Here is a 56,004-nt window from a genome sequence, read left to right as displayed (position 1 = left end):
GCCTGATATTTCATCAGCGAGGGCGCGGCCTTGATCATCGATGCGAAGTCGAGGAACGCGACATGGCCGAGCTTCTCATAGCCTTCGCGGTAAACGCCCGCCGCATAGTCCAGGAACCGGCCATAGCCCGCGATATCGTCGGGATTCAGCTTGGCGATTTCCGAGCGCAGCTGGGTGTCGTCGTTGCTATAGTCGAAATTGGTGCCGTCGACCCAGTTCAACCGGTAGAAGGGGCTGACGGGATCGAGCTGCACGTCCTCGGACATGGTGCGCCCGGTCAGCGCCCATAATTCCTCGAGGCACGCCGGATCGGTGATGACCGTCGGACCCGCGTCGAAGGTGAAGCCGTCGCGCTCCCAATAATAGGCGCGGCCGCCGGGCTTGTCCCGCGCCTCGACGATGGTGGTCTGCACGCCCGCCGATTGCAGGCGGATGGCCAGCGCCAGGCCGCCAAAGCCCGATCCGATGACGACCGCGGTCTTCATGCGCGGCCCCCCGAATGGCCGCGCAGCGCGGCGATGGCGCGCAGGATCGGCACCGGCGGCCGTCCGGTCAGAATTCGTGCCTTGTCGGCCATGGTCGATTGCCCCGCATAGAAGCGCCCGATCAGGTCGGGCGGGAGTCGATAGAAACGTTCGAGGACACGGTATCGCTCATCGGGCTCGGCGGCCTTGAACAACATCGTGTCGAGCATCCGGTAGAAGCCGCGTGCGTCCCAGGCGGCGCGCGCCATGCGATAGGTCGCGTCGTGCAGATCGGCCCCGGCAAAGTCGCGGCGTTCGGCCAGCATCGCGGCCATGCGGATCGCATCGGGCAGCGAATAGCCGGTGGTCGGGTGGAACAGTCCGGCGCGCATCCCGGCCTTGGGCGTCCGGGCCCCGCCGCTGCGCCAATAGCCGTCGAAATCGCCGCCCATCGCGACCGGCAGCACCCCCGCCTCCTCGCGCACGACGGCCTGCGTGATCCAGCCGCGGCTGTCGGCATAACGCTCGATCCGCTGGACGATCGCGCGGCGGTTCAGCTCGGAGGAGGTGGAGTAATAGGTGTCCTCGACGAAGATCCGGTCCTCGGCGAAGGGCAGCACATAGACGAAGCGATAGCCGTCGACCTGCTTGACGGTGGCGTCCATCACCACCGGCCGTTCGCAGCCATGCGGACGCGCCAGTTGCAGTTCCTGCCCGACGAATTTCTGCCATCCGCACGACAGCGCCGACAGGTCGCCCGCGCCGCGCGCGTCGATGACGCCGGTCGCCTCCACCCGGTCGCCATCGGCGAAGACCGCCGCGGTGGCCGACACCGCCAGCACCTTGCGGCCCAGGATCAGCGCCTCCGGGGGGAGGACGCGGCGCACCTCGGCGTCTAGCCGGTGGCTTTCGATCGAATAATAGGTCTGGTCGAGGGTGCGGGCATGGGCCGGGAAGGCCACGTCATAGCTACGCCAGCCATGCGCCACGACCCGCTCGACGATCCAGCGGTCGCGCTTGGCGACGTCGCTGCCGAAGAAGGACCAGAGATGGTTGCCGCCGATCGTCTCACCCGCATCGACCAGGCGCACGTCCATCGACGGGTGGCGTGCCTTCAGCGCCAGCGCGATCAGGCCGCCCGCCAGCCCCGCGCCAATGATCGCAACATCGCAGGAGATTTTGGCCGCCATCCCCGCACCGCTACCGCAAAGCGGCGGTCAGGCAAAGAGCCGGTGACGGGATCGCTGACGTCACAGCAGAACCGCCGTGTCGGGCGCATCGCCGGTCGCGAAGGTGCCGATGACCTGCCAGCGCGCCAGATCGATCATCGCGATCCGGTCGTCGTCCAGCGCGGCATAGAGGATCGACCCGCCATCGGGCAGGTTCAGCCCCGGCGCGGCGGCGGGCAGGGGTAGGCGGGCTTCCTCGGCCAGGGTGGCGGGGTTGTGGCGGGTCAGGCTCTTGTCGGCCTGGTTCGAGACGATCAGGCGGCCGTCGCCCTGCACGATCACCCGCACCGCCTCGCCGCGCAGGGTCGTGCGGGCGCGGGGCTGGAGCGTGATCGCGTCGAGCGCATGGAGGATGCCCGTCGGGCGGTCGACGACATAGAGGGTGCGGGTATCGGGGCTGAGCGCCAGTCCCTCGGGCGCGGCGCCGATATGCTGCTTGACCGGCGCGAAGCTGGCATCGTCGGGGTTCACCATGATGACCATGCCGCTCATCGTATCGGCGATATAGGCGCGGCTGCCATCGGGCTTCACCACGAAATAATGGCTGCGCGCGCCGCCGACCGGGATCAGCCGGTCGGGTGTCTCGGCGGTGGCGGGGCGGTCGAACCGGGCCAGCACGCTGTCGGTTTCGGACAGCGCATAGAGCCTTCCGCTCGCATCCGTCCGCATGCCGTGCCAGCGGCGATAGGGCGCCATATCGATCGTCCGCGCCAGACGCCGCTGCTGGAGGTCGATCACCCAGAGCTGATGCCCGCCTTCGCCCGCCGCCTGCCAGCCCTTGACCCCGTAACCGCCGACATAGGCGAAGCGGCCGGCGGGGTCGGCGACCATCTCGTGCGGCTGCACGCCCAGCGCGACGCTGCCCAGCGGGCGCCCGTCGGGCACGCCGTAGAAGGCGACGCGGCCCGCGCCCTTCTCGACCACCGCCAGCGTGCCCGGCCGGACGGGGGCGGCGGCCTGGGCGCGGCGCCAGGCCAGCGGCAGGGTGGTGGCGATGCCCAGCGCGGCCAGACCCCATAGCCCCTGGCGACGATCGATCAGCGACATGGACGGGCCTCCTGCAAACGATACATCATGGCCAGACGTGGCGCGGGCGCGGATGTTCCCCCCGCGACGGAGCCATGCGCACGGTGATGCGTCTTTTCGACAGGAATGGGGCGTGTCGCATGTTGCGGTGAAACGGCCCATTGAATAGGTGAGCCGCATGATCCGTCCTCTGAACGAAAGCGTCGCCGTCGCCCCCCAGATCCTTCCCGAGGATGTCGCGGCGATCAAGGCGGCGGGCTATACCGCCATCGTCAACAACCGTCCCGATGGCGAGGAGCCCGGCCAGCCGACCGGCGATGCGATCCGGGCCGCGGCGGAGGATCAGGGGCTGGCCTATACCGCCATCCCGGTGACGCCGGGCGGGTTCAGCCACGAGATGGTCGACCAGATGACCCAGGCGCTGGTCGAGGCCAAGGGGCCGGTGTTGGCGTTTTGCCGCTCGGGCACGCGCAGCTGCAATCTGTGGGCGCTGGCGGCGGCCAAGGCGGGGCGCAATCCCACGCTGATCGTCATGCAGGCCGAGGGCGCGGGCTATGACCTGTCCGGCCTTCGCCCGACGCTGGAAGCCTTGTCGGGCGCGGCGGGATGATCCTGCCCGTCACCGGCACGCTGGCGGGCTGGGCGCTTGCCGGGGCGGGCGTGGGCATGGCCCTGGGCGGCGTCGGGATCGGCTGGCTGGTCCGCCGCCGCCGCGACCGGCGCGTCGGATCGCCCGAAGAGGTCGCCGCGGCGGCCGAGGCGGCGCTGGCGGGCTTTGCGGTGTCGGGCGCGGTGGTCGGCGCCGACGGGCAGGGTGCGCTGGCGGTGGCAACCGACGGCCGGGTCGCGGCGATCAAGCTGCGCGGCCGTCGGCTGGTGGTGCAGGAAATCCCGTGGACGCGGGTCCGCTCCACCACACAGGGGATCATCGCCGAAGCGGGCGGCCGGTTCGGGCCGGTCACGCTGGCCGGGGTCGATGTGCTGGACATCCGGCGGCTGGCCCCGCGCTAGGGCCGAGCGGCGTTCAGCGATGCCTTTCCATCCCTCGCCCCTCGCAGAGGGGAGAGGGTTGCGCAGACTTGGTCTTTGCGAAAGCAAAGGCTTAGTCGGAGCTGGGTGAGGGGTGCATGCGCGTAGCGCGCGAGCCCTTAGGCTCGCTCAACCCCTCACCCAAGCTGCGCTAGCCAGCAGGCTGGCAAGCTTCGCTAACCCTCTCCCCTGTCCAGGGGAGAGGGGAAGAAGGGGACTTCAGTCCCGCAGCGCGCGTTCGCCCTCGAACATGTAATCCCGCGTGACCGGCACCGACAGGCGACCGCGCGTCAGCTGGACCTGATAGTTGCACAGGCCCCCGTTGCGGAACGCCGCGCCCGCGCCCGCCAGATAGAAGAGCCACATGCGATAGAAACGCTCGTCATACAGGTCGACGATCCGGTCCTTCGCCGCCACCGTCCGCTCGTACCAGATGTCGAGCGTCCAGCCATAATGACAGCGCAGCACCTCCACATCGGTCAGGAACATGCGCATCCCCTCCTGCGCGCGCACGATCTCGGACAGGGCCGGGTTATAGCCGCCGGGGAAGATATATTTGGTCGTCCAGTCGTCGGTGACGCCCGGTCCGCTCAAGCGCCCGATGGTGTGGAGCAGCATCACCCCGTCGTCGGTCAGCAGGTCGCGGCACTTGCGGAAGAAGGTCCGGTATTGCGGCGGGCCGACATGCTCGAACATGCCGACCGAGACGATGCGGTCGAACCGCCCCTCCACCCGGCGATAGTCGATCAGCTCGAACTTCACCTTGTCCGACACGCCCAGCGCCTCGGCCCGCGCGCGCGCGACCTTCAGCTGTTCTTCGGACAAGGTGACGCCCAGCACCTCGGCGCCGCATTTCTGGTGCAGGTACAGCGCCATGCCGCCCCAGCCGCAGCCGATGTCGAGGACCTTCATCCCCGGCTCGATCGCCAGCTTGGCGGCGATATGCGCCTTCTTGTCGCGCTGGGCCCGCTCCAGGTCGTTCTGCGGATCGGTGAAATAGGCGCAGCTATATTGCTTGTCGGTGTCGAGGAAGAGTTCGTACAGCGTGCCCGACAGGTCGTAATGATGCGCGACGTTCTTCTTCGACCGCCGCTCCATGTTGATCCGGTCGACCCGGTGCTTGACCGCGCCCGCCGCCCGCACCAGCCAGGACGGGTTGAGATTGGCCCGGCCCGCTTCCCATTTGTCGTTGGCGGTCAGCAGTTCGACCAGGTCGCGGACATCGCCCTTCTCGACCAGCAGGCGACCGTCCATGAAACATTCGCCCGCCGCCAGCGCGGGGTTGCGGACGATCTGCCCCGCCACCCGCGAGTCCGTGAAGCGGATCGCGACGTCGGGATAACCGGGATCGGGCGTACCGAATTCGCGGACGGTGCCGTCATGATGGGTGAGGGACAGGCGGCCCTTGCGGACCGCGCGCGACAGAAAGAGATCGATCAGCGCCATATGGCACCGACTAGTGCCTTAAATTCCGGCATACCAGTCATAATCGACATGGTCTTCCCAATAGCCGCCCTTGCCCAAACCTATGTTGGACAGGTTTTCGACCGCATCGATCGCCATGAGATATTTGGCGTGCTTGTAACCCAGCTGCCGCTCGACCCGCAGGCGCAAGGGCGCGCCGTGGCCGACGTCCAGCATCCGCCCGTTCATGCCCCAGGCCAGGATGGTCTGCGGGTGAAAGGCGTCGATCAGGTCGAGCGATTCGTAATAGGGCTGGCCGCCATAGAGATCGGCGCAGGTGAAGACGACATAGCGCGCCCGGCTGCTGATATTCGCCGCCTTCAGCACATTGCCCAGCATCGGCCCCATCCACTCGCCGATCGCGCTCCAGCCCTCGACGCAATCGTGGCGGGTGATCTGGCGGCGGGCCGGAAACTCGCCGATCTGGCGCAGCGAGAGCGAGAGGGGGGTGCCGACCAGCCCGCCGACCTTCAGCCGCCAGTCCTGAAAGCGATTCGCCACCAGCGCGGCATATTCGGGCGTCCCCGGATCGCGCGTGCCGTTGGTGCGGAAATAGGGCGACATCTGGTCGCGGCGATATTCCGGCGCCAGCGCGCCCCGGTCCATCAGCGCCCGCTGCAATCCCTTTTGCATATCCTCGCCCGCGAACAGGATCTTGCGCGCGGTCGGCTGCTCGATGATCCGGTCGCACCCGGCCAGCAACAGCCCGGCCCCGCCGGTCAGGATCGTCCGGCGACGAATCAGCGCGCTCATTCGGGGACCCTCCAGCGGCCGGTAATCATCGAGCGCATCTCGTTGCCCGCACCCGCCAGGATGACCAGCACGAGGTGGACGATGGTGAACAGCGCCAGCGCGCTGGCGGTGATGAAATGGATCGAGCGCGCCGATTGCCGCCCGCCCAATATCTCCAGCACCCAGGGCCAGGCGGCGTTCATGCCCGGCGACAGCGCGATCCCGGTCAGGATGGCGAGCGGCAATGCGATGAACAGGACCAGCACATAGCTGAGCTTCTGGAACAGGTTGTACGCGCGAGGGGCCTCTTCGTCATGAAAGCGAAAGGCCAGATGCCGCCCCAGGTCCGCCCGGATCGCGGCGGCACGCAACTCGTGCGCCCGGATGCGCAGGTCGCGCTGGAAATGCCGGGTCGCCAGCCCCCCGATCATATAGGCGAGCAGCCCGAACCCCAGCACCAGCGCGAAGAACAGGTGCCAGCGGCGCGAGATCGCCAGGTTGTAGCGCGTGGGAATCGTGATCCAGCCGGGGAAATGCGGCAGGCTGGCCCAGGCGTGATCGAAATTCGCGCCATAGCGTCCCCAATACAGCCGGGGATGCGCGTTGGAGATGCCCAGCCCCGATCCCAGCAGGATCAGCACCGCGACCGCATTGACCCAGTGCCAGACCCGCGTCACCCATCCATGACGACGGATGACGGTTCCGGGCCCCTTCCGGGGTCTTTCCGGCTCGGTCGGCGTTCCGGCTTCCATTCGCACTCCCTTTCGGTGACCATCCATGATCGACAACTGGCATTTCTACGAACCCGTCAACGGCCATGGGCTGGCCCATGATCCCCTGAACGCGATCGTCGCCCCCCGGCCCATCGGCTGGATCGGCAGCCGGTCGTCGGCGGGGGTCAACAATCTGGCACCCTACAGCTTTTTCAACGTCTTCAACTACCGTCCGCCGCTGATCGGCTTTTCGTCGCAGGGGTGGAAGGACTCGGTCGCCAATATCGCGGAGACCAAGGTCTTCACCTGGAACCTGGCCACCATGACGCTGGCCGATGCGATGAATGCCAGTGCATCGCATGTCCCGGCGGAGGTGGACGAATTCGCGCTGGCGGGCGTGGCGGCGGAGGACGGGCGGCTGGTCGCCGCGCCGCGCGTCGCCCAGAGCCCGGTGTCGTTCGAATGCCGCCTGACCCAGCTCGTCCGGCTGGAGACCAAGGAAGGGCGCGCGCTCGACCAGTGGCTGGTCATCGGCGAGGCGGTGGGCATCCATATCGCCGCCGATCTGATCGAGAACGGAATCTACCAGACCGCCCGCGCCCGCCCGATCCTGCGCGGCGGCGGCCCGGTCGATTATTTCGAGGTGACCGAGGCGGCCCGATTCGAGATGAGGCGGCCCGACTAAGGCGGATCGATATTCGGCGATGCCAGTCCGTCCCTCGCCCCTCGCAGAGGGGAGAGGGTTGCGCAGACTTGGTCTTTGCGAAAGCAAAGGCCTAGTCGGAGCTGGGTGAGGGGTGGGCGCTCGCTTGGCGAGCGCCGCGAGCCTTCAGGCTCGCTCAACCCCTCACCCAAGCTGCGCTAGCCAGCAGGCTGGCAAGCTTCGCTAACCCTCTCCCCTGTCCAGGGGAGAGGGAAGAAGGCTGGCTGCACCGCGACTGGCTTCACTATCGACCCGCAGAGGGAGGCGGCCAGCGCGGCCATTAAACGTTGATTTAGATTATAGAGCCCAAAATGCCTGCCCAATGGGAGGCATGTGATGATTCGATAATATGCTGGTGCGATGGCGCGGGATGGCCGGGGGTGGGTCGATCCTGGCGCGAACTCTATTTCTCACCGCATGTTCCTTGCGGCGGTCCGGGCCGGGGTGGGGCTCGACCAGGGCAGGGCGCCATGCGGTCCCGATTGTGTCGAGGCACCCCTTATGCTGTCCGAATGGCTGCACATGCGCGAAGAGTTGACGCGCGTCATGACCCAACATCGCGCCCTGTGCGGCGCGTCCGCGCCCGATCCCGTTGCGCTGAGTCGCAACCGCTGGCTGATCTCCAATGTCAGTCGCCAGCGTGCGACCTGGCTGACCGGCACGGCGCTGCCCGTCGCCGAGCGGCTGGCCCATACGCCCGGCGGCGCTGGCTGGCTGGCCTTGCAGGCGCATGTCCCCGCCTATCGCCAGCGCATCTCGGGCTTCGTATCGCGCTGGCCGATCGAGGCGATCGTCAAGGACTGGGTCGGCTATCGCCACGCCACCGCCGAGCTGCGCTTCGAGATCGCGCAGTGGCTCCGCAAGGAGGAGGCCGCGATGCGGGCGCTGGTGGCGGAGATGGAGTCGATGCCCGCCATGCCGCTGCTCAAAGCCGGTCAGGCATAGCCGCGCCAGAAGAACACCGCCGTCGTCACCGTCGTCAGGAGCAGGGTCCAGCCACGGATCAGGCCGGGGGGCAGCTTGCGCCCGATCAGCGCACCGCTCCACCCGCCCGCTATCCCGCCCGCCAGCATCGGCAGGCACTGGGCCCAGGCGACCATGCCGGTGACGACGAACACCAGCGTGGCGGCCGCGTTGGCGGTCGCCAGCATCAGCGTGCGCGGCGCGGCCAGTTGCGCCGGGTTGCGGCCCGACAACAAGCCCCAGGCGGCGGTCAGCATCATGCCGATGCCGCCGCCGAAATAGCCGCCATAAACGCCCAGCACCGCCTGCGCACCGATCAGCGCGCGGGGGCCGGGCCGGGCGATCCGCGCCAGCCAGTCCGAGGCATGGCGCCCGGCGGCGATGGCGATCGTCGCGGTCAGCAACAGCCAGGGCACGATCAGGTCGAAGGCGCGCGGCGGCGTCAGGAACAGCAACACGCTGCCCAGCAGCGCGAAGCAGAAGGTGATCGCCGCCATCCGGCGCATCGACACGCCCATCACCGGCTCCAGCCCGTGGCGATAGGCCCAGACGCTGGCCATCGCGGCGGGTTGCAGCGCGACGTTGGAGGTGGCGTTGGCGATGGTGGAGGGCAGGCCGAGCGCGATCAGCGTCGGCATGGTCGAGAAACTGCCCCCGCCCGCCAGCGCATTCATCGCACCCCCGACAAAGCCCCCGGCGGCGGCGAGCGCGAGAAAGGTCCAGTCGATCATCGGGGCGGGTAACGCATGGTGCGGGGCTTCCGTGCCTCAACCGAGGGCGGGCGGCAAGCACTTGAGCATTCCTCCCCTGCAAGGGGAGGGGGACCATGCGCAGCATGGTGGAGGGGTGTCATCCTATCGAGAGCGGGACACCCCTCCGTCAGGCCTTCGGCCTGCCACCTCCCCTTGCAGGGGAGGAAAAGATCAGCCCAAAGCCGCGAACTTCTCTTCCGCCTCGCGGTCGAGCTGTGCGCGGCTCTTCTTCTCGGCGGCGGTCTTCAGCTGGCCGCAGGCGGCGTCGATGTCGCGCCCGCGCGGGGTGCGCACCGGCGCCGAGATGCCGCCCTCGAACACGATGTCGGAGAAGCGGCGGATCCGCTCCGGGGTCGAGCATTCGTAATCGGCGCCGGGCCAGGGGTTGAACGGGATCAGGTTCACCTTGGCGGGCAGCTTATAGTGGCGCAGCAACCGGACCAGCTCGTGCGCATCGGCGTCCGAGTCGTTCTTGTCCTTCAGCATCACATATTCGAAGGTGATACGCCGGGCGTTGTTGGCGCCCGGATAGTCGGCACACGCCTGAAGCAGTTCCTCGATGCCGTATTTCTTGTTCAGCGGCACGATCTCGTCGCGCACGTCCTTGGTCACGGCGTGGAGCGAGACGGCCAGGTTCACGCCGATCTCTTCGCCCGCGCGCGCCATCATCGGGACGACGCCGCTGGTCGACAGGGTGATGCGACGCTTGGAGAGCGCGAGACCGTCGCCATCCATCACCAGCTTCAGCGCATCGCGTACCGCATCGAAATTATAGAGCGGCTCGCCCATGCCCATCATGACGATGTTGGTCAGCATCCGCCCCTCGGGCTGGCTGGGCCATTCGCCCAGCGAGTCGCGCGCCAGCATCACCTGCCCGACGATCTCGCCCGCGGTCAGGTTGCGCACCAGGCGCATCGTGCCGGTGTGACAGAAACGGCAGTTCAGCGTGCAGCCGACCTGGCTCGACACGCACAGCGTACCCCGATCCGCGTCGGGGATGAACACCATCTCGTAATCCTGCCCGTCGGGCGAACGGAGCAGCCATTTGCGCGTGCCGTCGCTCGACACCTGCGCCTCGACCACGTCGGGACGGCCGATGACGAAGCGTTCCTCCAGCCAGGGATGCTGCGCCTTGGCGATGTCGGTCATGTCGGCGAAGCGGGTCGCGCCGCGATTGTAGAGCCAGTGCCAGATCTGCTTGGAGCGCAGCTTGGCCTGTTTCAGTTCCATGCCGCCGGACAGCAGCGCCTCGCGCAACTGGTCCTTGGTCAGCCCGATCAGGTCGACTCGGCCATCGGGGCGCGGTTGCACGCCGCGCGGCACGGGCACGGGATCGATGTGCCCGGGGATGGGCATGGGGGCGGCCGAAACTGTCTGCATCGCGTGGCCATAGCGCAAAATCGCATCCATTTCCACTGGTACGAGGACGCGCCCGATGGATGGCTAAGGACGCATCACGCAGGACAGAGTCGCGGCATCGATCGCCGCCGCCGCGCCCGCCAGCGCATAGGTGTCGGCAAAGGGGCGGCGGCCGGGATCGACCGCCGAGACGCTCATGCTGCGCCCCGACCGCATCGCCATGACCAGCGCATGGTCGGTCGCGGCATCGGGCGCCCAGAGCAGCCGGTCGGTGCCGACCAGCGGAAAGCGCCGCTCGCCGATCGACAGCGTCACCGGCGTCTCGCGGTCGCGCGGCAGGCTGAGGCGCAGCGCGAAGGAGGCGCGGAGGCGCTTGGCGGGCCAGGTGCCGACGCTGGCGAAACCCCCCGTCCGCCCGTTGGCCAGCACCGGCCGGGCGATGGCATAGCAGCGGCCCGGATCGCGAAACGCGCCCCAGCCCTTGTAGATGCCGATCGTCTCGCGCGCGGAGGCGGGCGCGGCGGCGAGCAGCAGGATCAGCGCCAGCCGTCTCATGCCGAAGGCCGGTGGACCAGCGTCTCGCGCCCCCGCTCGATCATCACGATCGACCCCTGCGGCAGGCGCTCGGCGACCGGCACGCCGCAATGCGTGTCGTTGGCCAGGCCCAGCAGCAGCCCGCGCAGCACCCGACTGGACAGGCCGTGCATCAGGATCAGGCGATCGCCGTCATGGTCCTGCGTATCGGCCATCCATCGCCCCAGCCGCTCGGCCATCGCCGCATAGGTCTCGCCATCGGGGGCGGCCACCGCCATGCCATGCGGATGGACGACGGGGCCATGGGTTGCGGTCAGCTCGGCCAGGGTGCGGCCGCCCCAGCTGCCGAACCCCAGTTCGATCAGCCGGACATCCTGATGCGTCCGGTGCCAGTCCAGCCCCAGATGCTCGGCGATGACCGCCAGCGTCTGCAACGCGCGGCCGGCGGGCGAGGACCAGAGGGTCAGCGCGGGACCTTCGCCCACGAGACCTTCGCCCAGCCGTTCGCGCAGTATCGTGCCGATCGCCTCGGCCTGGGCAAAGCCCTTGCGGGTCAGCGGGGTGTGCAGGTCGACCCGGTCGCCCTGGATGCGTCCGATCCGGTTGAACACGGTTTCGCCATGCCGGGCAATATAGTCGCGGCCGCGTCGGGCGGGCAGGGCATCGGGGGTCGCCATGGCCGCATCCCTGTCGTGGCTGTTGCGCGTATGCAACGCTTTTTCCTGTTTAGCTGAGGTTCATGCAACGCAGGCGGTTTCCCGTCATTGAGCGTGCGACCGCCACCTGTAACGGCGGCCTGTACAGTAACGGAGTAAGTTATGCGTAAGCTCATGCTCGCCGCCCTGGCGACCTCGGCCGCCATCGCCGCCGCGGCCCCCGCCGCCGCCCAGACCGCGCAGCCCTTCACGGGTTTCCGCGTCGAGGGGCTGATCGGCTATGACAGCCTGAACGACCGCCAGGGACAGGACAAGAGTTCGAGCGACGGCGTGCTTTACGGCGCCGGCATCGGCTATGACATTCCGGCGGGCCCGGTGATCCTGGGTGCCGAGGGCGAGATTTCGGGCAGCAGCTCGGATACGCGCAGCAACGGCATCCGCGTCGCGGGCGACGAATTCCGCCTGGGCGCGGGACGCGATCTCTATGCCGGTGCGCGCGTCGGCTATGTGATCTCGCCGGTCGCGCTGGGCTATCTGAAGGCCGGTTACACCAACGCCAAGTTCGATGCGCGCTACACCACGGCGGGCGTCACCACCGTCAATTCGCAGGAAGTCGGCGGCTATCGCCTGGGCGCGGGCCTGGAATATGCGATCAGCCCGAACACCTTCGTGAAGGGCGAATATCGCTACTCGCATTATGACGAGCTGGACGGCGTCGGCATCAATCCGAACCGCCACCAGTTGATGGCCGGCCTGGGCCTGCGTTTCTAAAGGATCGCGGGTTTTCCACATTAACGGTGGTTTTACCCCAATGTTGGAGGGGTCGGAGCCTTGCTCCGGCCCCTTCTTCGCGGGTAGGAACCAAGGCCATTTATCACTATCGGAATCGGACCATGCGGTCGTTCCGGCGGGGGATTTCGAGATGAAGGCGACGATCGAACGCGCAACGCTGCTCAAGGGATTGAGCCATGTCCAGTCCGTGGTGGAGCGGCGGAACACGATTCCGATCCTCTCCAACGTGCTGCTGGAGGCGACGGCCGAGGGCCAGCTGCGCATGATGGCGACCGACCTCGACCTCCAGATCAACGACAGCGTCGCCGCCGCCGTCGACCAGCCGGGTTCGACCACCGTGTCGGCGCACACGCTGTTCGACATCGCGCGCAAGCTGCCCGAGGGCGCGCAGGTCCAGCTGACCGCCGCCGAAGGGCGCATGACCATCGTGGCGGGCCGCGCGCGCTTCTCGCTGGGCACCCTGCCGCGCGACGACTTCCCGGTCATCGCCGAGGGCGAGCTGCCCACCCAGTTCGAGCTTTCGGTCGAACTCCTCAAGCAGATCATCGACAAGACCCGCTTCGCCATCTCGACCGAAGAGACGCGCTATTATCTGAACGGCATCTTCCTGCACGTCGCCGAGGATAACGGCGCACCCGTGCTGAAGGCTGCCGCCACCGACGGCCACCGCCTGGCGCGCGTCACCATCGAGCGTCCGCAGGGCGCCGAGGGGATGCCCGACGTGATCGTGCCCCGCAAATGCGTCGCCGAGCTGCGCAAGCTGCTCGACGAGGTGGACGGCTCGGTCGGCGTGTCGCTGTCGGGCACCAAGATCCGCTTCGACCTGGGCCAGGCGATCCTGACCTCCAAGCTGATCGACGGCACCTTCCCCGATTACAGCCGCGTCATCCCGACCGCCAACGACAAGATCCTGAAGCTGGACCCCAAGGCGTTCATGCAGGGCGTCGACCGCGTCTCGACCATCGCGACCGAAAAGACCCGCGCGGTGAAGATGGCGCTGGACCGCGACCGGATCACCCTGTCGGTGACCAGCCCCGAAAACGGCACCGCCTCGGAAGAGGTGCCGGGCGAATATACCGCGCCGGGCTTCGAGATCGGCTTCAACAGCCGCTACCTCCTCGACATCCTGGCGCAGATCGACAGCGATCTGGTCGAAGTCCACCTGGCCGATGCCGCCGCGCCGACCCTGATCCGCGAGAATGACAAGGCGCCTGCGCTCTACGTGCTGATGCCGATGCGGGTCTAAGCCACCCCTATTCCTCCCCTGCAAGGGGAGGTGGCAAGCCGTAGGCCTGACGGAGGGGTGTCCCGCTATCGAGAGGGTGACACCCCTCCACCAGCTTCGCTGGTCCCCCTCCCCTTGCAGGGGAGGATGTAATGAAGGCCGATACCTTCTAAGGCGGATGCAATGCTCACCCGCCTGATCCTCACCGATTTCCGCAATCATGCCGACCTCGCGCTGAACCCCAGTGCGGGGTTCGTCGTGCTGACCGGTGAGAATGGCGCGGGCAAGACCAATGTGCTGGAGGCGGTGTCGCTGCTCGCGCCGGGGCGGGGGCTGCGTCGTGCGGCGCTGTCGGCGATGGCGCGGCAGGGGGGCAAGGGCGGGTTCGGGGTCGCCGCGACCCTGAACGGCGATGTCGAGATCGCGACCGGCGCGCTCGCTTCCTCGCCCGAGCGGCGGGTGGTGCGGGTGCAGGGCGCGGGGACGAGCGCCAATGCGCTGGCCGACTGGCTGTCGGTCCTGTGGCTGACCCCGGCGATGGACCGGCTGTTCGTCGAGCCCGCATCGGAGCGGCGGCGCTTCCTCGACCGGCTGGTGCTGGCGCTGGCCCCGGCGCATGGGATGCACGCGACCCGCTATGACGCGGCGATGCGCGAGCGCAACCGCTTGCTCGCCAGCGACGGTCCGGTCGATCCCGACTGGCTGAGCGCGCTGGAGGCGCGGATGGTCGAGCATGGCGCGGCGGTCGATGCCGCACGCGTCGCGGCGGTTGCGGCGCTCGATCAGCGGCTGGAGGAGGTGCCCGACAGCGTGTTCGCGCGCGCCGCGCTGGCGCTGGAGGGGGAGGCGGTCGACCCGGCCGCCTTTGCCCATGCGCTGGCGATGGGCCGCAGGCGCGATGCGGCGGCGGGGCGGGCGCTGGTGGGACCGCACCGCGCTGACCTGGCGGTGACGCATGTGGCGAAGGGACAGGCGGCGGCGCTGTGTTCGACCGGCGAGCAGAAGGCGCTGCTGCTGGGCATCGTGCTGGCGCATGCCGACCTCGTCACCGAGCGGCGCGGGGTGCCGCCGGTGCTGCTGCTCGACGAGGTGGCGGCGCATCTCGACCCGTCCCGCCGCGCCGCGCTGTTCGAGCGGCTGGCCGGGCGGGGGCAGGTATGGATGACCGGGACCGAGCCCGCGCTCTTCGCCGATGTGCCGGGCGAGGCGACGCGGGTCGTTTTCTAGGGGGCGGCATTCAGGATTGCCTTTCCTTCCCTCGCCCCTCGCAGAGGGGAGAGGGTTGCGCAGACTTGGCCTTTGCGAAAGCAAAGGCTTAGTCGGAGCTGGGTGAGGGGTGGGCGCTCGCTTGGCGAGCGCGCGAGCCTTTGGGCTCGCTCAACCCCTCACCCAAGCTGCGCTAGCCAGCAGGCTGGCAAGCTCCGCTAACCCTCTCCCCTGTCCAGGGGAGAGGGGAAGAAGCGATTCTTAATGTCGATCCGCCGCAAATTTGCCGGAGTCTCTCAACTCTCCCCTATCCCCTCCCGCTGGCGGGAGGGGCATGCTCCGGTTCAACGGCAGGGCTACTATCGGCGTGTACCGGACGTCGCCCGGCAACGCACCCCTCCCGCAAGCGGGAGGGGATGGGGGAGGGCAAAGGTGTCTCGCAGAGCCCATCACCTCACTGGCACAGTCTCACCGCCACCCTGTCGAGCGCGCGGTCGTGACTCGCCGTCTCGCCCGCGCTCAGGAACCCCTGTCGGGCCACGAAGCGATCGGCGTCGCGGCGAACCTGCTCGACATCGTGCCACAGGGCCTGCGCCTCGGCCTGCGACAGACGGCGCGCCTTGCGGGCATTGCCGATGTCCGCCTCCAGGATATTGGCGCGCATCGCGACATGCGCCTGGCGCGGATCGCGGCTCTTGCCGCCGGTGGGCGCGCGCAGGCGGTGTTGCTGCGCCAGGTCGCAGCCGGGATAGTCGCGGCCCATCGGCCGGGCCGCGACGGGCAGCGCGGCCATGGCCGTCGACAGCGTCGCCAGGAACAGGGTTCTGCCGGTCATCATATCTCTCCCATCGGATGATGCGGGGATTCTACGCGCGAGCGGCTTGCTCGCTCCCGACCGGGGCGTGACATTCCCGTCAGCCGGGCGGTTTCCACGCCCCCGGACCGGCGGCGTGCGGGGGTGCGCGAAAGGGGCCCGCCGCCTCCCATTTCGCTTCCCCTTGGGGGCCGGAATTCCTATATACTCGCTATGGCAGATACCCCCCAGACGAATGAGTACGGCGCCTCCTCGATCAAGGTGCTGAAGGGCCTCGACGCGGTGCGCAAGCGGCCGGGCATGTATATCGGCGACACCGACGACGGTTCGGGCCTGCACCATATGGTGTTCGAGGTCAGCGACAATGCGATCGACGAAGCACTGGCGGGGCATTGCGACCGCATCGACATCCAGCTGAATGCCGACGGCTCGGTCAGCGTCACCGACAATGGCCGCGGCATCCCGACCGGCATCCACCCCGAAGAGGGCGTCTCGGCGGCCGAGGTCATCATGACCCAGCTCCATGCGGGCGGCAAGTTCGAGAACACGTCGGACGACAATGCCTATAAGGTGTCGGGCGGCCTGCACGGCGTCGGCGTGTCGGTGGTCAATGCGCTGTCCGAGTTCCTCGACCTGACCATCTGGCGCGACGGCGAGGAGCATTATATGCGCTTCGCGCACGGCGATGCGGTCGCGCCGCTCAAGGTCGTCGGCAAGGCCGAGCCGGGGCAGAAGGGCACCCGCGTCACCTTCCTGCCTTCCCCTTCCACCTTCAAGATCACCGAGTTCGACTTCGACAAGCTGGAGCACCGCTATCGCGAGCTGGCATTCTTGAATTCGGGCGTCCGCCTGTTCCTGACCGATGCGCGCCATGACGAGCCTAAGACCGTCGAGCTATACTATGAGGGTGGCATCGCCGCCTTCGTGAAGTGGCTGGATCGCTCCAAGTCGCCGCTCTTCCCTGAACCCATCGCCATCCATGGACAGCGCGATGCGATCGGCATGGACGTCGCGCTGGAGTGGAACGACAGCTATTACGAGAACGTCCTCGCCTTCACCAACAACATCCCCCAGCGCGACGGCGGCACGCATATCGCGGCGTTCCGCGCGGCGCTGACCCGCACGCTCAACAATTATGCCGACAAGTCGGGCCTTCTGAAGAAGGAGAAGGTCACGCTGACCGGCGACGACATGCGCGAAGGCCTGACCGCAATCGTCTCGGTCAAGCTGCCCGATCCGAAGTTCAGCAGCCAGACCAAGGACAAGCTGGTCTCGTCCGAGGTCCGCCAGCCGCTGGAGGCGCTGATCGCCGACAAGCTGGCCGACTGGCTGGAGGAAAATCCGCAGAACGCCCGCGCGATCGTCGCCAAGATCATCGACGCCGCCGCCGCGCGCGAAGCCGCCAAGCGCGCCCGCGAGCTGACCCGGCGCAAGGGCGTGATGGATATCGCCTCGCTGCCCGGCAAGCTGGCCGATTGCCAGGAGCGCGATCCCGCCAAGTCCGAACTCTTCCTGGTCGAGGGTGACTCGGCCGGCGGTTCGGCCAAGCAGGGGCGCAACCGCCATTTCCAGGCGATCCTGCCCTTGCGCGGCAAGATCCTGAACACCGAGCGTGCGCGGTTCGACCGCATGATCTCGTCCAAGGAGATCGGCACGCTCATTCAGGCGATGGGCACCGGCATCGGCCGCGACGATTTCAACGCGGACAAGCTGCGTTACCACAAGATCGTCATCATGACCGACGCAGACGTCGACGGCGCGCATATCCGCACGCTGCTGCTGACCTTCTTCTACCGCCAGATGCCCGAACTGATCGAGCGCGGGCATCTCTATATCGCCCAGCCGCCGCTCTATAAGGCGACCAAGGGGCGGTCCGAGGTGTACCTCAAGGACGACACCGCGCTCGACGAATATCTGGTCGAGGCGGGCGTTTCGACCATGGTGCTGGAGGGGCCGGGTGGCGCGCGGTCGGGCAACGACCTGAAGGCGCTGGTCGATCATGCGCGGCGGATGCGTACCCTGATGCGCTACGTGCCGCGCCGCTATGACGCCGCGATCATCGAGGTGCTGGCACTGGCGGGTGCGCTCGACCCCGTGCTGACCCGCGAGCAGCGCATGGCGACGGTGGTCGAAACCACGCGCCGTCTGGAGTCGGGCGATCATGAGGCGCGCTGGTCGGCGCGGCTGACCGAGGATGGCGGCGTCCATTTCGAGCGGCTGTGGCGCGGCGTGACCGATCACCACATCGTCGAGGCCAGCTTCATCGCCTCGGCCGAGGCGCGCAAGCTCCACAGCCTGGCCGCCGAACAGGCCGAGAGCTTCGCCCAGGCGGGCAAGCTGGTGCCGCTGCGCAGCGCCGCGACCGAGCCCTCGGCCGATGTCGTGCCGACCGACGAAGAGGGCCACAGCACCACCCTGGCGCGCGGCGAGACCCGCGTGGCGCGGCCCAGCCAGTTGCTCGACGCGATCCTCACCTCGGGCCGCAAGGGCCTGGCGATCCAGCGCTACAAGGGGCTGGGCGAGATGAATGCCGAGCAGCTGTGGGAAACCACGCTCGACCCCGCCGTCCGCTCGATGCTGCGCGTGACCTCGGACGATGTCGCGGCGGCGGACGAGGTGTTCAGCCGGTTGATGGGCGAAGTGGTCGAACCCCGGCGCGAGTTCATTCAGGACAATGCCCTGAACGTGGCGAATCTGGACGTGTAAGCGGGACTATCCATTCCCCCGCTCCGTTCAGCCTGAGCGAAGTCGAAGGCCACGCGAATCCCTTGGGCTTCGACTACGCTCAGCCTGAACGGCGGTGGGGGATGACGGCATCAGAACATAGGAGAGAGCAGGCATGAAGGCGATCGCACTGGGACTGATGCTGGCGGCGGGGACGACCGTCGCGGTGGCGCAGCAAAAGCCTGGCGCGTCCGCCAAGCCTGCCGCCGTCCCGGCCTACATCACCGCCGCGCTCGCCGATCCGGCGCGGGCCGAGCAGGCGGGCGACGATGCGCGGCGCCAGGCGGCCGCCGTTCTCGCTTTCTCGGGCGTGAAGCCGGGCGACACGGTGATCGATTACCTGCCGGGCAAGGGCTATTGGACCCGTATCCTGTCGGGCATCGTCGGGCCGAAGGGGCATGTCTATGCCTATTGGCCCGCCGCCGCGCAGCGCTATGCCGAAAAGTCGCTGGGCGCGATCCAGGCGCTGAACCTGCCCAACGCCACCGTGCAGGTGCAGGCGGTGAACATCCCCGCTTCGGACAAGCCGGTCGATTTGTTCTGGACCGTCCAGAATTACCATGACGTCGCCAACAAGGATGCGGGCGAGCCTGCGCTGCGCGCCTTCGACCAGGCGGTGTTCAAGCTGCTCAAGTCGGGCGGGACCTATGTCATCATCGATCACGCCGATACGGTGGGCAAGGGGCTGGCCGACACCAACACGACGCACCGGATCGACCCCGACTATGTGAAGCGCCAGGTCCAGTCGGTCGGCTTCCGCTTCGTCGGCGAGAGCCGCGTCCTGCGCAACCCCGAGGACGACCATAGCAAGAACGTCTTCGACCCCGCCATTCGCGGACGCACCGACCAGTTCGTCTACAAGTTCCGCAAGCCCTGAACCGGGCGGCGCGCACTGGGGTTGGCGGCGGATTGGGGGAGGGGGAGCGTGGCCTTCGACTGCGCTCAGGCTGAACGGGGCGGGGGAACAGGTGCGGTGAAATCCAATCTCCGTTCAGCCCGAGCGACGTCGAAGGCCAAGGGCCGGACCCGCTAGACCGCCATCCGCAACACCGCCCGGACCCCGGCATGGTTCAGGTCGTAATCCAGTGTCGTCTGCAGGCTCTGCGCCATCGCGCGGATCAGCTTGGCGCCCAGCCCGGTGCCCTGCGGCTTCTGGTCCACCGCCATGCCGCAGCCGTCATCCTCGACCACCAGTTCGCAGCCCTGCTCGACGCGGCTCAGGAAGATGCGCACCTCGCCCGCGCGGTCGGGATAGGCATATTTGCAGGCATTGGTGACCAGCTCGGTCACGATCACCCCGATCGACACCGCGCGGTCGGTCTTCACCCGGATCGGCTCGGCGGACAGGGTCAAAGTGCGCGGGCAGCTATGATGCGACCAGCTTTCGCCCAGTTCCTCGACCAGCGCGCCCAGATAGTCGCGCAGGTCGACCTGATCGACATCATTGGCGGTATAGAGCCGCCGATGCACCTGCGCGATCGCCCGGATGCGGCGCTGCGTATCCTCCAGCGCCTCGCGCGCCTGCGCATCCGTCAGGCTGCCCTTCTGCAACCCGATCATCGCGGACACCAGCTGCAACGAATTGGCGACGCGGTGATTGACCTCGCTTAGCATCGCCTCCAGCCGGGCATTGGAAGCGCGGAGTTCGGCCTCGGCCACGGCCTTGGCGCGTTCCAGCCGGGTGCGGTCGAGCACCTGCGCGAAGCTGGCGGCGAGCAGCGCGAAGAAATCCTCGCCGACCGTCTTCACCACATAGTCGGCCGCCCCGGCCTTCAACGCGGCGACCGCGATCCGCCCCTCGTCCGAGCCCGTCACATAGACGACCGGCGGCGGATCGGGCAGCGCGGTGATCGCGGCCAGCGTCTCCAGCCCGTCCATGCCGGGCATATAATGGTCGACCGCGACCAGATCGAAATCGCCCGCCGCCGCCAGCGCGACGCCCTCGTCCCCCGATGCCGCGCACGACACCGCATAGCCATGCCGCCCGAGCGCGCGCGACACCAGCCGACGCAGCGCATCGTCGTCGTCGATATAGAGGATGCGGGGCGGGCCGCCGGTCGTCATGGGCAAGCGGGCGATCAGCCCTCGACCTCGGGCACCTGGATCACCGACAGGAACAGGCCCAGCTGGCGGATCGCCTGGGCGAAATTCTCATAATTCACCGGCTTGGTGATATAGACGTTGCAGCCCAGGTCGTAGCAGCGCTGGATCTCGACCTTGTCGTCGGTGGTGGTCAGCACGACGACCGGGGTGCGCTTGAGCGGGCTGTTTTCCGCCTTGATCTTGGCCAGGATGTCGGTGCCGCTCATGTCGGGCAGGTTCAGGTCGAGCAGGACCAGCGCCGGGCCGTTCTTCGCCGGGCCGTCGGGCGCGTTGAACAGATAGTCGAGCGCGCTGGTGCCGTCGGTATAATGGCGGATGTCGTTCAGAATGCCCGCGCGGCGGATATTCTTCTCGATCAGGCGGGCATGGCCTTCGTCGTCCTCGATCATGACGATGCCGACAGAGCGATGGTCGTTCATTCAGGCGCTTTCGATGGAAAGGGTGGCTGGTAGCGACAGGAAGAAGGTCGCGCCTTCACCCAGTTGAGATTCGACGGAAATCGTACCGCCCAGGCGATAGGCGAGCGCGCGGACATGGGCCAGGCCGATGCCCTCGCCCGGCTGGTCCTGCTGGCCCGAGCGGCGGAACAGGTCGAAGATGCGCTGGTGATCGCGCGGGTCGATGCCGCGCCCATTGTCGCGCACCACGACGATCACCCGGCCGCGCGTCTCCTCGGCGGAGACATGCACCTCGGCGGGGCGGGTCGGGTGGCGGTATTTGGTCGCGTTCTCGATCAGGTTGGACAGGATCTGCTCCAGCGCGATCCGGTCGCTGACCACCACCGGCATCGGCCGCGCGATGGTGACGGTGACGCCGCGATCGTCGATCACATGGCGGATCGAGTCGGTGATCTGTTCGGCCAACTGGTCGAGCGCGATCATCTCGGGCGCGAGGACCCGGCGTCCTTCGCGGCTGAGCTTCAGGATGGCGTTGATCAGCCGGTCCATCTTGGCGGTCGAGGTACGGATGAAGCCGATCGCCTCGGGCAGATCCTCGCGCGCGGCGAGGCGGGCTTCCTCGGTCACGATCTGCGGCGCCTCCGCCTCGGCGCGGTCGATCAGCGCGGCCAGCGGCTGGGTGGCGGCGGACAGCTCGGCGGTGAAGCCCATCACGTTCACCAGCGGCGAGCGCAGGTCGTGGCTGACGATATAGGCGAAGCGCTGGATTTCCTCGTTCGCCAGCGCCAGGTCGGCGGTGCGTTCCTTGACCTGTTCCTCCAGCGTGGCGTTGAGGTCGGCCAGCTCGGCGCGCGACCGGGTCAGGTCGCGGGTATAGCGGCGCACGGTCAGGAACGAGACGGCCGCGACCAGCACCAGCAACAGCCCCGCGACACCGACCACGGCCGAGAACAGGCGGCGGCTGGCGGTCTGTTCGCCATCGCGCAGGCGGAGCAGGCGCCGCTCCTCATGGCCCATCCGGTTGAACATCACGCGCAGCTTCTGCATCCGCTGCAACCCGCTGTCGGCGCGGAAATGGCGCAGCGCTTCGGCCCCCAGCCCGTCCTGGACCAGCGTGTTGGTCGCACGCTGGGCGGCGTCCAGCTCGGCCAGGCGGCGTTCGACTGCGCGCATCGGGATCGCCTGGGCGGGGTTGTCGGCGGTCAGGCGCTTGAGGTCGGCCAGGCGCGGAATCAGCTGGTCATGCGCCTGGTCGAAGCTGGCCAGAAAGGCGGGCGTTCCCGCCAGCATATAGCCGCGCCGCGCGGTTTCCTTCTGTTCGGCCAGGCGGCGCACCTCGGTCAGGACGCTTTCGACCTGATAGGTGTGGACCACCCAGTCGCCATGCCGATTGGTCTGGCGAATGGCATAGCCCGCCGCGATCGCCGCCATGATCAGCGCGATGAACCCCGTCACCATCGCGGCGATCAGGATGCGGCCGATCGGATTATCGGCGCTCGGCTTGGGAGATCCCTCCTGCATGACGCGACGCCTTATCGGAGGAATGTCGTGGATACCAGAGAAGTTGCGCCGCCGTTACAGCAGCATTTGCTGCGGGCTGGGGCGGCCGACATGACCGCCGCCCTGCCGCCGCGCCATCTCGGTTTCGGCGGTGAAGCGGACATCGGGGTCGCGGTCGGTCAGGAACCCGATCAGCGAGTCCTCGTCGATCTCGCGCCAGTCCTTGCCGCGATCGGGGCCATAGCGGACGCGCGGCAACAGGCCGGGGCTGCGCGACCATTCCAGCAGCTGCGCCAGGCCCGCCTCGTTCAGCTGGTCGCGCAGATGGTGCGCGGTGACATAGGCGTCGGGAAAGGCGCGGTGGATGGGCAGGCCGCGCTCATGCACCAGCCCGGCGGGCTTGCGCCAGTAGCGCAGGACCTGGTTGGAGAAGCTGGGGCTGTCGGGCCACAGGCGCAGCGCGCATTTCCAGGTGCAGATCCAGTCGGCGGACTGGGTCATGGCGGGGGTGCAATATTGCTGCTCGAAATCGGCGCGGTGCGCCGCCAGCGCCAGGCGACGCGGCCAGGGGTCGAGCACGCGCCGCGCGACATCGTGCCACCAGGGGGCGTCGGCGACCTGCTCGTCCAGGATATGGTGGATCGCCTGGGTGATCGGCGGAATCGGACGGCCGGGATTGACCAGGATATTGCCGCCTTCGCCCTCCAGCTCCCAACGGCCGTCCTTGCCCAGCGCCACGTCCTGCCACCCGATCTCGCACACGCCGTGGGTGGGCGGGGCCTGTCCGGTCGTCTCCAGGTCGATGACACGGATAATCTGGGGCTGGGGACGCTGCATGGCCCCTATGTGGGCGTTCGGGGCGCGAAAAGCGAGGGGCTTGTCCCCCGTGCTATCCCATCAGGGCGCGGTCGCGCAGGCCGCGCCAGACATGCAGCGCCTGCACCGTCTCGGCCACGTCGTGCACGCGGATCAGCTGCACCCCCGCCTCCGCCCCCTTCAGCGCCAGCGCCAGCGAGCCGCCGAGCCGGGCATCGACCGGGGCTTCGTTCGACAGCGCACCGATCATCCGCTTGCGGCTGGCCCCCAGCATGATCGGACAGCCCAGGCCGTGGAAAAGGGCCAGCCCGTTGATCAGCGCGAGATTGTCGGCCAGCGACTTGCCGAAGCCGATGCCCGGATCGACCATGATCCGCGACCGATCGACCCCGGCGGCCACCACCGCCGCGACCCGCGCCTCCAGCCAGTCGAACACGTCCGTCAGCACATCGCCGTAACCGACCCGGCCATGCCCGCCCTTGTCGGGGTCGGGGGAGTGCATCAGGATCACGGGGCAGCCCGCCTTGGCCACCACCTCCAGCGCGCGGTCGTCCCACAGGAGCGCGGCGACATCGTTGACGATGCCCGCACCCGCCGCGAGCGCCGCCTCCATGACGGCGGCCTTGCGCGTGTCGATCGACACCAATGCGCCGCCGCGCGCCAGCCGTTCGATGACGGGGGCGGTGCGGGCGATCTCGTCGCCTTCCCACACGGTAGCCGCGCCGGGGCGAGTGGACTCGCCGCCCAGATCGATCACGCTCGCGCCCATCGCCGCCATCGCCATGCCGCTGTCCGCCGCCGCGGCGGGGTCGCCGACATGCTTGCCGCCGTCGGAGAAGCTGTCGGGGGTGACGTTCAGGATGGCGGCGACCTGAGGCTGGTCGAAACGCAGCGTGCGCGGCCCCATCACCCAGGGCGCACGGGGAGCGGTGAAGGCGGCGTGCTGCGCCTCGGCACGCGGCGAGCCGCCCAGTTCCGCTGCGAAGCGCGCAACGGGGACGATGCGACGGCTGGTTCCTTCGCGGACCTCATAGGCCGAGAACCACTGCATCCCGCCCGCCAGACGCAGGGCGCTGCCGTCTTCCAGGCCCACAGGGGTATCGACGAACTGGATGGGGCGCAGGTGCATGATCTTGTCCTAAAATCCTCCCCGGCACGGGGAGGTGGCAGGGCGAAGCCCTGACGGAGGGGGCTGCCACATAGGTCGTCCCGTGCGGCGATCCCCCTCCACCACCGCTTTGCGGTGGTCCCCCTCCCCGTGCCGGGGAGGATCGTTTTACGGCTGCGTCGCCAGCAGCCAGGTCTGGCGCATCGCGTCGATCGGCTTCAGCGCGCCTTCCAGTTCGTAATGCCAGAAGGTCCAGCCATTGCAGGTCGGCCGGTTCTGAAGCAGCGAGCCCAGCCGGTGGATCGACCCCGCCTGCCCGCAATCGGACAGCAGCGAGCCGTCCGCGCGGACCGTCGCGCGCCATTTGCGCTTGGCATCCATCAGCGGCATGCCGGGCATCAGATAGCCATTTTCGACCAGCGTGCCGAACGCCACCTTGGGCTGGGCCTTGGGGCTCTGCATCGTCGCCAATGCGCTTTCGTCGAGCGGCAGCGCGGCCTCGATCCGCTCGATCGCGGCGGCGCAATAGGTCGGCTCGCGCTCGATCCCGATCCAGCGGCGGCCCAGCCGCTTGGCCACCGCGCCGGTCGTGCCGGTGCCGAAAAAGGGGTCCGCGATCACGTCGCCGGGCCGGGTGCAGGCCAGCAGGATGCGATAGAGCAAAGCCTCGGGCTTCTGGGTCGGGTGGACCTTGTGCCCGTCCTTCTTCAACCGCTCCTGACCGCCGCAGATCGGGAATTCCCAGTCCGACCGCATCTGGATCTCGTCGTTCAGCGTCTTCATCGAGCGATAGTTGAAGGTGTATTTGGCCTTCTCGCCCTTCGACGCCCAGATCAGCGTTTCGTGCGCGTTGGTGAAGCGGGTGCCCTTGAAGTTGGGCATGGGGTTGGACTTGCGCCAGATGATGTCGTTGAGGATCCAGAAGCCCAGATCCTGCACCGCGGTCCCGACGCGGAAGATGTTGTGATAGCTGCCGATGACCCAGAGCGAGCCATTGTCCTTGAGGACGCGGTAGCATTCCGCCAGCCAGGCGCGGGTGAAGGCGTCATAGGCGGCGAAGGTGTCGAACTTGTCCCAGGCGTCGGTGACGGCGTCGACATGGCTGCCATCGGGGCGGAACAGCTCGCCGCCGAGCTGGAGGTTATAGGGGGGGTCGGCGAACACCATGTCGACCGACTTGTCGGGCAGTGAGCGGAGTGCCGCGATACAGTCGCCCATCAGGATCTGGTCGAGCGGCAGGTCGCTTTCGCGGTGCGCCGATACCGGCCGCGTCCCGATCGGCTTTGCCACCGTCTGGATCACCCCCATGCTACGTTCCTTCTACCCTCGAACCCTCGCATCCACCCGGAATGAGTCACACGTCAAGAGGCGATTCGCAGGCGCGACTCGCGTGATTCCGCCAGATTCGGCGACGTGTTGCGATTTCGTGGCAGATATTGGGGGTGTGGATAACTTCGCCCCCAAGGGACGGGGTGTGGCGATTGCGACTCGGGTCGCCCGTAAAATCCTCGCCCTGTCCGATCGCGGGATCAAAGGTCCAGATAACATTGCGCCACGGGCGCGAAGCTGCGGCGGTGGAGCGGCGAGGGGCCATGTTCGCGCAGCGCCGCCAGATGCGTCGCCGATCCATACCCCTTGTTGCTGTGCCAGCCATAAGCGGGCCATTGCTCGGCCGCCGCGATCATCATCTCGTCGCGGACATGCTTGGCCACGATCGAGGCCGCGCCGATCGCCAGCGACTTGGCATCGCCTCCGACGATCGCGGTGGCGGCATAGCCCCATTTCGGCAGGCGGTTGCCGTCGACCAGCACATGCGCGGGGTGGCATCCCAGCGTCTCGACCACCGCGTCGACCGCCAGCGTCATCGCCTTCATCGTCGCCCAATAGATGTTGAGCCGGTCGATCTCCTCGGGATGGACGATCCCCACGCCGACCACCGCGCAGGCGCGGATCTCGGCACAGAGTCGCGCGCGGGTCTTCTCGGTCAGCTTCTTGGAATCGTTGATGCCGCCGGGACAGTCGCGCTCGGGAAGGATGACGGCGGCCGCGACCACCGGCCCCGCCAGCGGCCCGCGCCCCGCCTCGTCCACGCCGCACAGGGGCATGGGAAAGCTGTGATCGACCATGGCGGGGGCTTTATCGTGGTGCGAGCGGGATAGGAAGATGCCCATTCCTCCCCTTGCAGGGGAGGAATGGGTCTACCCCCAGCGCGCCGCAAAGGCGGCGGCGTCCCAGCCTTCGCGGCTGATCGCGGCGAGCAGGTGATAGAAGGGGACCATGCCCAGCCCATGCCCCATCGGGCCATGCCCCTGGCCCAGTCCCGGTGCGGCGGCGAGCGCGGCCTGGACGAAGGCGATGGCGCGGTCGACCGAATCCGCCAGCGTCATGCCCTGGCCCAGCCCGGTCGCGATCGCGCTGGCCAGGGTACAGCCGGTGCCATGGGTCGAGCGCGTGTCGAGCCGGGGATGCTGCCAGCGTTGCTCGCCGCCGGGCGCGACCAGCCGGTCCTCGATCACCGGGCCCTCGCCATGGCCGCCCTTGACCAGCAGCGCGCGCGTCTGGTGCCGGACCATCGCCTCGCCCCCCAGCGCGGCGAGTTCGGGCAGGTTGGGGGTGGTCAGCGCGGCCAGCCCCAGGAACCGGCGAAAGGCGGCGATGACATCGGCATCGGCCAGCACCGACCCGCTGGTCGCGATCATCACGGGATCGAACACGACCGGAAGGTCCAGCGTCTCCAGCCGGTCGGCCAGCGCATGCGCGGTTTCGGCCGATCCGATCATCCCAATCTTGACCGCGTCCGCGCCGATATCGGCCAGCACGCTGTCGATCTGCGCCATCACCATCGCGGTCGGCACCGGGTGGACCGCCTGCACGCCCAGCGTATTCTGCGCGGTGATGGCGGTGATCGCGGTCATCGGATGGCCGCCCAGCATCGCCACCGTCTTGATGTCCGCCTGTATCCCGGCGCCCCCGCCTGAATCGGAACCGGCGACGATCAGGATGCGGGGCGGGGGCGTGACGCTCATATTTTTTCGTCATGCCCGCCGGGCGTGCGACGGGCAAGCGTCGGTGCGCCGCACGCCGCCCCACCGCGCTCGGCGCCGGGGGATAAATGAAGGCGGAAGAACGGCTTGGCGTCGTCTCGACGGCCTTCCGAACGGCGGCGACTCTGTGGCCGGTTCGTGACGTTTGGTTTCCGGTGGGCCGCGCCCCTTTCCCCGCGGCGGCGCTCGCTTATTTCGGACGCGCATCCATTCGGCACATTATCGCGTTGCAGCGCATCGTGGATGACAAGGGAGACCTGATTTGATCGTTGATGCCGTACCACGCACCCGCATCATCATTTCCGAGGTATGGCGTCCCCTGCTGGCGCTGTTCATCTGGGACGTGATCGTCACGGTCGCCTATTATGTCCTGCCGTTCAAGGCGCCGTCGCTGCCGCTGACCCTGTTCGGCACCGCGCTCGCGCTGTTCCTGGGGTTTCGCACCAACTCGGCCTATCAGCGCTGGTGGGAGGGGCGGCAGCTCTGGGGCCTGATGATCAACGCCTCGCGCAACATCGCACGCAGCGCGCGCAACTTCCTGCCCGATCCCGAGGCGCACGACATGAAGCGGTCGATCGTGCTCCGCCAGATCGCCTATGTGAACGCCCTGCGCTGCCAGTTGCGCAAGCAGCCGGTCGATACCGAGGTGCTGCGCTTCCTGTCGCGCGGCGAGGCGGAGCCCGCACTGGCGCGGACCAACACCGCCAACGGGCTGCTCGACGGCACCGGCCGCCGGATCGACGATGCCCGCCGCAAGGGCTGGATCGACACCATCCAGCAGACCCAGATGGAATCGGTGCTGGTCGACATCGCCAATTCGCAGGGCGGCATGGAGCGGCTGAAGAACACCCCGCTGCCCAACCAGTATCGCTTCATCCCGGCCTTCTTCACCCGGCTGTTCTGCGTGCTGCTGCCGATCGGGCTGGTCGAGACGCTGGGCTTCGCCACGCCGGTCGGCTCGTCGATCGCGGGGCTGATGTTCCTGGCCGCGTTGCAGATCGGCGACGATCTGGTCGATCCCTTTTCCGACACGGTCCACGACCTGCCGCTGAGCGCGATGTGCCGGACGATCGAGATCGACCTGCTCCAGGCGATCGGCGACCCCGCTCCCGAACCGATGAAGCCGGTCGACGGCGTGCTCTGGTAAGATTCCTGCCGTCCTCCTCCGGCCGCGCCGGGGGAGGAGTCAGGCGGCGTTGTCGATGCCCAACTCGCCCAGCTTGCGATAGAGCGTCGAGCGCCCGATCCCCAGCCGCCGCGCGACCTCGGTCATGCGGCCGCGATAATGGCCGATCGCCAGGCGGATGACATCGGCCTCGATATCCTCCAGCGGGCGCAGATTGCCGTCGGGGCGGAACAGGTTGATCCCGCCATTGTGCATCCCGTTCGCCGCGCCGGTCGTCGCCGAGGGCCGGTCGCCCAGCGAGGCGATCTGCGGGAAATCCGAGGCGTTGAGCACATCGCCCTCGCACAGCACGGCGGCGCGGAAGAGCGCGTTCTGCAACTGGCGGACATTGCCCGGCCAGTCATAGCGGCGCAGCAGGTCGAGCGCGTCCTCGGTGATGCCCAGCCAGCGCAGCCCCGGTTGTTGCGCGATCCGGTCGAGCAGGTGCCTTGCCAGCGCGGGCACGTCGTCCGCGCGGTCGCGCAGCGGCGGGATCGCGACATGGACGGTGTTGAGCTTGTAATAAAGGTCCTCGCGGAACCGCCCCGCCTCGACCGCTTCCAGCAGGCGTCCGTCGGAGGCGGCGATGACGCGGACATCGACCTCGCGCGCGTGGCGGGCGCCCAACGGCACGATCGCCCCGGTGTGGAGCATGTCGAGCAGCCGCGCCTGCGTGTCGAGCGGCATGCCCGAAATCTCGTCGAGGAACAGGGTCGATCCGTCCGCCTCGACCATCTTGCCGATCCGCCGCTCGAACGCGCCGGCAAAGGCGCCTTCCTCATGGCCGAAGATGATGCTGTCGAGCTGGTTGGCGGGGGTGGCGGCGCAGTTGACGCGCAGCATCGGCCGCTCGGCGCGGGGGGAGGCGGCATGGATCGCCTCGGCCAGCGACTCCTTGCCGACGCCGCCTTCGCCCTCCAGCAGCACCGACACGCGGGCGCGCGCGGCCTTCGCGGCGACGGCGAGCGCGGCGCGGAATTCGGGGGCGTCGCCGATGATATCGTCAAAGGCGAGCAGTGCGGGGATCTTCTCGGTCAGCGGGCGAAGCTCGCCGCTGGTCTGCGCGGCGACCGCCGCCTCCAGCGCGCCGAGCAGGCGTTCGGGGGCCAGCGGCTTGACCAGGAAGTCGGTCGCACCCGCGCGCATCGCCGCCACCGCCTGTGCCACCGAGTCATTGGCGGTCAGCATCAGGATGGGCAGTTCGGGGCGAAGCGCATGGCAGTCGGCGATCAGGGCGGTCGCGTCCGCGCCGGGTGCCCAATGGTCGATCAGTACGGCGTCCAGCTCGCGCCCCTGCACCGAACCCAGGACGGAGGCCGCCATATCGGCATCGGTCGCGAACAGCGTGCGCCAGCCGCCACGCTGCGCCAAAGCGGCAATCAGCCGCCGTTGCGCAGGTTCGTCGTCGATCAGCAGCAGCAAACGTTGGCCGTTGCGCGTCATAAACCGTCCCGTAGTCCCCGTTGCCCCCTGGATGGCGCAACTTTGTTAAAATCTGCGTTAATTCGGGACAATGTCCGAAACACGACGCAAAGGCACGTCTTATATTGCGACCCAAGCGTTCGATTTTGCGCCGTTACGACCCGTGGGCCATTTCGGGGTTGATCCGCCTGTGCCGGTGAATAAGCTCCTGATCCGGTGAATGCGGAAGGACCCACTTTCGCATGCCGACAGCAAGGGTGAGGATCATGGCGGCCAACGAGACCGGCACCGGCGACATGAAGGCGCATGTCGCGACCTATGATCGGATGATCGGAATGCTGAAATGGGGATCGATCGGCGTCGCCATTCTGGTGGCGATCGTCCTCTGGCTGATCGCGTGATGTGATGGGCGTGCATATCGCGGTGCTGCGGGAGACGGCCGGGGACGAAAGCCGCGTCGCCGCCACGCCGGAGACGGTGCGCAAGCTGACCGCGCTGGGCGCGACGCTGGCGGTCGAACGCGGCGCGGGACAGGCGGCGGGGATCGCCGATGGCGATTACGAACAGGCGGGCGCGACCGTCGCCGAACGCGGCGTGGTGCTGGCGGGGGCGGGGATCGTCCTGGCGGTCCAGGCGCCCGAGGTCGAGGGGCTGCGCGGTGTGGGCGAGGGCGCCTGGGTGGTCGCGGCCTTCGATCCGTTCCGGCGGCACGAGACGGTCGCGGGCTATGCCGCCGCCGGGCTGGAGGCGCTGGCGATGGACCTGATGCCGCGCATCACCCGCGCCCAGTCGATGGACATATTGTCGTCCCAGTCCAATCTGGCCGGGTACAAGGCGGTGCTGGAGGCGGCGAACGCCTATGGCCGCGCCCTGCCGATGATGATGACGGCGGCGGGGACGATCCCGGCGGCGCGCGTCTTCGTGATGGGGGTGGGCGTTGCGGGGCTCCAGGCGATCGCGACCGCGCGGCGGCTGGGCGCGCAGGTGTCGGCCACCGATGTCCGTTCGGCCACCCGGGAGCAGATCCAGTCGCTGGGCGCCAAGCCGATCTTCGTCGAGGGCGTGGCGGGGATCGAGGGCGAAGGCACCGGCGGCTATGCGGGCGAGACCAGCGAGGAATATCGCGCGGCGCAAGGGCAACTGGTCGCCGGGCATATCGCCAGGCAGGACATCGTCATCACCACCGCGCTGATCCCCGGCCGCCCCGCGCCGCGCCTGCTGACGGATGCGCAGGTCGCGACGATGCGGCCGGGCAGCGTCATCGTCGACCTGGCAGTCGAGGCGGGCGGCAATGTCGAGGGCGCGGTGGCGGGCGAGGTGGTGACGCGCCACGGCGTCACGATCATCGGCCACCGCAACATGCCCGGCCGCCTGGCCGCCGACGCCTCGGCGCTGTTCGCGCGCAACCTGCACAATTTCCTGGCCGCCTTCTGGGACAAGGACGCCGGGCGTCCGGTACTCGACGCGGAGATCGGCGACGCGATCCGGCTGACCCGAGGGGGACAGGTGGTGAATCCGAGGTTGCAGTCGTGAGCTTCATTCCTCCCCTGCAAGGGGAGGTGGCAGGGCGAAGCCCTGACGGAGGGGTGTCGCGTTATCGAGAGGGGGACACCCCTCCGACGCGCTGCGCGCGCCACCTCCCCTTAAAGGGGAGGAATTAGGGTGTTACAGGGCGACGAAGGGATCGACGGTCGGGCGCGGGGTTTGCGGCGGGCGATGTCGGCACCCGAAATCACGTTGTGGCAGGTGCTCCGCCGACGTCCCGGTGGCTTCAAATTCCGGCGTCAGCATCCGTCAGGTCCCTATATCGCCGATTTCTACTGTCACGAGGCAAGACTGGTTGTTGAGGTGGATGGCGAAGCGCATGGTCGTGGCGATCGACCGGCACGCGACGAGGCCAGGGATCGCTGGTTCGCACATCGCGGCCTGATTACCCTTCGTATCGCAGCGATCGATATCCTGAAAAACATCGAGGGCGTGACCGGCCATATCCTCGCCACCGCCGCCAACCGCCACCTCGGGGAGGAATAAGATGGACTTCGTATCGATCCTGTCGATCTTCGTGCTGGCGTGTTTCGTCGGCTATTATGTCGTCTGGTCGGTGACGCCCGCGCTGCACACGCCGTTGATGGCGGTGACCAACGCCATTTCCTCGGTCATCATCGTCGGGGCGCTGATCGCGTCCGCCGCATCCTCTGGGGCGACGGGTTCGGGCGTGGCCAAGTGGCTGGGGCTGGGGGCGGTCGTATTGGCCAGCATCAACATCTTCGGCGGCTTTGCGGTGACGCAGCGGATGCTCGCCATGTATCGCAAGAAGGAGAAGCGCTCGTGATCGCCCCCGTGCCGCCCGCGCCGCTCGCCCCTGCGGTCGAGGCCGTTGCCGCGAACCCCTGGGTTTCGCTCGCCTATCTGGTGGCGGGGGTGTGCTTCATCCTGGCGCTGCGCGGGCTGTCGAGCCCGACGACCAGCCAGCGGGGCAATCGCTTCGGCATGATCGGCATGGCGATTGCCGTCGTCACGACGCTGGTGACGCATGTGCCATCGATCGGCTCCGGTTGGACGACGGCATGTGAAATCGGAGAGGCAATTTGCCCCTTTGGTTCTCAGATTGATTGGGTTGCCGTTCTCGAAATCCTTGCTGCCATCGGCCTGGGTGCGGCGATCGGCATCACCAACGCGCGGCGCATCGCGATGACCGCGATGCCGCAGCTGGTCGCCGCCTTCCACTCGCTCGTCGGCCTCGCCGCCGTCGCGGTCGCCTGCGCCGCGTTCCTGAACCCGGTCGCCTTCGACATCGCCGATATGGTCGTCCCGATGATCGGACAGCCCTTTGCCAGCATCCATGTCGTCAGCCGGGTCGAGATGGCGCTGGGCGTGGCGATCGGCGCGATCACCTTTTCCGGCTCGGTCATCGCCTTCCTCAAGCTCAACGGCAATATGGGGGGAAAGCCGATCCTGCTGCCCGGCCGCCATGCGCTGAACGCGGGGCTGCTGGGGGTGATCGTCATCCTGGTGGCGATGTTCACGCGCGATCAGGCGCCGTGGATCTTCTGGACGATCACGCTCCTGTCCTTCGTCATCGGCTTCCTGCTGATCGTGCCGATCGGCGGCGCGGACATGCCGGTCGTGGTGTCGATGCTGAACAGCTATTCGGGCTGGGCCGCCGCCGCGATGGGCTTCACCCTGCACAATACGGCGATGATCGTGACCGGCGCGCTGGTCGGCAGTTCGGGCGCGATCCTGTCCTATATCATGTGCCGGGCGATGAACCGCAGCTTCGTCAGCGTGATCGCGGGCGGCTTCGGCGCGAGCGATGCAGGGAGCGGGGCTACGGCGGCGACCGACCGGCCGTGGAAGCGCGGCAGCGCGGAGGACGCGGCTTTCCTGATGAGCCAGGCCGAACAGGTCGTCATCGTCCCCGGTTACGGCATGGCGGTGGCGCAGGCGCAGCATGTCCTGCGCGAGATGGGCGACCTGCTCAAGAAGGAGGGCGTGCGCGTCAAATATGCCATCCACCCGGTCGCGGGGCGGATGCCCGGCCATATGAACGTGCTGCTGGCCGAGGCGAACGTGCCCTATGACGAGGTGTTCGAGTTGGAGGACATCAACGCCGAATTCGCGCAGACCGACGTGGCCTTCGTCATCGGCGCCAATGACGTGACCAACCCGGCGGCCAAGACCGACAAGTCCTCGCCCATTTACGGCATGCCGGTGCTCGACGTGGAAAAGGCCAAGACGGTGCTGTTCATCAAGCGGTCGATGGGCGGCGTCGGCTATGCGGGTGTCGATAACGAGCTATTTTATCGCGACAACACCATGATGCTGCTGGCGGACGCGAAGAAGATGGTCGAAGAGATCGTCAAGGCGCTCGGCTGAGCGTCCGATTCGGACTGACGTCGACTCCCGGACGTCATCCCGGTCGCAGCGACGATGGCGACGGCGGGGCGGCGGCTCCGCCGGGCCGGTCATGTTGCGACCGTGATCGAAAGCCCGCCATGGCGGGCGGCGGGGAGCAGGTGTGGAACAGCTAGACCCTTATGGGGACGGATTTCCGGTCGTCGTCATCAGCGCGCCCGCGCTGAGCGGTGCGGCGGGGCAGGCGGTGCGGCAGGCCGGCGGGCGGGTGATGCGCGCGATCGACTGGCCCGCGGTCGCCGAGGAGATCGGGCGGCAGGCGGGGCGGCCGCTGCTGATGATCGACACGCACGGCGCGGAGGCGCTGGCGATGGAGGTGGCGCTGGCGCGGATCGACGCGGTGGCGACCGCGCTCGACCTGCCGGTGCTGGTCAGCCTGCCGACCGCCGATATCGATCTGGTGGCCGCCATGCTGCTCGGCCCGCGCGTCGTGATGCTGTGCGACGCGAGCGAGCTGGAGCTGGTCGCCGCGCTGGCGGTGGCGGGGGCGACCAATGGCGGCGCGTCGATGCTGCACGGCCATGTCCATGAGGGCGAATCCGAACGGCTGCGCCAGCTCAACGCCGAGGTCGCCCGGATCGCCGAGGTGCTGGCGCGGCTGTCGGTGCAGGGCGAGGAGGAGGGGCGCGGCGGGGTCGGCGACCGGCATCAGAGTTTCCACGCCGCCACCGCGCGCGCCCAGCCGGGCGATGCCGAGATCGTCCGCCGGATGATCCGCGCGCGGCGGCTGCGCGACGGGCTGTTCGGGGAGGGACTGTTCGAGGAACCCGCCTGGGACATGCTGCTCGATCTCTATGCCGCGCATCTGGAGGGGCACCGCGTATCGGTGTCCAGCCTGTGCATCGCCGCGGCCGTTGCGCCGACCACCGCATTGCGCTGGATCGGCAAGATGACCGAGGCGGGGCTGTTCGCGCGCCAGCCCGATCCCGCCGATCGCCGCCGCGCCTTCATGATGCTGACCGACCGCGCGCTGGAGGGGATGCGCGCCTATCTGGCGGCGCTGCGGCGGCTGGGCTGAGCCTAGCCCGCCAGTGCCCAGCGGATCGCGCCGCCCAGCCGCCGCGTGCCCGCCCGGATGGCGGGACGCATCGCGACCGCGCCGTCCAGGCCATGCAGCCGCGCCGCCCAGTCGGGCAGCAGCGCGATCCCCGCCTGGGTCAGCCAGTTGCTGACCGGCGCGAGCGCGGGGCTGGGGGCGGGCTGGTTGAGCAGCACGCGGGCGACGCTGCGGGTCCGTGCATCGACCCGCAACTCGCCGCGCACCGAGTCGAGGAACCGGGCAAGCTGGTGCCGATCCTCGGGCACGTCCACGGCCCCCAGCCGGTGCGCGATCTGCGCCATCTCGGCCAGATAGCGGTCGGCCTGTTCATCGGAGAAATCGGGGTCGCGATAGGTGCGATGCGCGCGCAGGAAGCTGTCGACCTCGGCGGCATGCACGAAGGTCAGCAGGTGCGGATCGTTGGCGGCATAGGGGGTGCCGTCGGGGAGCGTGCCCTTCACTCGGTCATGGACGTGGCGCACCCGCGCGATCATCTGCTCGGCCGCCTCGGTCGCGCCGTAAGTGGTGACCGAGATGAACCCGGCGGTCCGCCGCAGCCGCCCGGCCATGTCGCGGCGGAAATCGCTATGGTCCCATACCCCGGCCAGCGCGGCGGGATGCAGCATCTGAATCAGCAGCGAGGCGATGCCGCCCGCCATCATCGCGGTGAAATCGCCATGCACCGCCCAGGTCGCCGAACCGGGGCCGAACAGCCCGTCATCGCCCGGCGGCCGGGTCAGGTCGAGTTCGCGACTGCCGACGACGTCGCGGATCTGGTCGGCAATCTGGCGGCGGACGGGGAGCATGGCGGGATAACGCGTCGGCGGGACGTTGCGTTGCGTTGCGTGCGAGCGAGGGGCCATCGGGACGGTCGATGCTTGCCGCGCGCGCTTTCCCTTGGCCTTCGACTTCGCTCAGGCCGAACGGAGCGGGGGATTTGTCCCTGGCGAGATGTTGGCCCGTCCATGCTCCCCGCACGATTTGCCCGTGCGTCCCTTACCCCAAACTCCGTTCAGCCTGAGCGAAGTCGAAGGCCACGCCCGACACGCACGCCCCTCACCCCCGCCGGGCCGCCTCCCACGCCGCGCGCTCGTCGGGGAAATGCCGCTCCACCACCAGGTCGCTGGCGGTTTCGCTCGCCAGGTCGACCGTGACCGAGCCTGCCCATTCATAGGTCGCATTGCCCGACAGCGTGACCATGCCGTCCGCCTGCGCGAAGGCGCGGACCAGCCCGCCCCGGTTGAACACCACGGTCGGCACGTCCCAGCCGATCCGCCCGGTCAGGCAGGCGGCATAGGTGGATGCCGCCATCGCGCTGCCGCAACTGTCGGTCAGGCCCACCCCGCGCTCGAAGGTCCGGACGAACAGCGCGTCGCCGCGTACCTCCACGAACGAGACATTGGCGCGGTTGGGCAGCCAGTCGGGTGCGGCCTCGCAAATGCCGCCCAGACGGACCAGCTCGGCCTCGTCCACCGTGTCGACGAAATGGACGAGATGCGGATTGGGCATGGTGACCGCGGTGAAGCGCCGCCCGGCATCGAGCATGGGCAGCACCGCCTCGACCAGCCGGTCGGGCGCGCCATGGATCGGCCAGGCGGCGGTCGACAGCCCGGCGGGCCCGGCGGTCTCGCGCACCGTATAGACGCCCGGCGCCAGATCGGCGTCATGGACCGCATCGGCGTGCGAGGTCTTGAGCCGGACCGTCGCGGCCTCGATCCCCAGCGCCTCGAACCCGGCGCGCGCAACGCAGCGGACGCCGTTCAGGCAGGTCTCGGCCTCGCTGCCGTCGCTGTTGCGCATCACCATGCCAAAGGCGGCGCGGTCGTCGCCGGGGACCAGCAGCAGCAAGCCATCGCCCCCGACCGGCCCCGCGCGGTTCGCCAGTGCGCGCGCGACCGCGGCCCATTCCGCTTCGCCGAGCGTCAGGGCGCGTGCGTCGATCATCGGGAAATCATTGCCCGAACCATGGCATTTGACGATCTCGAACCGCATGGGCGATAACTCCGACAGAATATGGCTCGGCGCTTAGCCCAGCCGGACGGGCTTCGCCAGCAGCGCGGGCGCCGGACCGACTGACCGCCGGCAGGGATTGGAGGGGCACAGGGACATGATCACCGCGATCCGGGAAGTGCGGCGGGCCAAGGGCATGACGCTGGACGATGTCGCGCGCGCCTGTTGCCCGCCGACCACGCCGCAGACGATCGGGCGGCTGGAGATGGGGACGCGCACTGTGTCGCTGCCCTGGCTCAACCGCATCGCCGCCGCGCTGGGCTGCACCACCGCCGATCTGGTCACGCTGCCGGTGCGCGAGACGCTGCCGGTCGCGGCGCTGCTGGGGCCGCGCGGGGCGGTGGCACCGCGCAGCGCACGCGCCGTCTCGCCGCCCTGTGCGACGCCGGGGATGATCGCCGTCACCGTCACCGGCGCGGTCGGCGATTACCGGGCGGGCGATGAGCTCTGGTGCGAACCGCTGGCGCCCGATAGGTTCGCCGATGCCATGAATCGCGATATCCTCGTGCCGCGCGCCGTCGGCGGCTATGTCTTTGCCCGGCTGGCGGCGGTGGGAGACGACACGCTCCGCCTGCTGCCGCTCGAACCCGGTGCCGCCGGCGTGACGGTGGCGGCCCCCGCCTGGATCGCGCGGGTGGCGCGGCTGGTGCGCACGCTGTGATCCGGCTCGCCCTGATCCTGGCGCTCGCCCTGGCGATTCCGGCGGCGGCGCAGCAGACGGCTCCCGCTGCACCGGCCCCGCCGGTGGTGGAGAAGCCCGAGCTGGTCCGCGCCTATCCGCACGACACGACCGCCTTCACCGAAGGGCTGCTGATCGCCGACGGCACGATGTACGAAAGCACGGGGCGCGAGGGGCAGAGCGTGATCCGCCAGGTCGACCTGGCCACCGGCAAGACCCAGCGCCAGGCGACCGTTCCCGACGGCCTGTTCGGCGAGGGCATCGTCGCCTGGGGCCAGGAACTGCGCAGCGTCACCTGGCATGGCGGGCGGGGTTTCCGCTGGAGCCGTCCGGCGCTCAAGCGGGTCGGCGAATGGCGCTATGAGGGCGAGGGCTGGGCGATGACCGATGACGGGCATCGGATCATCCTGTCGGACGGCACGCCGCGCCTGCGCTTCCTCGACCCCGCGACGATGAAGGTCGCGCGCACGCTGGACGTGACGGTGAACGGACGGCCCCTCAAGAACCTGAACGAGCTGGAATATATCGACGGGCAGATCTGGGCCAATGTCTGGATGACCCGCTATATCGTGCGGATCGATCCCGCCTCGGGGCAGGTGGTCGGGGTGATCGATCTGGGCGACCTGATCGCGCGGGTCGGGCTGACCGATCCCGACTCGGTCGCCAACGGCATCGCCTTCGACCGGGTGAAGCACCGCATCTTCGTCACCGGCAAGAACTGGCCCGAGCTGTTCGAAATCCGCCTGCCCGCGCCCGCACCCGCCCGCTGAGGCGGGCGGCGTTCGGTCGCGCCTGGCATATCCTTGGCCCCATTATATTTTCCCGATGGTGGGACCGGATACGGATGCGGACTTGCGCGTTTACGCAGCGGGAATATGCAAAAATAACATGAGTTATGAATTGCGTGTTCGGCCCGATCCGGCCATAAGAGGGTGAGCCCTGTGCCCGCGCGGACGGATCATGGGACGAAGGAATAAGGAGCAACGTTTCTTGCCGACCAGCACGCGTTTTGTCGTTTCGCTGCATATGCTTGCGCTCATGGCCGACCATGGCGATACGCCCCTGCGCTCGGAAGACATCGCGCTCAGCGTCAATTCCAACGCGGCGGTGGTCCGCGCGCTGCTGCTCCGACTGGCGAGCGCCGGGCTGACCCGGTCGCAACTGGGCAATCGCGGCGGCGCGATGCTGGCTCGGCGATCGGCGGAGATTCGGCTGGTCGATGTCTATCAGGCGGTGGAGGATCGAAACTTCTTCGCCTTTCACCGCCAGCCGCCCGAGGGCGACGGGCTGATCGACCGGCATATCACCGCCAGCCTGGAATCGATGCTGACCCCGGTGCGCGAGGCGCTGGAGGACAAGTTGGCCGAGCTGACGCTCGATGATGTTCTGGACGACATCCGCGCCCGCGATCAGGCGGTGCCGTTGCGGCTGTCGGCCTGACGCGGCCCTAGACCAGCTTCAGATCGCTCGCGCGGGTGCCGGGGAACAGGGTCGCCAGACGTTCGCCCGACAGGCCGAACTGGCGGCCGACCAGCCCGCCGATCAACGCCCGGTAATCGGTCAGCACCGGCAGGTCGCGATTCTGGTTGAGCGTGGCGGCGGACAGCGCGACCTGTTCGCCCGCCATCCGGCCGCCGGACACGTCGCCGCCCAGCACCCAATAGATGCTGCCATGGCCGTGATCGGTGCCCCGATCGCCATTCTCGCGGAAGGTGCGGCCGAATTCGGACACCACGACGACCGTCGTCGTGCGCCATGCCTCGGGCCCGATCGCCTGCACGAATCCGGCCAGCCCACGCCCCAGTTCGCCGATCCGGTCGGCCAGATAGCCGGTCGCGCCGCCCTGGTTCACATGCGTGTCCCAGCCGCCGACATCGACAAAGGCCAGGTTGAACCGGTCGCGCATCAGCGTCCCGATCCGCTGCGCCGACAGGGCAAAGCCCTTGGGCGACACCGCGCCGCGGCTGGCGGCCTTCATCTCCTGGTCGAGCGTCCGGTAGACGGTGTCGCGCACCGCAAAGCCTTCGCTGACCGAACGGGCGAGCTCGGGATGACCGGCATACATGCTCTGGATCAGCGCGGCCTGGCGCTGGTCGATCGGCTTGCCGACATTGGCGAGCGCAAGATTGGGGATCGGGTCCTCGCCGCCGCGAAAGCAGAGCGGCAACTGGTCGGTGAAGGCGATCGGCCGCTCGCCCGTGCCGAGGATATCCGCCAGCCGCGCCATGAAGCCCGAGCCGTAATCGCGATGCCCGCCGACCGGCTGGCCCAGTTCGATCGTGTCCTGGGTCTCGAAATGGCTGCGACTCATATCGTCGGTGCCCGCGAACGGCACGAAGGCGATCTGCCGCGCCTGCCATAGCGGCAGGATCGTGTCCTTCAGCGCCGGGTGGAGCGCCCAGTCGGCGTCCAGCGGCAGCGGCGCATGGGGATCGGCCGGATCGGGCCGCGCCAGCGCGATCGTCGGGCGCGACTGGCGATAGAAGTCGCTGCCGCTGGGGCTGATGATGTTCACCGCGTCATAGGCGCCGCGCAGGAACACGACCAGCAAGCGACTGCCCGCCTGCGGTGCGGCGAAGGCGCGGCCCGCGACGACCATCGGCGCCATGGCGGCGGTGCCCTTCAACAGATCGCGGCGATGCAGGGGCGGGATCGTCATGCCATCCTCCTATCGATGCATGAATTCGGGCGAGGAGAAATAGAGCGCGTTCCATTCGGCGGGCGAGCGCGCCTGCGCCAGCGCGGCCAGGGTCGGCTTGCCCAGCGTCGCCATCCGCGCGGTCAGGACGGGCGAATCCCTCAACGCGGGCGGCGGGGCCGGTGGCGGCGGAGTGCCGGATGCGGCGTCGGGGGACTGGAACAGCCGCGCCGCGCCGCCGCCGATCTGGCGCGCGATATCGAACCGCGTCGCCATCTGCCCCGGCGCCGACCAGCCCGCGCTGGTCAGGTCATAGCCGTCGGGGGTCTCATGATCGTACAGCCCTTCGCCCATCTGGCGGATCCAGCCGACGACCGGCTGGGGATTCGCGATCACCCGGTCGCCATAGGCCAGCCGGACGGCCGACAGCGTATAGTCGACCGGATCCTTGAACCCCCGGCCCGCCGATGCCGCGAATTCGCGCGACCGGATCATCGTCTTCAGGACGGCGGCAATGTCGCCATGCGTCCGGCGAAAGGTCGCCGCCATCCGTTCGACCAAAGCGGGCGGGGGCGTGTCGCCGGTGAAATAGGTCGCCATCTTCTGCGCGATGTGATGCGCGGTCGCCGGGCTGTCGGCGATCAGGTCGAGTGCCTGCTCCACCTCGGCAAAGCCCGATCCTTTGATCTCATGGCCCAGGAAATGCTTGGTCCCGAAATCGTGGCGGGCCGGGTTGAACTCGAACAGCCCGGCCCGGAGATAGAGCGGCTGGAGCTCGGGCTTCAGCCTGGGGGCATCGGGTTTCTGGTCGACGCCGACCCCGGTCAGGATGCGCGCCAGTTCCTGCACGTCCTGCTGGCTGTAGCCCGACCCGACGCCCATGGAGTGAAGTTCCATGATCTCGCGCGCGTAATTCTCGTTGATCTTGCCACGCGCATTCTGGTCATTGTCCAGATAGCGCAGCATCGCCGGATGGCGCAGCGTCGCCTCCAGCAGGTCGCGGAACCGGCCCAGCGCATGGGTGCGGATCGTGTCCTCATAATCGCCGACCATCGCCCGAATGTCGCGCTTGCCCGCCTGGACGTTGAAATGGTTGAACCAGAACCAGGTCATCCGCTCGCGCAACGGGTCGGGTGCATAGAGGGCGCGCAGCACGAAACGCTGCCGCGCCTCGTCGGCGAGCGCATTCATCGCCTTTTGATAGACCTCGCGCGCGGCCTTTTTGCGGTCGGGATCGGTCAGCAGATTGGCGTCGCGTTGCAGTGCGTCGGTCTCGACGACCAGCGCGGCGACGGGTTCCTTCGAGATGCGCATCGCATCGATCCGCGCCTGCACCGCCGGGGGGAGGGGGGAGGGCCGGTCGTCCAGCTGGTGCCGCAGCCACGCGTCGCTGCCCGGCGCCGGGCCCGTATCGGGCGCGGCCGACGGACCCCAGCCGAGCCGCTCGGCCCAGGCGGCATCGCGCGCCGGATCGGCGGCATGGGCCGGGATCGCGGTCATCAGGACCGGGGCTATCATCAACAGGCTTGCGGTTCGCGTCATGCACCGCTTCTTCCGTTCCCGCCACACGCCGACGCGGCGCAGGCTTCATCGGAGGGTAAAGTGGCGGATGATGGCTGAACCCCGCCTTGCCCCGAGATGAAAAGGGCGTCAGCGGCCGGACACTTTTCCTCCCCTGTAAGGGGAGGAATGAGATGTTATTGCGGCAGCGTGCACCCGACCGGCTGGGTCACCGGGTTGCAGCGTTCCATCACCCCGGCGGGCAGGGTGACGGTGAAGCCCTGGCTCCACGGGCGACGCGGTGCGCCGGGATAATAGTCGGTCGACACCGCCTGCGCGCCGCTGTCGATCGCGGCCTGCTGGCGACCATGGTCGTTCGACCGCGCCTCGGCCGTGTCGGCATCGGTGCGGGTGCGGACGATGAAGCCCTGCTTCACCCATTCGCGAATCTTCGCGCTATCGGTGCGCGGATCGCCGACGATCTCGACCGAAGCCTCGGGCTGGTCGGTGTCGTACCAGCCGAAGATCGCCCGCCCCTTCAGCGAGGGATGCCCGGCGCGATAGCGGTCGGACACGTCGCTGGGGGTGTCGAGCACGAAATAGATCTTGCCGCGTGCCTGCTCCAGCGTCGGCCAGCCCCTGGTGGTCACCGCCTCGCGCAGCGTGGCCGCATTCCCGCGGACATCGTCCGGCGTGATGATCCGCTCCGGCTTCAGCACGTCGCGAATCTCGCCGTCCAGCGCATCGAGCAGCGGTGCGGTCAGCGGGAGGGGATCGGTGACGCCGGGCTTGTTGATCGGCCGGTCGGCGGCGTTGATCGTGACCATGATCGGCAGGTGACGCGGATGCGCGCGCGACCAGGCGTCGATCTGGCCGATGCACTGCTTGAACGTGCCGCAGGAGCGGTAATCGACTTCCGGAATATGGAAGACCTTGAAGCCCGGCTTCATCATCGCCGCTTCGTCGAAGCCGGTCCGCTCGCCCGCCGCACGCGCCAGTTTCTCGCCCGCCGGATGCGCGAAGCGGCCCCCTTCGGGGTCGGCGAAGATGTCGATCTCCAGCTGGCGCACGCCGCGGTCGAGCTGCTGCGCCAGCGTCAGATGGTCATAGTCGAGCGCGGCGGCGAGCTTGGGGTCGCGGCGTTCGAGTTCGGCGAAAACGGCGGGCGCGATCCGCTGCTTGTAGCTGTTGTGCGATCCGACCACCTGGATGTCGTTCATCCGGAGCGGCCGCTGCGGCGCCGGGGCGGCGGCGGTCGCGAGGACCGCCGCCAGGGTGAGGATGTGCTTCATCAGAATTCAGCCCGAATGCCGAACAGGATCGTCCGGCCATAATAGTTGATCTCGCCGAAGCGCAGGCTGTTGTCGTTATAGGTGTCCTGATGCGCGCCCGCGATGTTGATGCCCTCCAGGCTGAGCGTCAGATTGTCGGCGGCGCGCACCGACAGCTGGCCGTCGAGCGAACCAAAGGCCGCGACATAGGTCGGCGCCTGCACCGTGCTGCCCGTGCTCGACAGATATTTGTCGCGCCAGACATAGGAGAGACGCGCCGACAGCGGCCCCTTGTCGTAGAAGCCGACCAGGTTGAAGCTGTTCTTGGACAGGCCGATCAGCTGGTCCTTGATGGTGCGCGAACCGGCGGTGTAGTCGGCCTTCACTTCCGTATGGGTGTAGGAGCCCTGCACGCCGAAGCCGTCGAAGGGCTGGGGCAGGAAGGTGAAGACCTGGCTATAGGCGGCTTCCGCGCCGTACACCTTGGCATTGCCGCCATTGACCGAGCTGGACAGGCGGACGGTGCCGCGGCCCGGAATGTTGATCTCGGTATTCGACTGGGTGATGTAATCGTCCATCGCCTTGTAGAAGACCGCGCCCGACAGCATCCCCGACGGCGCGAAATACCATTCCAGCGAGCCGTCGAACTGGGTCGCGAGGAAGGGCACCAGCTGCGGGTTGCCGCCGCTGGCGGTGGCGGCGTCGGTCGACACGGTGATGCGCGGCGCGGTGTCGGTGACGTTGGGGCGGGTCAGCACCCGGCTGGCGGCCAGGCGACCGACCAGCTTGGGCGTCAGGTCGGCGCGCAGGTTGAAGCTGGGCAGGACATTGTTGAACGTCTTGGGATAGCTGACCGGCGTGGCGGTGTTGCCGCTGGTCAGCGTGCCGCTCGCCACCTGATCGGTGTGGACATAGCGGACGCCCAGATTGCCGGTGACGGGCACCGCGCCCGCATCGAACTGGTAATCGGCGCGGACATAGGCGGCGGCGATCTTTTCCGAGACGACGAAGGACGAGCGCAGGTCGCCATTGGTCAGCGGCTGGCCCTGGATGGCGGGGGTGAAGAAATTGCCGACATAGGCGTCGGTCACCGGCACCAGCCAGTTGCGGAAGGCATTGCCCGACACGCCCGACAGGAAATCGCCGTACGGCACCTGCTGATAGGCGCCCGCGCCCAGGCTGGTCAGCGGCTGGTTGGTCGCGGTGTCGATCAGGTAATCGCGGCGGAAATAGTCGCGCTTGCGCCAGTGATATTCGCCGCCCGCCTGCAGCTTCGACAGGAAGCCGTCGAAATCATGCCCGATGTCCAGGCGCGAGTAGAAATCCCAGTCCTTGCTGTCCTTGGGCGCGATGTTGAACTGGTAGAGCTTGTAATTGGCGGGGTTGGTGACGTCGACCGGCGTGGTGAAGGTCGGCATGTTCTGATAGCCGCCGCTGGCGTCATAGCTCAGCGGCGCGATGAAATAGGCGCGGCTGCGCACCGTGCCGGTCTTGTAGTCGGGGTGATAGCTGTGCGCGGCCGACCAGTTGACGTTGGCGGTGACGTGCCAGCGATCCGGGTTCCACGTCTGCTTCAGCCCGATGGTGATCAGGTCGTGCCGGTTCAGGCTGTATTCGCGCGACGCCATGAAGCGGGCATTGGCGATGGTCGCCTTGGTGATCGTGTCGCCGACGACGGTATAGCCGGGCTGGAGCACGGTCGAGGGCTGCCTGACGCCGCCGATCGTGACGTTGGCGTCGTCGGGATAGATGTCGAGGCCGAACTCGTCATAGGCGACGTCGAGCCGCGTCGCGACGACGTCGAGCGTCGTCTGAAGCTCGGGCGTCGGCTGCCACTGGGCCGAGACTAGCCCCGAGATACGCTTGCGATCCTCGGTCTCGACGGTGGGGCGGGTGCGGGTCGGCGAGTAGAGGCCCGCCGGAGCGCCGCCGCGCGCCGCATCGGTGTAGCGGTTGAGTAGCCAGCCGAAATTCATGAAGCGGTCGTTGCGGACCGTCTTGGCCCAATATTGCGCGCCCGCCAGGATGCCGAAGGTGCCGTCGCTGTTCTTCGCGCTGGTCAGCACGGTGACGTTGGGGCGGACCTCCTTGGTCTGGCTGGTATAGGTGCCGCGCATGTTGATCGTCGTCTTGTTGCCGACCTCCAGCGGGCGGAAGGTCTTGACGTCGATATTGCCGCCCAGCGCGCCCTCGCTCATGTCGGCGGTCGGGGTCTTGACCACGTCGATGCTGGAGGTGAACTCGGCGGGCAGCATCTCGAAACGGAACTGGCGCCCGGCCGCGCCGCCATTCTCGATCAGGTCGTTGAGCGCGATGGTGCGGCCGTTCATCAGCGTGTTCTGGAACTGCGGCCCCAGGCCGCGGACGCTGACATACAGGCCCTCGCCGCGCGGGCGGGTGATGGCGACGCCGGGGACCAGTTGAAGCGCCTCGGCGACATTCTGGGTCGGGAACTTGCCGATATCGGTCGAGCTGATCGAGTCGACGCCGTAGGCGGCGCGGCGCTTGGTCTCGATCCCCGCCGCCAGGCTGCGCGCATAGGTGCCGTTGACGACGATCTCGTCATTCTGACCGGCGGCATCGCCGTCCTGCGCGGCCTGCGGCGCGGCGGCGGCGGTGGTCGCGGTGGTTTCCTGTGCGGCGGCGGTCAGCGGGCCGGTCACGAGGATGAGCGAGGCCGAAGCCTTCAGCAGGCTGCGCAACGTAAGCATGATATGATTCCCCCATCGGCCTTGCTGCCGGTTCGGCGGCGGCGTTAGGAGGCGTGCATGTCAGCTTGACGAAAGGTTGATGACATTCCGGTGAAACGCGGTGAGTGGATCACCAAGCGATCACTTCCCGGTCATTTCGCCGCAGTCCGGCGCAGCGGCGATCCGCCCTATGGCGTCGGCTTCTGCGCGGAATGGGGGGGGGCGCTGACCTGGGGGGAGATCCGGCCGATGGTGCGCGCGGTGCGGTCGGGGTCGCGCAGCAGGATGCGGCCCGATTTCCACATCAGCTCGCCGTCGCGCCGCGCCTGTTGGATCATGCGATTGACATGGACCGGGGTCAGGCCGAGCGCATCGGCCAGCATCTCCTGGGTCAGCGGCATCTCGAAACTGCCGCCCACGGTCAGCCCCGCCAGCGACAGCCGCTCGTAGATTTCCAGGAGGAAGTCGCCGATCCGCTCCTGCGCATTCAGGCGGCCGAGCTGGACGACATGGCCGAGCAGATAGGCCTCCTCCAGCGCCTCGCCGATGGCATAGGCCTGGGCCAGTCCCGATCCGGGCGGCGCGGCGGGGGCGGGGCAGACCACGCATTCGGTGATCGCGACGACGGTGGCCGAGGCGAGGGGCATGGGATGATGCGCGCGCCCGATCACGTCGCCGGGCAGATAGAAGCTCATGAACTGCCGCCGCCCGTCGGGCAGGATGCGAACCCGCGCCGCCCAGCCCTGGAGCAGCAGCATCGGCTCGGCGACCGGGCGTCCGATCGTCAGGAAGGTGTGGCGGACCGGATAGCTGGTGGGATCGGCGGCGGCGCGGCGGAGCAGGGCCAGATCGGCTTCATCCAGCGGGGTGAGCGCCGACAATCGGCGGAGCGCCGCCGTCGACAGCGTGTCTTCGGGGGGCGGGATCATCGCTTCGGCGCGAAGGGAGGTCGAAGTCATGCGCATCCTTTGTCGGGTATCAGCGCCCCGATCGCGCGGATGACGCGATCGGCGTGGAACGGCTTGGCGACGATCGACGCGGACCGATAGGGGGCGGGGAGCGCCCATTCGTCATAGCCGGTGAGAAAGGCCCAGGGCACGTCGCGCGCCGACAGCCGGTCGGCGATGGCGAAGGCGCGCGATCCGGCCAGGTTGACGTCGAGCACGGCGGCGTCGAGCGCCTCGTTCTCGGCGAGCGCCAGCCCCTGTTCGAGGGTCGCGACCGGGCCGATCACGATCGCATCCGCCGCACGCAACGCCCGCTCCAGGTCGCGGGCGATGAAATATTCGTCCTCGACCACGAGGATCCGTTTTTCGGCGAGTGGCGAATGGCTCATCCCTCGGCGCTCCGGTTCGATAGCCCGGCATCGTCGCCCGGCAAAGGCAGCGACATCACACACAGGACACCGCCGCCGCGAAATTCCAGACTGGTCCGCGCGCCCAGCCCATAGGGCAGCGCCTCGCGGATCAGCTCGGTCCCGAATCCCTGGCGTACAGGCGGGACCGGCATCGCTGGTACACCTGTTTCATCCCATTTTACAATCAGTTCGCATTTACAATCTGATTTGGGTTCGATTTTCCATGTAATCGACAGCCGCCCGCCCGCATGGCGCAGCGCCCCGTATTTGAGCGCGTTGGTCGTCAATTCGTGGATCGCGAGCCCGACCGACTCGGCGGTATCGGCGGCCAGCGCCACATCCGGCCCCCCGATCGAGAGCCGCTCGTCCTCGATCGCGCCGACGCCCAGCAGCTCGTCGCGGATCAGGTTTTCCAGGTCGACCCGGCCCGACCGCGTCTGCGTCGCCACCACCTGGGTGCGCGCCAGCGAGTCGAGGCGGCCGCGGAAATGGTCCGAAATCTCGTCGATCGGGCCGCCGCTCTCGACCGTGCGGGTGAAGATCGAACGGACGATGGTCAGGATGTTGCGCACCCGGTGCTGCAATTCGGCGACCAGCGTCTCCTGCCGTTCGCGCAGGCGGCGCAGGTCGTCGATATCGGTCGAGGTGCCGAACCATTCGACGATCGCGCCATGATCGTCATGGACCGGGGTCGCGCGCGTCTTGAACCAGCGATAGCGCCCGATCTGTCCCTGACGCAGCCGCCCCTCCATCGCCAGGTCGCCGCGATCGCTGGCCTCGGCCCAGAAGCGCCGCGCCGCCTCGCGGTCGTCGGGATGGACCGCGACCAGCCAGCCATGGCCCAGGCTCTCCTCGACCGACAGGCCGGTCATCGCGACCCATTGCGGGCTGGCCCAGGTCCATTGCCCATCGCGCGTCGCGGTCCAGACCAGTTGCGGAATCCCGCCGATCAGGGTCAGCAGCCGCCGCTGGCTGGCGCGCGAGGCGACCTCGGCGCGCTTGCGCAGCAGCGCCTGGACGATGGCGGGGGCCAGTTCCTCGGCGATGGCGCGCTCGCGCTCGGTAAAGCCGGTGGGGTGGTTGCCCAGCGCGAACATCGCGAAGGTCTCGCCGTCGCGGCGCAGCGGCACCCCCAGGAAATTGTGGAGCGCCGGATGCCCGTCGGGCAGGCCGACCCGCGACGGATGGCTGGTCGGGTCGTTCACGATCAGGCTGCGGTCCTGCAGGATGACCTGTCCAAAAATACCGTGGATCTTCATGCCGTTAGGCAATTGCCGCTGGCTGAAATCGGGATCGTCGCCGGTATAGGAGCGCCAGCCGCGTTCGCTGATCGCGATATGGTCCAGCCGGTCGTGCGAGGTGCGACGCTCGCCGAAGAAGCTGAACGCCGCGCCGGTCAGGTCCTCGGCCACCTCCAGGCACAGGCGGCCCAGTTCCTCCTCGGTCGAGGCGCGCAACGCTTCCTGGAGGATGCGGTTGATCCCGGCCAGCACATGCGCGTCACGCGACATCGATCCCGGCGGCGAGGCCGGTGGCCATGCATGTCCGTCGAGAGGGGCCAGATCGGTCATCGTCCAAAAAATCCTGAATGTCCCGAACGATCCCGGCCGGGCTGGGCTCCCCGGTACACACGATTTCGGAGCAAGTGGCAAATGCGGGGAGGGGGAGCTATGACCCGGCCCGTCTGCAACTGCTGGCCCTGTCCATGTCCCGTCCGATGCTGTCCCTTCGCTTCGTCATCCGGCCCGTCGCGATCCTCGCGGCGATGCTGACGATGATCGCCATGCCGGCGCTGGCGGCGCCGGTCGCCGCGCAGGGCGACCCGATGACGGTGGCGACGGCGCGCATCGTCCAGGCCGAACAGGATGTTCGCGCGGTCGACCAGGGGCTCGACGCGCAGCTCGACGACGACGCCCGCCAGGACCTGCGCGACAAGGCGCAGGGCGCGCAGGACGCGACGACCCAGGCGGTGAACGCGCTGACCGAGCAGCTGGCGCTGGTCAATGCCCGGATCACCGGGCTGGGCGCGGTGACGCCGGGCGAGGTCGAGGCGCCCGAGCTGCGCGCCCAGCGCAAGAGCCTGAACGCGCTGCGCTCGACCCTGGATGCCGCGATCAAGCGCGGACGGCTGGCCGGAGTCGAGGCGGGGCAGCTGATCGACGAGATCGACCGCAGCAAGGCCGAACAGTTCAGCCAGAAACTGTCCTCCAAGGTGCCGTCGCCGCTCAGCCCCAGCTTCTGGAAGGTCGTGCTGGACCAGACGCCGCGCGACCTGCGCCGGGTCGCGCTGTTCCTGCAACAGGGGCATGAACAGATTGCGCGCCAGTGGCGCGGCGGCATCCCCTGGCATGCGATGCTGGGCTTCGCGCTCGCCGTCATCCTGCTCGGCCCCGTCCGGCTGGGCGCCCACCGGCTGGCGCAGCGAAGGCTGATCGCGGAGGCCCCGCCCAGCCGGGTGCGGCGTTCGGCCAACACCTTCTGGCGGGTCGCTGTGGGGACGCTGTGCCCGCTGATGGCGGCGTTCGTGTTCGTGCAGGGGCTGCGCTGGTCGGGGCTGTTGCCGGAACGCTGGACCGGGCTGCTCGACGGGTTCGTCTTCGCCTCGGGCGTGGCGGGGTTCACCGCGGCGGTGACGGGGGCGATCCTGATGCGCAGCCAGCCGTCCTGGCGGATCGCGCCGATCGACGACGAGACCGCCAACCGCCTGCGTCCGCTGTCCTGGTTGCTGACGCTGATGACCTTCACCACCGCGATGGTCGCGTCGTTCGAGGGCGCGATCGGCAGCAGCCGCAGCGCGGTGATCGCGACCCAGGCGGTCGAGGCGCTGCTCCACCTGATGCTGATCGCGGCGACGCTGGTGGTGCTGGGACGGCTGCGCGCCGCGCGTGCCGAACGCGAGGACAGCACCAGCGCGGGGGTCAGCGCGGGGTTGAGCGTCGTCACGCTGCTCGCCTGGATCGCGGTGGCGGTCGCCGGGCTGGCCCTGGCCATCGGCTATATCTGGTTCAGCTGGTTCGTCGCGGTGATGATCGGCTGGACCGTGCTGCTCGGCTCGGCCTTGTACCTGATGCTGGTCGCCGCCGACGACATCGCCACCAGCGTCTTCGTGCGCGATAGCAAGGTCGGCGTCACCCTGACCCGCGCGCTGGGCGTGCGCGGCAGCATGGTCGACCAGTTCGGCCTGGCCCTGTCGGGCATCCTGCGGCTGGTGTTGGTGCTGGTGGCGCTGGGCGTGCTGCTGCGGCCGTTCGGGGCGAGCGGCGATCCGGGGGCGATCTTCGATCAGCTGGCGCTGTTCACCGACGGGATCAAGGTCGGCAATGTCTGGATTTCGCCGGGGGCGATCCTGCGCGGGCTGGCGGTGCTGTTCATCGGGCTCGGGCTGGTGCGCGTCTTCATGCGCTGGCTGGAGCATCGTTACCTGCCCGCGACCGACCTCGACGGATCGGGGCGCAATTCGGTCAGCCTGGTCGCGCGCTATATCGGCATCGCGCTGGCGGTGATCTGGGCGCTGGCGTCGCTGGGTATCGGGGTGGAGCGGATCGCGCTGCTGCTGTCTGCGCTGTCGGTCGGCATCGGTTTCGGCCTTCAGGCGATCACCCAGAATTTCGTCTCGGGCCTGATCCTGCTGGCCGAGCGGCCGATCAAGATCGGCGACCTGATCCGCGTCGGCACCGACGAGGGCGACGTCAAGCGGATCAGCGTGCGGTCGACCGAGATCGAGCTGGCCGACCATTCCACCCTGATCGTCCCCAATTCCGAGCTCATTACCAAGTCGGTGCTCAACAAGACGCTGGCCGGGCCGCTGGGGCGGATTCAGATCCAGTTCTCGGTCCCGATCGAGGAGGATGCGGATGCGGTCCGCGCCATCGTGCTCGACTGTTTCGCGGCCGAGGCGGCGGTGCTGGCCGACCCGGCGCCCAAGGCCTTTATCGATTCGATCGTCGATGGGCGCATCCATTTCAACTGCTTCGCCCATGTCGACAGTCCGCGTGCGGCCTATGGCACGCGCAGCGCGGTGCTCTTCGCGCTGCTGGCGGCGCTCCGGGCCCGGGGGATCGAGATCGGCACCCTGCCGCAGAAGATGGAACTGGTCCGCCATGGCGGAACGGCGGCCCCGCCCGCCCCGCCCACGCCGTCACGGCCCGGTCCAGATGAAACGAAAATGAATTGAGGAAGTATGGGCCGGTCATGAAAAGGTAACACCAGCTTCGCGGAGCATCCCTATCCGCGCGGCCAGCGACGACCGGAAGGTCGGTCGGGGGATAGGGATAAGATAGCATGAAGACCGATTTCATTCGCGCGACGCTGCTGGGCGGCACCGCGTTCCTGGCGATGGCGGCCGCACCCGCCTTTGCCGCCGACACCAAGCCCGCCGATCCGGCGCCCGCGGCCAAGCCCGCCGATCCCGCCCCCGCGGCGGCGGCCGATCCGGCGGACGAGCCGGGCCAGCTGAAGGAAATCGTGGTCACCGCCACCAAGCGCGAGACCAGCCTCCAGAAGACGCCGATCGCCATCTCGGTCCTCGACCCGACCGTCCTGAAGGACCGTCACGTCCAGAGCCTGCTCGACCTGGCCGACGGCACCGTGCCGTCGCTCCGCGTCGCCACCTTCGAGGCGCGCCAGTCGGCGCTGACCGTCGGTATCCGTGGCATCGTCCCCTTCGACCAGAACCAGACCGCGCGCGACACCGGCGTCGGCGTCTATATCGACGGCGTGTATCTGGGCCGTTCGCAGGGCCTGAACGCCGCGCTGTTCGACATCGAGCGCGTCGAGGTGCTGCGCGGGCCGCAGGGCACGCTGTTCGGCCGCAACACCGAGGGCGGCGCGCTGTCGATCGTCACCGCCAAGCCGACCGGCAAGTTCGGCGGCGCGGTGACCGCCGGCATCGGCAATTACGGCGCCTATAACAGCGCGGTGCACCTGAACCTGCCCGAGTGGCACAACATCTCGATCAAGCTGGACGGCGTGCTCCAGCACCAGAACGCGTTCGTGACCAACCCGCTGCCCGGCGCCGCCGGCTGGGGCTATTTCAACCGCGTCGGCGGTCATGCCGCCGCGCTGTGGAAGCCGGTCGACGGCTTCTCGGTCGAGCTGTCCTACGATCAGGCCAAGGACCAGAACACGCCCTTCTACAGCCAACTGGTCAACTACAACCCCAAGGGCCTGCCGGTCGCGACGATCGCGCAGATCAACGCCAATGGCGGCAAGCTGCCCTCGGGCACCATCGCGCCGCTGTCGCCGCTGGTCGTGGTGTCGGGCGACAACCGCATGAAGGCCGCCGATATCGGCGTGCCGCAGGCGCTGAGCACCGACCGCACGCACGGCTTCTCGGCCAAGCTGAACTATGACGTCATGCCGGGCCTGGAGCTGCGCTCGATCACCGCATGGCGCGGCGTCGACACCGACCAGTGGGACAATTCGGGCGGCGCGCACCGCACCGTCTTCCTGCCGAACGGCAAGTTCAGCCGTTACAGCCTGTCGTTCATGCAGCAGCACCAGTTCAGCCAGGAATTCCAGGCGGTGGGCAGCCTGCCGCAGTTCGATTACGTCGCGGGCCTCTATTACTTCACCGAGAATGCGCGTGAAGTCGCCGCGACCCCGTCGACCAATCAGTGGAATGCCGACGGCTCGGGCTACACCATCCTGTCGCAGACCGCGCTGGGCACCATCACCTCGGGCAACCAGGGCTGGGCGCCGGGTTCGTTCTTCCTCCAGCGCGGCAGCTTCGCGCGTGCCTATAGCTATGCCGCCTTCGCGCAGGGCACCTATACCCCGGCGGGCTTCGATGCGTTCCACCTGACGGTCGGCGGTCGCTATACCCACGACAAGCGCAACGGCACGCTGTATCTGGTGCAGGGCAAGTCGACCAACTTCCCCTTCACCTTCGACAACAACCGGTTCGATCCGATGGTGACGGCGGCGTTCGACGCCTGCGACACGATCCATCTCTATGCCAAATATTCGACCGGCTACCGCGCGGGCGGCGCGAATGCGCGGTCGCAGACCTTCACCGCCTTCGGCCCCGAAGCCGTGAAGTCCTATGAGATCGGGTCGAAGATGGACCTGTTCCAGCACCGCGTCCGCCTGAACCTGGCCGGTTACATCATGGACCGCACGGGCACGCAGATCGACTTCGACAATGTCGACACCAACCCGTCGAGCCCGACCTACAACCTGCACACCGAGGAGACCCGCAACGCGCCGGGCACCTCCAAGATTCGCGGGATCGAGGCGGACCTGACCACCAACCCGGTCGAGGGCATGACGGTCGGTGCGTCCTATGCGTACACCTACACCAAGGTTCCCGCGACGCCGAACCCGTTCCTGAACAACGCGCTGACCCAGGTCTTCGTGGTGTTCACGCCGCGCAACGCCGCCTCGGCCTATGTCGATTACGAGGTGCCGCTGGCGGGTTCGGAGGCCAAGGTCCGCTTCCACCTGGACGGCAACTATGCCGACCCGGTCTATAGCTTCCAGAACGAGACGACGCGCACCGACAAGAGCTTCGTGATGAACGGCCGCATCGCGCTGGCCGATCTGCCGCTGACCGAGAACGGCACCAAGATGACCGTGTCGCTGTGGAGCCGCAACCTCCTCAACAACACCTATATCTACCGCCGTTCGGCCGCGAATGCGGCGACGCTGGGCGATTATGCCAACTTCAACCCGCCGCGCACCATCGGCCTGGAGGGCACGGTTCGCTTCTGATCCGTTCGATACCCTTACCCTCGACTATGGGGCCGTCCTTCGGGGCGGCCCTTTTTTTGGAAGTACGGCAAGGCCGATCGACATTCAGCGACACCTTTCCGTCCCTCGCCCCTCGCACAGGGGAGAGGGTTGCGCGGACTTGGCCTTTGCGAGAGCAAAGGCTTAGTCGGAGCTGGGTGAGGGGTGGGCGCTCGCCAAGCGAGCGCGCGAGCCTTTGGCTCGCTCGACCCCTCACCCAAGCTGCGCTAGCCAGCAGGCTGGCAAGCTTCGCTAACCCTCTCCCCTGTCCAGGGGAGAGGGGAAGAAGAAGCCATCGTGAATGTCGCTCCGCCCTAGCGGCACCGGCCCGCGAGTTTCCAGGTGCACTCTCAGGCGATGGGCAGCCACATCGACACGACCAGCCCCGGTCCGGCATCGCCCAGCTCCAGCCGCCCGCGATGCAGCCGCGCAATGGCATCGACCAGCGGCAGGCCCAGGCCATGTCCCGCCTGCACCCGCGAACCGTCCAGCCGCCCGAAGCGCCGCAGCGCCAGCGCCCGGTCCTCGGGGCGAATGCCGGGGCCGTCATCGGCGATGCGCAGCACCGGGCCGGGGTCCAGCCGGACGCGGATCGTGCCATGGGGTGCGCCATATTTGATCGCATTGCCGATCAGGTTGACCATCGCCTGGATCAGCAGCTGCCGGTCGCCGACGAAGCCCGCCGGGCGCGCGGCGATCTCGACCGTCAGCCTGTGCCCGGCTTCCTCGGCGACCGGGATCATCATCGTCGCGCTATCCTCGACCAGCGCGGCCAGGTCGATCGCGGCGAAGCCCGCCTGGCGGTGGCCCGCCTCGATCTCGGCGATGCGCAGCAGCGCGGCGAACATGGCGAGCAGCGCGTCGCATTGGGCCAGCGCGGCGGTCGCCCGCCCGGCCTGGACGGGGTCGGCGGCGTCCTCGACCATCTCCGCCAGTTGTGCGCGCAGCCGCGCCAACGGGGTGCGCAGGTCGTGGGCGATGTCGTTGGATACGCCGCGCAACCCCTCCATCAACTCGCCGATCCGGTCGAGCATCCGGTTGAAGGCGTCGGCCTGGCGGTCGAACTCGTCCGCCGATCCGGTCACCGGCACGCGGTGGCGGACATTCCCTGCGATGATCGCATCGACGGTGCAGCGCAGATCGCGGATCCGCCGCCCGACCAGCAGCGAAAAGGCCAGCCCCCCGCCCAGCACGATCAGCACGATCGAGCCGAACCCGACCAGATAGATGCGCGTCCGCGTCGCGCGATAGCTGTCGAACGGCTCGGTCTCGACCGCCACGACCAGGCGGCGTCCCTCGCCCGCATCGCGGACCAGCGCGCGGCCATGCGACAGCCCGGCGATGCCGTCATGCTGGCGCAGGTTGGAGCGCCCGATCGGCAGCGCGCGGCTGAGCGTGATGTTGCCGCCCAGCGTATGGCCGTCGGGGCCGAGCAGCGACAGGCCGATATCGCCCGTATCCCGCTGTCGCGACAGGGCGGCGATGCGCGCCAGCAATATGGGGGTGGGAATCACCCCTTCGCCCGGATCGCGCTCCAGCACCAGATCGCCCGCAATGTCGATCCGGCGGTCGACCAGTTCCGCCACCGCGACCCGGCTGGCCGCGAAAATCGATACGCCGGTGCCCAGCGTCGCGACCAGAAACAGCAGCAGGACGCCGATGGTCAGCCCGCGCAGCGACAGCCGCCGGATCGCGCGTTCGATCATGGCCGCATCGAATAGCCGATCCCGCGCACCGTCTCGATCGGGTCGCTGCCGCCCTGTTCGGTCAGCTTGATGCGCAGGCGGCGGATATAGACGTCGACGATGTTCGTCTCCGGCTCGAAATCATAGCCCCAGACCCGCTCGATCAGCATGGCGCGGGTCAGTACCTCGCCCGCATGGCGCGCCAGTTCCGCCAGCAGCTTCAGCTCCAGATTGGCCAGCGTCACCGGCTGTCCGCCGCGCCACGCGCGAAAGCTGGTCGGGCTGACCACGATGTCCCCGGCGCGGATCGTGTCGCTTTCGCTCGTGGTCCAGCGGCGGCCGCGCAGCACTGCGCCCAGCCGCGCGTTCAACTCCTGCGCATCGACCGGCTTGACGACATAATCGTCCGCCCCGGCCTCCAGCCCCTCGACCTTGTCCGAGGCCATCGACAAGGCGGTCAGCATGATGACCGGCACGGTGATCCCGCGCGCGCGCATCGTCTCCACCACCGACAGCCCGTCGAGCCGGGGCATCATCCGGTCGAGGATCA

General features: G+C 68.2%; 53 protein-coding genes (2 of these 53 only partly in view). 22 read left to right on the top strand and 31 right to left on the bottom strand.

Going from position 1 to position 56,004, the window contains the following annotated elements; all coding sequences use genetic code 11:
- The 3 genes in view from QE385_RS09320 to QE385_RS09310 are tightly spaced (at most 60 nt apart) and all read right to left on the bottom strand, a layout consistent with a single transcriptional unit that may run on beyond the window.
- Positions 1-485, bottom strand: the 5' end (the start) of a protein-coding gene (locus QE385_RS09320) for a phytoene desaturase (protein WP_307101167.1). It extends 991 nt beyond the left edge of the window; 485 of the gene's 1,476 nt are visible here — the first part of the coding sequence; its start codon is at positions 483-485; the stop codon falls past the left edge of the window.
- On the bottom strand, positions 482-1,654 hold the full coding sequence (gene crtY, locus QE385_RS09315; protein ID WP_307101165.1) for a lycopene beta-cyclase CrtY: 1,173 nt from the start codon (positions 1,652-1,654) through the stop codon (positions 482-484). The genes QE385_RS09320 and crtY overlap by 4 nt, the downstream gene beginning before the upstream one ends.
- A 60-nt stretch (positions 1,655-1,714) precedes the next feature.
- Entirely contained in the window at positions 1,715-2,740 is a 1,026-nt protein-coding gene (locus tag QE385_RS09310; protein WP_307101163.1) for a twin-arginine translocation pathway signal protein, read from the bottom strand.
- Positions 2,741-2,897: 157 nt separating this feature from the next.
- On the opposite strand from QE385_RS09310, the gene QE385_RS09305 reads away from it, so the two are divergent.
- Positions 2,898-3,329, top strand: coding sequence for a TIGR01244 family sulfur transferase (locus tag QE385_RS09305; protein WP_307101161.1), 432 nt, complete (start codon positions 2,898-2,900; stop codon positions 3,327-3,329).
- On the top strand, positions 3,326-3,730 hold the full coding sequence (locus QE385_RS09300; RefSeq protein WP_307101159.1) for a hypothetical protein: 405 nt from the start codon (positions 3,326-3,328) through the stop codon (positions 3,728-3,730). The genes QE385_RS09305 and QE385_RS09300 overlap by 4 nt, the downstream gene beginning before the upstream one ends.
- A gap of 237 nt (positions 3,731-3,967) precedes the next feature.
- On the opposite strand, the gene QE385_RS09295 is transcribed toward QE385_RS09300, so the two are convergent.
- From QE385_RS09295 to QE385_RS09285, 3 genes are read right to left on the bottom strand one after another with little or no spacing between them, the layout of a single operon-like run.
- Complete coding sequence (locus tag QE385_RS09295) at positions 3,968-5,194, bottom strand: cyclopropane-fatty-acyl-phospholipid synthase family protein (RefSeq protein WP_307101157.1); 1,227 nt, start codon at positions 5,192-5,194, stop codon at positions 3,968-3,970.
- Positions 5,195-5,212: 18 nt separating this feature from the next.
- Complete coding sequence (locus QE385_RS09290; RefSeq protein WP_307101155.1) at positions 5,213-5,965, bottom strand: molybdopterin-dependent oxidoreductase; 753 nt, start codon at positions 5,963-5,965, stop codon at positions 5,213-5,215.
- The gene (locus tag QE385_RS09285) at positions 5,962-6,696 is read right to left on the bottom strand and encodes a cytochrome b/b6 domain-containing protein (RefSeq protein WP_307101153.1); all 735 of its coding nucleotides are present in this window, start codon (positions 6,694-6,696) and stop codon (positions 5,962-5,964) included. Before QE385_RS09285 ends, QE385_RS09290 begins: the two co-directional genes overlap by 4 nt.
- Before the next feature lie 25 nt (positions 6,697-6,721).
- Between QE385_RS09285 and QE385_RS09280 the strand changes: the two genes are divergently transcribed.
- Positions 6,722-7,342 carry a flavin reductase family protein gene (locus QE385_RS09280; protein ID WP_307101151.1) on the top strand — a complete coding sequence of 207 codons (621 nt, stop codon included), beginning with the start codon at positions 6,722-6,724 and terminating at the stop codon, positions 7,340-7,342.
- 519 nt (positions 7,343-7,861) lie between these two features.
- Positions 7,862-8,305 carry a hypothetical protein gene (locus tag QE385_RS09275; RefSeq protein WP_307101150.1) on the top strand — a complete coding sequence of 148 codons (444 nt, stop codon included), beginning with the start codon at positions 7,862-7,864 and terminating at the stop codon, positions 8,303-8,305.
- On the opposite strand, the gene QE385_RS09270 is transcribed toward QE385_RS09275, so the two are convergent.
- The 4 genes from QE385_RS09270 to QE385_RS09255 all read right to left on the bottom strand — a co-directional run bounded on the left by QE385_RS09270 (position 8,296) and on the right by QE385_RS09255 (position 11,645).
- Positions 8,296-9,054: a sulfite exporter TauE/SafE family protein gene (locus tag QE385_RS09270; protein WP_307101148.1), complete on the bottom strand. Its 759-nt coding sequence runs from the start codon at positions 9,052-9,054 to the stop codon at positions 8,296-8,298. The genes QE385_RS09275 and QE385_RS09270 overlap by 10 nt on opposite strands.
- A 192-nt stretch (positions 9,055-9,246) precedes the next feature.
- Positions 9,247-10,431 carry a 23S rRNA (adenine(2503)-C(2))-methyltransferase RlmN gene (rlmN, locus tag QE385_RS09265; RefSeq protein ID WP_307101146.1) on the bottom strand — a complete coding sequence of 395 codons (1,185 nt, stop codon included), beginning with the start codon at positions 10,429-10,431 and terminating at the stop codon, positions 9,247-9,249.
- An 87-nt stretch (positions 10,432-10,518) separates the two neighbouring features.
- Complete coding sequence (locus QE385_RS09260; protein WP_307101144.1) at positions 10,519-10,989, bottom strand: hypothetical protein; 471 nt, start codon at positions 10,987-10,989, stop codon at positions 10,519-10,521.
- Positions 10,986-11,645, bottom strand: coding sequence for a histidine phosphatase family protein (locus tag QE385_RS09255; protein WP_307101143.1), 660 nt, complete (start codon positions 11,643-11,645; stop codon positions 10,986-10,988). The genes QE385_RS09260 and QE385_RS09255 overlap by 4 nt, the downstream gene beginning before the upstream one ends.
- 141 nt (positions 11,646-11,786) lie before the next feature.
- On the opposite strand from QE385_RS09255, the gene QE385_RS09250 reads away from it, so the two are divergent.
- The 3 genes from QE385_RS09250 (at position 11,787) to recF (ending at position 14,868) form a co-directional block, all read left to right on the top strand.
- Positions 11,787-12,395, top strand: coding sequence for an outer membrane protein (locus QE385_RS09250; protein WP_307101141.1), 609 nt, complete (start codon positions 11,787-11,789; stop codon positions 12,393-12,395).
- 151 nt (positions 12,396-12,546) lie between these two features.
- Positions 12,547-13,662, top strand: coding sequence for a DNA polymerase III subunit beta (gene dnaN, locus QE385_RS09245; protein WP_307101139.1), 1,116 nt, complete (start codon positions 12,547-12,549; stop codon positions 13,660-13,662).
- 162 nt (positions 13,663-13,824) lie between these two features.
- Entirely contained in the window at positions 13,825-14,868 is a 1,044-nt protein-coding gene (gene recF, locus QE385_RS09240) for a DNA replication/repair protein RecF (RefSeq protein WP_307101137.1), read from the top strand.
- 433 nt (positions 14,869-15,301) lie between these two features.
- On the opposite strand, the gene QE385_RS09235 is transcribed toward recF, so the two are convergent.
- The gene (locus tag QE385_RS09235) at positions 15,302-15,685 is read right to left on the bottom strand and encodes a hypothetical protein (RefSeq protein WP_307101134.1); all 384 of its coding nucleotides are present in this window, start codon (positions 15,683-15,685) and stop codon (positions 15,302-15,304) included.
- Between the two features lie 189 nt (positions 15,686-15,874).
- On the opposite strand from QE385_RS09235, the gene gyrB reads away from it, so the two are divergent.
- Together gyrB and QE385_RS09225 are read left to right on the top strand one after the other, a co-directional pair.
- Positions 15,875-18,367: a DNA topoisomerase (ATP-hydrolyzing) subunit B gene (gene gyrB / locus QE385_RS09230; protein WP_307101133.1), complete on the top strand. Its 2,493-nt coding sequence runs from the start codon at positions 15,875-15,877 to the stop codon at positions 18,365-18,367.
- 133 nt (positions 18,368-18,500) lie between these two features.
- Positions 18,501-19,262 (top strand): class I SAM-dependent methyltransferase, encoded by a 762-nt coding sequence (locus tag QE385_RS09225; protein WP_307101131.1) that lies wholly within the window; start codon positions 18,501-18,503, stop codon positions 19,260-19,262.
- A gap of 152 nt (positions 19,263-19,414) precedes the next feature.
- On the opposite strand, the gene QE385_RS09220 is transcribed toward QE385_RS09225, so the two are convergent.
- From QE385_RS09220 to thiD, 8 genes are all read right to left on the bottom strand, one after another.
- Complete coding sequence (locus QE385_RS09220; protein WP_307101129.1) at positions 19,415-20,449, bottom strand: sensor histidine kinase; 1,035 nt, start codon at positions 20,447-20,449, stop codon at positions 19,415-19,417.
- A gap of 14 nt (positions 20,450-20,463) precedes the next feature.
- Positions 20,464-20,907, bottom strand: a complete 444-nt coding sequence (locus QE385_RS09215) for a response regulator (protein WP_307101128.1) — start codon at positions 20,905-20,907, stop codon at positions 20,464-20,466.
- A complete protein-coding gene (locus tag QE385_RS09210; protein WP_307101126.1) occupies positions 20,908-22,407 on the bottom strand; it encodes an ATP-binding protein in 1,500 nt (499 codons plus the stop codon).
- A gap of 54 nt (positions 22,408-22,461) precedes the next feature.
- The gene (locus tag QE385_RS09205; RefSeq protein WP_307101124.1) at positions 22,462-23,223 is read right to left on the bottom strand and encodes an exonuclease domain-containing protein; all 762 of its coding nucleotides are present in this window, start codon (positions 23,221-23,223) and stop codon (positions 22,462-22,464) included.
- A gap of 52 nt (positions 23,224-23,275) precedes the next feature.
- Positions 23,276-24,331, bottom strand: a complete 1,056-nt coding sequence (folP, locus tag QE385_RS09200; RefSeq protein WP_307101122.1) for a dihydropteroate synthase — start codon at positions 24,329-24,331, stop codon at positions 23,276-23,278.
- A gap of 147 nt (positions 24,332-24,478) precedes the next feature.
- On the bottom strand, positions 24,479-25,618 hold the full coding sequence (locus QE385_RS09195) for a site-specific DNA-methyltransferase (protein WP_307101120.1): 1,140 nt from the start codon (positions 25,616-25,618) through the stop codon (positions 24,479-24,481).
- Between the two features lie 221 nt (positions 25,619-25,839).
- A complete protein-coding gene (locus QE385_RS09190) occupies positions 25,840-26,436 on the bottom strand; it encodes a ribonuclease HII (protein WP_307101117.1) in 597 nt (198 codons plus the stop codon).
- Between the two features lie 72 nt (positions 26,437-26,508).
- Complete coding sequence (thiD, locus tag QE385_RS09185) at positions 26,509-27,336, bottom strand: bifunctional hydroxymethylpyrimidine kinase/phosphomethylpyrimidine kinase (RefSeq protein ID WP_307101114.1); 828 nt, start codon at positions 27,334-27,336, stop codon at positions 26,509-26,511.
- 86 nt (positions 27,337-27,422) lie between these two features.
- Here thiD and QE385_RS09180 point away from each other — a divergent pair, with 86 nt between their 5' ends.
- Both QE385_RS09180 and QE385_RS09175 read left to right on the top strand, forming a co-directional pair.
- Positions 27,423-27,620: a hypothetical protein gene (locus tag QE385_RS09180; protein ID WP_307101112.1), complete on the top strand. Its 198-nt coding sequence runs from the start codon at positions 27,423-27,425 to the stop codon at positions 27,618-27,620.
- Positions 27,617-28,501, top strand: a complete 885-nt coding sequence (locus QE385_RS09175; protein ID WP_307101110.1) for a bestrophin family protein — start codon at positions 27,617-27,619, stop codon at positions 28,499-28,501. The genes QE385_RS09180 and QE385_RS09175 overlap by 4 nt, the downstream gene beginning before the upstream one ends.
- 39 nt (positions 28,502-28,540) lie before the next feature.
- Here the strand turns inward: QE385_RS09175 and QE385_RS09170 are convergent, their stop codons facing one another.
- Positions 28,541-29,962, bottom strand: coding sequence for a sigma-54 dependent transcriptional regulator (locus tag QE385_RS09170; RefSeq protein ID WP_307101108.1), 1,422 nt, complete (start codon positions 29,960-29,962; stop codon positions 28,541-28,543).
- 245 nt (positions 29,963-30,207) lie between these two features.
- Here QE385_RS09170 and QE385_RS09165 point away from each other — a divergent pair, with 245 nt between their 5' ends.
- From QE385_RS09165 to QE385_RS09140, 6 genes are all read left to right on the top strand, one after another.
- Positions 30,208-30,342 (top strand): aa3-type cytochrome c oxidase subunit IV, encoded by a 135-nt coding sequence (locus QE385_RS09165; protein WP_307101107.1) that lies wholly within the window; start codon positions 30,208-30,210, stop codon positions 30,340-30,342.
- Between the two features lie 10 nt (positions 30,343-30,352).
- Positions 30,353-31,474 carry an NAD(P) transhydrogenase subunit alpha gene (locus QE385_RS09160; RefSeq protein WP_307104654.1) on the top strand — a complete coding sequence of 374 codons (1,122 nt, stop codon included), beginning with the start codon at positions 30,353-30,355 and terminating at the stop codon, positions 31,472-31,474.
- Positions 31,475-31,603: 129 nt separating this feature from the next.
- Complete coding sequence (locus QE385_RS09155) at positions 31,604-31,972, top strand: endonuclease domain-containing protein (RefSeq protein ID WP_307101106.1); 369 nt, start codon at positions 31,604-31,606, stop codon at positions 31,970-31,972.
- A 1-nt stretch (position 31,973) separates the two neighbouring features.
- Positions 31,974-32,273, top strand: coding sequence for a proton-translocating transhydrogenase family protein (locus QE385_RS09150; RefSeq protein WP_307101104.1), 300 nt, complete (start codon positions 31,974-31,976; stop codon positions 32,271-32,273).
- A gap of 8 nt (positions 32,274-32,281) precedes the next feature.
- On the top strand, positions 32,282-33,817 hold the full coding sequence (locus QE385_RS09145) for an NAD(P)(+) transhydrogenase (Re/Si-specific) subunit beta (RefSeq protein ID WP_307104652.1): 1,536 nt from the start codon (positions 32,282-32,284) through the stop codon (positions 33,815-33,817).
- 142 nt (positions 33,818-33,959) lie between these two features.
- Positions 33,960-34,874 carry a MarR family winged helix-turn-helix transcriptional regulator gene (locus QE385_RS09140; protein ID WP_307101102.1) on the top strand — a complete coding sequence of 305 codons (915 nt, stop codon included), beginning with the start codon at positions 33,960-33,962 and terminating at the stop codon, positions 34,872-34,874.
- Positions 34,875-34,876: 2 nt separating this feature from the next.
- Here the strand turns inward: QE385_RS09140 and QE385_RS09135 are convergent, their stop codons facing one another.
- Both QE385_RS09135 and dapF read right to left on the bottom strand, forming a co-directional pair.
- Positions 34,877-35,701, bottom strand: a complete 825-nt coding sequence (locus QE385_RS09135) for an oxygenase MpaB family protein (protein ID WP_373424713.1) — start codon at positions 35,699-35,701, stop codon at positions 34,877-34,879.
- A 250-nt stretch (positions 35,702-35,951) separates the two neighbouring features.
- Positions 35,952-36,887, bottom strand: coding sequence for a diaminopimelate epimerase (dapF, locus tag QE385_RS09130; protein WP_307101099.1), 936 nt, complete (start codon positions 36,885-36,887; stop codon positions 35,952-35,954).
- 115 nt (positions 36,888-37,002) lie between these two features.
- Between dapF and QE385_RS09125 the strand changes: the two genes are divergently transcribed.
- The 3 genes from QE385_RS09125 (at position 37,003) to QE385_RS09115 (ending at position 39,024) form a co-directional block, all read left to right on the top strand.
- On the top strand, positions 37,003-37,566 hold the full coding sequence (locus tag QE385_RS09125; protein ID WP_307101097.1) for a helix-turn-helix domain-containing protein: 564 nt from the start codon (positions 37,003-37,005) through the stop codon (positions 37,564-37,566).
- A gap of 11 nt (positions 37,567-37,577) precedes the next feature.
- On the top strand, positions 37,578-38,354 hold the full coding sequence (locus QE385_RS09120) for a glutaminyl-peptide cyclotransferase (protein ID WP_373424712.1): 777 nt from the start codon (positions 37,578-37,580) through the stop codon (positions 38,352-38,354).
- Positions 38,355-38,574: 220 nt separating this feature from the next.
- A complete protein-coding gene (locus QE385_RS09115) occupies positions 38,575-39,024 on the top strand; it encodes an Rrf2 family transcriptional regulator (RefSeq protein ID WP_307101092.1) in 450 nt (149 codons plus the stop codon).
- Positions 39,025-39,031: 7 nt separating this feature from the next.
- Here QE385_RS09115 and QE385_RS09110 read toward each other — a convergent pair whose 3' ends face one another.
- The 7 genes from QE385_RS09110 to QE385_RS09080 all read right to left on the bottom strand — a co-directional run bounded on the left by QE385_RS09110 (position 39,032) and on the right by QE385_RS09080 (position 48,611).
- A complete protein-coding gene (locus QE385_RS09110; protein WP_307101090.1) occupies positions 39,032-40,243 on the bottom strand; it encodes a DUF1501 domain-containing protein in 1,212 nt (403 codons plus the stop codon).
- Positions 40,244-40,252: 9 nt separating this feature from the next.
- Positions 40,253-41,764, bottom strand: a complete 1,512-nt coding sequence (locus QE385_RS09105; RefSeq protein WP_307101088.1) for a DUF1800 domain-containing protein — start codon at positions 41,762-41,764, stop codon at positions 40,253-40,255.
- Between the two features lie 155 nt (positions 41,765-41,919).
- Positions 41,920-43,014: a phosphatidylinositol-specific phospholipase C1-like protein gene (locus QE385_RS09100; protein WP_307101086.1), complete on the bottom strand. Its 1,095-nt coding sequence runs from the start codon at positions 43,012-43,014 to the stop codon at positions 41,920-41,922.
- On the bottom strand, positions 43,014-45,704 hold the full coding sequence (locus tag QE385_RS09095; RefSeq protein ID WP_307101084.1) for a TonB-dependent receptor: 2,691 nt from the start codon (positions 45,702-45,704) through the stop codon (positions 43,014-43,016). The genes QE385_RS09100 and QE385_RS09095 overlap by 1 nt, the downstream gene beginning before the upstream one ends.
- Positions 45,705-45,871: 167 nt before the next feature.
- Positions 45,872-46,642 (bottom strand): Crp/Fnr family transcriptional regulator, encoded by a 771-nt coding sequence (locus QE385_RS09090; protein WP_307101082.1) that lies wholly within the window; start codon positions 46,640-46,642, stop codon positions 45,872-45,874.
- The gene (locus QE385_RS09085) at positions 46,639-47,019 is read right to left on the bottom strand and encodes a response regulator (RefSeq protein WP_307101080.1); all 381 of its coding nucleotides are present in this window, start codon (positions 47,017-47,019) and stop codon (positions 46,639-46,641) included. The genes QE385_RS09090 and QE385_RS09085 overlap by 4 nt, the downstream gene beginning before the upstream one ends.
- Positions 47,016-48,611 (bottom strand): sensor histidine kinase, encoded by a 1,596-nt coding sequence (locus QE385_RS09080; RefSeq protein WP_307101078.1) that lies wholly within the window; start codon positions 48,609-48,611, stop codon positions 47,016-47,018. The genes QE385_RS09085 and QE385_RS09080 overlap by 4 nt, the downstream gene beginning before the upstream one ends.
- A 134-nt stretch (positions 48,612-48,745) precedes the next feature.
- Here QE385_RS09080 and QE385_RS09075 point away from each other — a divergent pair, with 134 nt between their 5' ends.
- Together QE385_RS09075 and QE385_RS09070 are read left to right on the top strand one after the other, a co-directional pair.
- The gene (locus QE385_RS09075) at positions 48,746-51,214 is read left to right on the top strand and encodes a DUF3772 domain-containing protein (protein WP_307101076.1); all 2,469 of its coding nucleotides are present in this window, start codon (positions 48,746-48,748) and stop codon (positions 51,212-51,214) included.
- Between the two features lie 107 nt (positions 51,215-51,321).
- Positions 51,322-53,751 carry a TonB-dependent receptor gene (locus tag QE385_RS09070; RefSeq protein ID WP_307101074.1) on the top strand — a complete coding sequence of 810 codons (2,430 nt, stop codon included), beginning with the start codon at positions 51,322-51,324 and terminating at the stop codon, positions 53,749-53,751.
- Between the two features lie 368 nt (positions 53,752-54,119).
- On the opposite strand, the gene QE385_RS09065 is transcribed toward QE385_RS09070, so the two are convergent.
- Positions 54,120-55,475: a HAMP domain-containing sensor histidine kinase gene (locus tag QE385_RS09065; protein ID WP_307101073.1), complete on the bottom strand. Its 1,356-nt coding sequence runs from the start codon at positions 55,473-55,475 to the stop codon at positions 54,120-54,122.
- Positions 55,472-56,004 carry the 3' portion of a response regulator transcription factor gene (locus tag QE385_RS09060; protein ID WP_307101071.1) on the bottom strand. 148 nt of this gene lie beyond the right edge of the window, so only the last 533 of its 681 coding nucleotides appear in the window; its start codon lies off the right edge, out of view — the gene reads right to left on this strand; it ends in the stop codon at positions 55,472-55,474. The genes QE385_RS09065 and QE385_RS09060 overlap by 4 nt, the downstream gene beginning before the upstream one ends.

Origin of the sequence: Sphingomonas sp. SORGH_AS_0950 (assembly GCF_030818415.1) — a bacterium.
GTDB lineage: Bacteria > Pseudomonadota > Alphaproteobacteria > Sphingomonadales > Sphingomonadaceae > Sphingomonas.
The sequence above is the reverse complement of the archived record's forward strand: the minus strand, read 5'-3'. Positions and strand labels throughout refer to the sequence as shown.

What these genes read in the sequence shown, in the direction of transcription:
- crtY (WP_307101165.1), bottom strand. Translation starts at nt 1,654, where the DNA reads ATGGCGGCCAAAATCTCCTGCGATGTTGCGATCATTGGCGCGGGGCTG.
- QE385_RS09310 (WP_307101163.1), bottom strand. Translation starts at nt 2,740, where the DNA reads ATGTCGCTGATCGATCGTCGCCAGGGGCTATGGGGTCTGGCCGCGCTG.
- QE385_RS09305 (WP_307101161.1), top strand. Translation starts at nt 2,898, where the DNA reads ATGATCCGTCCTCTGAACGAAAGCGTCGCCGTCGCCCCCCAGATCCTT.
- QE385_RS09300 (WP_307101159.1), top strand. Translation starts at nt 3,326, where the DNA reads ATGATCCTGCCCGTCACCGGCACGCTGGCGGGCTGGGCGCTTGCCGGG.
- QE385_RS09295 (WP_307101157.1), bottom strand. Translation starts at nt 5,194, where the DNA reads ATGGCGCTGATCGATCTCTTTCTGTCGCGCGCGGTCCGCAAGGGCCGC.
- QE385_RS09290 (WP_307101155.1), bottom strand. Translation starts at nt 5,965, where the DNA reads ATGAGCGCGCTGATTCGTCGCCGGACGATCCTGACCGGCGGGGCCGGG.
- QE385_RS09285 (WP_307101153.1), bottom strand. Translation starts at nt 6,696, where the DNA reads ATGGAAGCCGGAACGCCGACCGAGCCGGAAAGACCCCGGAAGGGGCCC.
- QE385_RS09280 (WP_307101151.1), top strand. Translation starts at nt 6,722, where the DNA reads ATGATCGACAACTGGCATTTCTACGAACCCGTCAACGGCCATGGGCTG.
- QE385_RS09275 (WP_307101150.1), top strand. Translation starts at nt 7,862, where the DNA reads ATGCTGTCCGAATGGCTGCACATGCGCGAAGAGTTGACGCGCGTCATG.
- QE385_RS09270 (WP_307101148.1), bottom strand. Translation starts at nt 9,054, where the DNA reads ATGATCGACTGGACCTTTCTCGCGCTCGCCGCCGCCGGGGGCTTTGTC.
- rlmN (WP_307101146.1), bottom strand. Translation starts at nt 10,431, where the DNA reads ATGCCCATCCCCGGGCACATCGATCCCGTGCCCGTGCCGCGCGGCGTG.
- QE385_RS09260 (WP_307101144.1), bottom strand. Translation starts at nt 10,989, where the DNA reads ATGAGACGGCTGGCGCTGATCCTGCTGCTCGCCGCCGCGCCCGCCTCC.
- QE385_RS09255 (WP_307101143.1), bottom strand. Translation starts at nt 11,645, where the DNA reads ATGGCGACCCCCGATGCCCTGCCCGCCCGACGCGGCCGCGACTATATT.
- QE385_RS09250 (WP_307101141.1), top strand. Translation starts at nt 11,787, where the DNA reads ATGCGTAAGCTCATGCTCGCCGCCCTGGCGACCTCGGCCGCCATCGCC.
- dnaN (WP_307101139.1), top strand. Translation starts at nt 12,547, where the DNA reads ATGAAGGCGACGATCGAACGCGCAACGCTGCTCAAGGGATTGAGCCAT.
- recF (WP_307101137.1), top strand. Translation starts at nt 13,825, where the DNA reads ATGCTCACCCGCCTGATCCTCACCGATTTCCGCAATCATGCCGACCTC.
- QE385_RS09235 (WP_307101134.1), bottom strand. Translation starts at nt 15,685, where the DNA reads ATGATGACCGGCAGAACCCTGTTCCTGGCGACGCTGTCGACGGCCATG.
- gyrB (WP_307101133.1), top strand. Translation starts at nt 15,875, where the DNA reads ATGGCAGATACCCCCCAGACGAATGAGTACGGCGCCTCCTCGATCAAG.
- QE385_RS09225 (WP_307101131.1), top strand. Translation starts at nt 18,501, where the DNA reads ATGAAGGCGATCGCACTGGGACTGATGCTGGCGGCGGGGACGACCGTC.
- QE385_RS09220 (WP_307101129.1), bottom strand. Translation starts at nt 20,449, where the DNA reads ATGACGACCGGCGGCCCGCCCCGCATCCTCTATATCGACGACGACGAT.
- QE385_RS09215 (WP_307101128.1), bottom strand. Translation starts at nt 20,907, where the DNA reads ATGAACGACCATCGCTCTGTCGGCATCGTCATGATCGAGGACGACGAA.
- QE385_RS09210 (WP_307101126.1), bottom strand. Translation starts at nt 22,407, where the DNA reads ATGCAGGAGGGATCTCCCAAGCCGAGCGCCGATAATCCGATCGGCCGC.
- QE385_RS09205 (WP_307101124.1), bottom strand. Translation starts at nt 23,223, where the DNA reads ATGCAGCGTCCCCAGCCCCAGATTATCCGTGTCATCGACCTGGAGACG.
- folP (WP_307101122.1), bottom strand. Translation starts at nt 24,331, where the DNA reads ATGCACCTGCGCCCCATCCAGTTCGTCGATACCCCTGTGGGCCTGGAA.
- QE385_RS09195 (WP_307101120.1), bottom strand. Translation starts at nt 25,618, where the DNA reads ATGGGGGTGATCCAGACGGTGGCAAAGCCGATCGGGACGCGGCCGGTA.
- QE385_RS09190 (WP_307101117.1), bottom strand. Translation starts at nt 26,436, where the DNA reads ATGGTCGATCACAGCTTTCCCATGCCCCTGTGCGGCGTGGACGAGGCG.
- thiD (WP_307101114.1), bottom strand. Translation starts at nt 27,336, where the DNA reads ATGAGCGTCACGCCCCCGCCCCGCATCCTGATCGTCGCCGGTTCCGAT.
- QE385_RS09180 (WP_307101112.1), top strand. Translation starts at nt 27,423, where the DNA reads ATGAAGGCGGAAGAACGGCTTGGCGTCGTCTCGACGGCCTTCCGAACG.
- QE385_RS09170 (WP_307101108.1), bottom strand. Translation starts at nt 29,962, where the DNA reads ATGACGCGCAACGGCCAACGTTTGCTGCTGCTGATCGACGACGAACCT.
- QE385_RS09165 (WP_307101107.1), top strand. Translation starts at nt 30,208, where the DNA reads ATGGCGGCCAACGAGACCGGCACCGGCGACATGAAGGCGCATGTCGCG.
- QE385_RS09150 (WP_307101104.1), top strand. Translation starts at nt 31,974, where the DNA reads ATGGACTTCGTATCGATCCTGTCGATCTTCGTGCTGGCGTGTTTCGTC.
- QE385_RS09135 (WP_373424713.1), bottom strand. Translation starts at nt 35,701, where the DNA reads ATGCTCCCCGTCCGCCGCCAGATTGCCGACCAGATCCGCGACGTCGTC.
- dapF (WP_307101099.1), bottom strand. Translation starts at nt 36,887, where the DNA reads ATGCGGTTCGAGATCGTCAAATGCCATGGTTCGGGCAATGATTTCCCG.
- QE385_RS09125 (WP_307101097.1), top strand. Translation starts at nt 37,003, where the DNA reads ATGATCACCGCGATCCGGGAAGTGCGGCGGGCCAAGGGCATGACGCTG.
- QE385_RS09110 (WP_307101090.1), bottom strand. Translation starts at nt 40,243, where the DNA reads ATGACGATCCCGCCCCTGCATCGCCGCGATCTGTTGAAGGGCACCGCC.
- QE385_RS09105 (WP_307101088.1), bottom strand. Translation starts at nt 41,764, where the DNA reads ATGACGCGAACCGCAAGCCTGTTGATGATAGCCCCGGTCCTGATGACC.
- QE385_RS09100 (WP_307101086.1), bottom strand. Translation starts at nt 43,014, where the DNA reads ATGAAGCACATCCTCACCCTGGCGGCGGTCCTCGCGACCGCCGCCGCC.
- QE385_RS09095 (WP_307101084.1), bottom strand. Translation starts at nt 45,704, where the DNA reads ATGCTTACGTTGCGCAGCCTGCTGAAGGCTTCGGCCTCGCTCATCCTC.
- QE385_RS09090 (WP_307101082.1), bottom strand. Translation starts at nt 46,642, where the DNA reads ATGACTTCGACCTCCCTTCGCGCCGAAGCGATGATCCCGCCCCCCGAA.
- QE385_RS09085 (WP_307101080.1), bottom strand. Translation starts at nt 47,019, where the DNA reads ATGAGCCATTCGCCACTCGCCGAAAAACGGATCCTCGTGGTCGAGGAC.
- QE385_RS09080 (WP_307101078.1), bottom strand. Translation starts at nt 48,611, where the DNA reads ATGACCGATCTGGCCCCTCTCGACGGACATGCATGGCCACCGGCCTCG.
- QE385_RS09075 (WP_307101076.1), top strand. Translation starts at nt 48,746, where the DNA reads ATGTCCCGTCCGATGCTGTCCCTTCGCTTCGTCATCCGGCCCGTCGCG.
- QE385_RS09070 (WP_307101074.1), top strand. Translation starts at nt 51,322, where the DNA reads ATGAAGACCGATTTCATTCGCGCGACGCTGCTGGGCGGCACCGCGTTC.
- QE385_RS09065 (WP_307101073.1), bottom strand. Translation starts at nt 55,475, where the DNA reads ATGATCGAACGCGCGATCCGGCGGCTGTCGCTGCGCGGGCTGACCATC.